The 54,094-nt window shown below is 69.4% G+C and carries 53 protein-coding genes and 2 pseudogenes (2 of these 55 only partly in view); 30 read left to right on the top strand and 25 right to left on the bottom strand.

Translation table 11 applies throughout. From position 1 onward, the window contains the following. The 4 genes from ACQ859_RS08885 to argB form a co-directional block, all read right to left on the bottom strand. Window positions 1-319, bottom strand: the start of a protein-coding gene (locus tag ACQ859_RS08885) for an ATP-binding protein (RefSeq protein ID WP_431265474.1). The gene continues 620 nt to the left of window position 1, outside the view; only the first 319 of its 939 coding nucleotides appear in the window; its start codon is at window positions 317-319; its stop codon lies beyond the left edge, outside the window. 56 nt (window positions 320-375) lie between these two features. Beyond that, window positions 376-1,014: a nucleoid occlusion factor SlmA gene (gene slmA, locus ACQ859_RS08880; protein WP_067276753.1), complete on the bottom strand. Its 639-nt coding sequence runs from the start codon at window positions 1,012-1,014 to the stop codon at window positions 376-378. A 92-nt stretch (window positions 1,015-1,106) separates the two neighbouring features. Further along, a complete protein-coding gene (locus ACQ859_RS08875) occupies window positions 1,107-1,796 on the bottom strand; it encodes a response regulator (RefSeq protein WP_067276757.1) in 690 nt (229 codons plus the stop codon). Between the two features lie 279 nt (window positions 1,797-2,075). Continuing rightward, on the bottom strand, window positions 2,076-2,990 hold the full coding sequence (argB, locus tag ACQ859_RS08870) for an acetylglutamate kinase (protein WP_431258873.1): 915 nt from the start codon (window positions 2,988-2,990) through the stop codon (window positions 2,076-2,078). A gap of 95 nt (window positions 2,991-3,085) precedes the next feature. On the opposite strand from argB, the pseudogene ACQ859_RS08865 reads away from it, so the two are divergent. From ACQ859_RS08865 to ACQ859_RS08855, 3 genes and pseudogenes are all read left to right on the top strand, one after another. Continuing rightward, window positions 3,086-3,859, top strand: a pseudogene (locus ACQ859_RS08865) (cation diffusion facilitator family transporter); the annotation flags it as partial. Window positions 3,860-4,034: 175 nt separating this feature from the next. Continuing rightward, a complete protein-coding gene (dtd, locus tag ACQ859_RS08860) occupies window positions 4,035-4,472 on the top strand; it encodes a D-aminoacyl-tRNA deacylase (RefSeq protein ID WP_431266497.1) in 438 nt (145 codons plus the stop codon). Between the two features lie 45 nt (window positions 4,473-4,517). Further along, on the top strand, window positions 4,518-4,901 hold the full coding sequence (locus tag ACQ859_RS08855; RefSeq protein ID WP_431265473.1) for a VOC family protein: 384 nt from the start codon (window positions 4,518-4,520) through the stop codon (window positions 4,899-4,901). A 117-nt stretch (window positions 4,902-5,018) separates the two neighbouring features. On the opposite strand, the gene ACQ859_RS08850 is transcribed toward ACQ859_RS08855, so the two are convergent. From ACQ859_RS08850 to ACQ859_RS08810, 9 genes are all read right to left on the bottom strand, one after another. Continuing rightward, window positions 5,019-5,984, bottom strand: coding sequence for a tripartite tricarboxylate transporter substrate-binding protein (locus ACQ859_RS08850; protein ID WP_431265472.1), 966 nt, complete (start codon window positions 5,982-5,984; stop codon window positions 5,019-5,021). Window positions 5,985-6,100: 116 nt separating this feature from the next. Next, entirely contained in the window at window positions 6,101-7,393 is a 1,293-nt protein-coding gene (locus tag ACQ859_RS08845; RefSeq protein ID WP_431265471.1) for a phenylacetate--CoA ligase family protein, read from the bottom strand. Continuing rightward, entirely contained in the window at window positions 7,393-7,683 is a 291-nt protein-coding gene (locus ACQ859_RS08840) for a hypothetical protein (protein WP_331618143.1), read from the bottom strand. The genes ACQ859_RS08845 and ACQ859_RS08840 overlap by 1 nt, the downstream gene beginning before the upstream one ends. A 51-nt stretch (window positions 7,684-7,734) precedes the next feature. After that, entirely contained in the window at window positions 7,735-8,586 is an 852-nt protein-coding gene (locus tag ACQ859_RS08835; protein ID WP_431265470.1) for an ABC transporter ATP-binding protein, read from the bottom strand. 55 nt (window positions 8,587-8,641) lie between these two features. Further along, entirely contained in the window at window positions 8,642-9,961 is a 1,320-nt protein-coding gene (locus ACQ859_RS08830; protein ID WP_431265469.1) for an ABC transporter substrate-binding protein, read from the bottom strand. Window positions 9,962-10,046: 85 nt separating this feature from the next. Then, entirely contained in the window at window positions 10,047-11,111 is a 1,065-nt protein-coding gene (locus tag ACQ859_RS08825) for a branched-chain amino acid ABC transporter permease (RefSeq protein WP_431265468.1), read from the bottom strand. Window positions 11,112-11,122: 11 nt separating this feature from the next. After that, on the bottom strand, window positions 11,123-12,052 hold the full coding sequence (locus ACQ859_RS08820) for a branched-chain amino acid ABC transporter permease (RefSeq protein ID WP_431265467.1): 930 nt from the start codon (window positions 12,050-12,052) through the stop codon (window positions 11,123-11,125). A 49-nt stretch (window positions 12,053-12,101) separates the two neighbouring features. Then, window positions 12,102-13,040 carry an ABC transporter ATP-binding protein gene (locus ACQ859_RS08815; RefSeq protein WP_431265466.1) on the bottom strand — a complete coding sequence of 313 codons (939 nt, stop codon included), beginning with the start codon at window positions 13,038-13,040 and terminating at the stop codon, window positions 12,102-12,104. Then, window positions 13,040-14,986: an AMP-dependent synthetase/ligase gene (locus ACQ859_RS08810; protein ID WP_431265465.1), complete on the bottom strand. Its 1,947-nt coding sequence runs from the start codon at window positions 14,984-14,986 to the stop codon at window positions 13,040-13,042. Before ACQ859_RS08810 ends, ACQ859_RS08815 begins: the two co-directional genes overlap by 1 nt. A gap of 327 nt (window positions 14,987-15,313) precedes the next feature. On the opposite strand from ACQ859_RS08810, the gene ACQ859_RS08805 reads away from it, so the two are divergent. Further along, on the top strand, window positions 15,314-15,970 hold the full coding sequence (locus ACQ859_RS08805; protein WP_431266496.1) for a Crp/Fnr family transcriptional regulator: 657 nt from the start codon (window positions 15,314-15,316) through the stop codon (window positions 15,968-15,970). A 168-nt stretch (window positions 15,971-16,138) separates the two neighbouring features. On the opposite strand, the gene ACQ859_RS08800 is transcribed toward ACQ859_RS08805, so the two are convergent. Beyond that, a complete protein-coding gene (locus tag ACQ859_RS08800) occupies window positions 16,139-16,729 on the bottom strand; it encodes a GNAT family N-acetyltransferase (protein ID WP_431265464.1) in 591 nt (196 codons plus the stop codon). Between the two features lie 335 nt (window positions 16,730-17,064). Here ACQ859_RS08800 and ACQ859_RS08795 point away from each other — a divergent pair, with 335 nt between their 5' ends. From ACQ859_RS08795 to ACQ859_RS08770, 6 genes and pseudogenes are all read left to right on the top strand, one after another. Next, entirely contained in the window at window positions 17,065-17,748 is a 684-nt protein-coding gene (locus ACQ859_RS08795; protein WP_431265463.1) for a response regulator transcription factor, read from the top strand. After that, window positions 17,738-19,123 (top strand): sensor histidine kinase, encoded by a 1,386-nt coding sequence (locus ACQ859_RS08790; RefSeq protein WP_431265462.1) that lies wholly within the window; start codon window positions 17,738-17,740, stop codon window positions 19,121-19,123. Before ACQ859_RS08795 ends, ACQ859_RS08790 begins: the two co-directional genes overlap by 11 nt. Window positions 19,124-19,230: 107 nt before the next feature. Continuing rightward, window positions 19,231-20,067 carry a translesion DNA synthesis-associated protein ImuA gene (gene imuA, locus ACQ859_RS08785; RefSeq protein WP_431265461.1) on the top strand — a complete coding sequence of 279 codons (837 nt, stop codon included), beginning with the start codon at window positions 19,231-19,233 and terminating at the stop codon, window positions 20,065-20,067. Next, window positions 20,018-21,196 (top strand): Y-family DNA polymerase, encoded by a 1,179-nt coding sequence (locus tag ACQ859_RS08780; protein WP_431265460.1) that lies wholly within the window; start codon window positions 20,018-20,020, stop codon window positions 21,194-21,196. The genes imuA and ACQ859_RS08780 overlap by 50 nt, the downstream gene beginning before the upstream one ends. A gap of 47 nt (window positions 21,197-21,243) precedes the next feature. Then, window positions 21,244-21,477, top strand: coding sequence for a hypothetical protein (locus ACQ859_RS08775; RefSeq protein ID WP_431265459.1), 234 nt, complete (start codon window positions 21,244-21,246; stop codon window positions 21,475-21,477). Between the two features lie 21 nt (window positions 21,478-21,498). Further along, window positions 21,499-24,716 (top strand): annotated as a pseudogene (locus ACQ859_RS08770) (error-prone DNA polymerase). Here the strand turns inward: ACQ859_RS08770 and ACQ859_RS08765 are convergent. Beyond that, window positions 24,710-25,111 (bottom strand): type II toxin-antitoxin system VapC family toxin, encoded by a 402-nt coding sequence (locus tag ACQ859_RS08765; protein WP_431265458.1) that lies wholly within the window; start codon window positions 25,109-25,111, stop codon window positions 24,710-24,712. The pseudogene ACQ859_RS08770 and the gene ACQ859_RS08765 overlap by 7 nt on opposite strands. A gap of 8 nt (window positions 25,112-25,119) precedes the next feature. Continuing rightward, the gene (locus ACQ859_RS08760; protein WP_431258892.1) at window positions 25,120-25,395 is read right to left on the bottom strand and encodes an AbrB/MazE/SpoVT family DNA-binding domain-containing protein; all 276 of its coding nucleotides are present in this window, start codon (window positions 25,393-25,395) and stop codon (window positions 25,120-25,122) included. 264 nt (window positions 25,396-25,659) lie between these two features. On the opposite strand from ACQ859_RS08760, the gene ACQ859_RS08755 reads away from it, so the two are divergent. Continuing rightward, entirely contained in the window at window positions 25,660-26,466 is an 807-nt protein-coding gene (locus tag ACQ859_RS08755) for an esterase/lipase family protein (protein WP_431265457.1), read from the top strand. Between the two features lie 232 nt (window positions 26,467-26,698). Here ACQ859_RS08755 and ACQ859_RS08750 read toward each other — a convergent pair whose 3' ends face one another. Beyond that, window positions 26,699-27,745 (bottom strand): hypothetical protein, encoded by a 1,047-nt coding sequence (locus tag ACQ859_RS08750; protein ID WP_431265456.1) that lies wholly within the window; start codon window positions 27,743-27,745, stop codon window positions 26,699-26,701. 250 nt (window positions 27,746-27,995) lie between these two features. Here ACQ859_RS08750 and ACQ859_RS08745 point away from each other — a divergent pair, with 250 nt between their 5' ends. The 3 genes from ACQ859_RS08745 to ACQ859_RS08735 all read left to right on the top strand — a co-directional run bounded on the left by ACQ859_RS08745 (window position 27,996) and on the right by ACQ859_RS08735 (window position 31,117). Continuing rightward, on the top strand, window positions 27,996-29,480 hold the full coding sequence (locus tag ACQ859_RS08745) for a hypothetical protein (RefSeq protein ID WP_431265455.1): 1,485 nt from the start codon (window positions 27,996-27,998) through the stop codon (window positions 29,478-29,480). 199 nt (window positions 29,481-29,679) lie between these two features. After that, window positions 29,680-30,540 carry a class D beta-lactamase gene (blaOXA, locus tag ACQ859_RS08740; protein WP_431265454.1) on the top strand — a complete coding sequence of 287 codons (861 nt, stop codon included), beginning with the start codon at window positions 29,680-29,682 and terminating at the stop codon, window positions 30,538-30,540. Between the two features lie 82 nt (window positions 30,541-30,622). Further along, window positions 30,623-31,117: a copper chaperone PCu(A)C gene (locus tag ACQ859_RS08735; protein WP_431265453.1), complete on the top strand. Its 495-nt coding sequence runs from the start codon at window positions 30,623-30,625 to the stop codon at window positions 31,115-31,117. A 35-nt stretch (window positions 31,118-31,152) separates the two neighbouring features. Here ACQ859_RS08735 and ACQ859_RS08730 read toward each other — a convergent pair whose 3' ends face one another. Next, window positions 31,153-32,088 (bottom strand): LysR substrate-binding domain-containing protein, encoded by a 936-nt coding sequence (locus tag ACQ859_RS08730; protein ID WP_431265452.1) that lies wholly within the window; start codon window positions 32,086-32,088, stop codon window positions 31,153-31,155. 169 nt (window positions 32,089-32,257) lie between these two features. On the opposite strand from ACQ859_RS08730, the gene ACQ859_RS08725 reads away from it, so the two are divergent. Both ACQ859_RS08725 and ACQ859_RS08720 read left to right on the top strand, forming a co-directional pair. Further along, window positions 32,258-33,298 (top strand): zinc-binding alcohol dehydrogenase family protein, encoded by a 1,041-nt coding sequence (locus ACQ859_RS08725; RefSeq protein WP_431265451.1) that lies wholly within the window; start codon window positions 32,258-32,260, stop codon window positions 33,296-33,298. A 229-nt stretch (window positions 33,299-33,527) separates the two neighbouring features. Further along, window positions 33,528-34,505: a hypothetical protein gene (locus tag ACQ859_RS08720; RefSeq protein ID WP_431265450.1), complete on the top strand. Its 978-nt coding sequence runs from the start codon at window positions 33,528-33,530 to the stop codon at window positions 34,503-34,505. A gap of 43 nt (window positions 34,506-34,548) precedes the next feature. Here ACQ859_RS08720 and ACQ859_RS08715 read toward each other — a convergent pair whose 3' ends face one another. Together ACQ859_RS08715 and ACQ859_RS08710 are read right to left on the bottom strand one after the other, a co-directional pair. Further along, window positions 34,549-35,487 (bottom strand): hypothetical protein, encoded by a 939-nt coding sequence (locus ACQ859_RS08715; protein ID WP_431265449.1) that lies wholly within the window; start codon window positions 35,485-35,487, stop codon window positions 34,549-34,551. Next, window positions 35,475-35,615, bottom strand: coding sequence for a hypothetical protein (locus tag ACQ859_RS08710; RefSeq protein WP_431265448.1), 141 nt, complete (start codon window positions 35,613-35,615; stop codon window positions 35,475-35,477). Before ACQ859_RS08710 ends, ACQ859_RS08715 begins: the two co-directional genes overlap by 13 nt. Window positions 35,616-35,763: 148 nt before the next feature. On the opposite strand from ACQ859_RS08710, the gene ACQ859_RS08705 reads away from it, so the two are divergent. Together ACQ859_RS08705 and ACQ859_RS08700 are read left to right on the top strand one after the other, a co-directional pair. After that, window positions 35,764-36,396 (top strand): phasin family protein, encoded by a 633-nt coding sequence (locus ACQ859_RS08705; protein ID WP_431265447.1) that lies wholly within the window; start codon window positions 35,764-35,766, stop codon window positions 36,394-36,396. Between the two features lie 153 nt (window positions 36,397-36,549). Then, window positions 36,550-37,182 carry a PEP-CTERM sorting domain-containing protein gene (locus tag ACQ859_RS08700; protein ID WP_431265446.1) on the top strand — a complete coding sequence of 211 codons (633 nt, stop codon included), beginning with the start codon at window positions 36,550-36,552 and terminating at the stop codon, window positions 37,180-37,182. Between the two features lie 150 nt (window positions 37,183-37,332). On the opposite strand, the gene ACQ859_RS08695 is transcribed toward ACQ859_RS08700, so the two are convergent. Then, the gene (locus ACQ859_RS08695) at window positions 37,333-38,829 is read right to left on the bottom strand and encodes a carboxypeptidase M32 (protein ID WP_431265445.1); all 1,497 of its coding nucleotides are present in this window, start codon (window positions 38,827-38,829) and stop codon (window positions 37,333-37,335) included. Between the two features lie 173 nt (window positions 38,830-39,002). Continuing rightward, entirely contained in the window at window positions 39,003-39,485 is a 483-nt protein-coding gene (locus tag ACQ859_RS08690; protein ID WP_431265444.1) for a YqaA family protein, read from the bottom strand. A gap of 21 nt (window positions 39,486-39,506) precedes the next feature. Between ACQ859_RS08690 and ACQ859_RS08685 the strand changes: the two genes are divergently transcribed. The 7 genes from ACQ859_RS08685 (at window position 39,507) to ACQ859_RS08655 (ending at window position 47,632) form a co-directional block, all read left to right on the top strand. Further along, complete coding sequence (locus tag ACQ859_RS08685) at window positions 39,507-40,418, top strand: substrate-binding periplasmic protein (RefSeq protein ID WP_431265443.1); 912 nt, start codon at window positions 39,507-39,509, stop codon at window positions 40,416-40,418. 188 nt (window positions 40,419-40,606) lie between these two features. Next, on the top strand, window positions 40,607-41,725 hold the full coding sequence (gene dusB / locus ACQ859_RS08680; RefSeq protein ID WP_431265442.1) for a tRNA dihydrouridine synthase DusB: 1,119 nt from the start codon (window positions 40,607-40,609) through the stop codon (window positions 41,723-41,725). Further along, window positions 41,722-41,955: a helix-turn-helix domain-containing protein gene (locus tag ACQ859_RS08675; RefSeq protein WP_088406111.1), complete on the top strand. Its 234-nt coding sequence runs from the start codon at window positions 41,722-41,724 to the stop codon at window positions 41,953-41,955. The genes dusB and ACQ859_RS08675 overlap by 4 nt, the downstream gene beginning before the upstream one ends. A gap of 38 nt (window positions 41,956-41,993) precedes the next feature. Next, window positions 41,994-43,574, top strand: a complete 1,581-nt coding sequence (gene purH, locus ACQ859_RS08670; RefSeq protein ID WP_431265441.1) for a bifunctional phosphoribosylaminoimidazolecarboxamide formyltransferase/IMP cyclohydrolase — start codon at window positions 41,994-41,996, stop codon at window positions 43,572-43,574. A gap of 327 nt (window positions 43,575-43,901) precedes the next feature. Further along, complete coding sequence (locus tag ACQ859_RS08665) at window positions 43,902-44,432, top strand: outer membrane beta-barrel protein (RefSeq protein WP_431265440.1); 531 nt, start codon at window positions 43,902-43,904, stop codon at window positions 44,430-44,432. A gap of 189 nt (window positions 44,433-44,621) precedes the next feature. After that, a complete protein-coding gene (locus tag ACQ859_RS08660; RefSeq protein WP_431265439.1) occupies window positions 44,622-46,031 on the top strand; it encodes a coniferyl aldehyde dehydrogenase in 1,410 nt (469 codons plus the stop codon). Then, entirely contained in the window at window positions 46,028-47,632 is a 1,605-nt protein-coding gene (locus tag ACQ859_RS08655; RefSeq protein WP_431265438.1) for a GMC family oxidoreductase, read from the top strand. Before ACQ859_RS08660 ends, ACQ859_RS08655 begins: the two co-directional genes overlap by 4 nt. 53 nt (window positions 47,633-47,685) lie before the next feature. Here ACQ859_RS08655 and ACQ859_RS08650 read toward each other — a convergent pair whose 3' ends face one another. Continuing rightward, window positions 47,686-47,895 carry a hypothetical protein gene (locus tag ACQ859_RS08650; protein ID WP_431265437.1) on the bottom strand — a complete coding sequence of 70 codons (210 nt, stop codon included), beginning with the start codon at window positions 47,893-47,895 and terminating at the stop codon, window positions 47,686-47,688. Window positions 47,896-47,945: 50 nt separating this feature from the next. After that, a complete protein-coding gene (locus ACQ859_RS08645) occupies window positions 47,946-50,360 on the bottom strand; it encodes a hypothetical protein (protein WP_431265436.1) in 2,415 nt (804 codons plus the stop codon). A gap of 149 nt (window positions 50,361-50,509) precedes the next feature. Here ACQ859_RS08645 and ACQ859_RS08640 point away from each other — a divergent pair, with 149 nt between their 5' ends. The 3 genes from ACQ859_RS08640 to ruvC are packed head-to-tail and all read left to right on the top strand — an operon-like array spanning window position 50,510 to window position 52,690. Continuing rightward, window positions 50,510-51,139, top strand: a complete 630-nt coding sequence (locus tag ACQ859_RS08640) for a lysophospholipid acyltransferase family protein (RefSeq protein ID WP_431258913.1) — start codon at window positions 50,510-50,512, stop codon at window positions 51,137-51,139. Then, entirely contained in the window at window positions 51,136-52,122 is a 987-nt protein-coding gene (locus tag ACQ859_RS08635) for a phosphatidate cytidylyltransferase (RefSeq protein ID WP_431258914.1), read from the top strand. The genes ACQ859_RS08640 and ACQ859_RS08635 overlap by 4 nt, the downstream gene beginning before the upstream one ends. A gap of 19 nt (window positions 52,123-52,141) precedes the next feature. After that, on the top strand, window positions 52,142-52,690 hold the full coding sequence (gene ruvC, locus ACQ859_RS08630; protein WP_088406119.1) for a crossover junction endodeoxyribonuclease RuvC: 549 nt from the start codon (window positions 52,142-52,144) through the stop codon (window positions 52,688-52,690). A 143-nt stretch (window positions 52,691-52,833) separates the two neighbouring features. Here ruvC and ACQ859_RS08625 read toward each other — a convergent pair whose 3' ends face one another. Further along, window positions 52,834-53,343, bottom strand: a complete 510-nt coding sequence (locus ACQ859_RS08625; protein WP_431265435.1) for a cupin domain-containing protein — start codon at window positions 53,341-53,343, stop codon at window positions 52,834-52,836. Between the two features lie 235 nt (window positions 53,344-53,578). Between ACQ859_RS08625 and ACQ859_RS08620 the strand changes: the two genes are divergently transcribed. Together ACQ859_RS08620 and ACQ859_RS08615 are read left to right on the top strand one after the other, a co-directional pair. Continuing rightward, window positions 53,579-53,956 (top strand): COG4315 family predicted lipoprotein, encoded by a 378-nt coding sequence (locus ACQ859_RS08620; protein ID WP_431265434.1) that lies wholly within the window; start codon window positions 53,579-53,581, stop codon window positions 53,954-53,956. A gap of 135 nt (window positions 53,957-54,091) precedes the next feature. Beyond that, window positions 54,092-54,094, top strand: the start of a protein-coding gene (locus tag ACQ859_RS08615; protein WP_197507037.1) for an RNA polymerase sigma factor. 531 nt of this gene lie beyond the right edge of the window; only the first 3 of its 534 coding nucleotides appear in the window; it begins with the start codon at window positions 54,092-54,094; its stop codon lies off the right edge, out of view.

Below are 54,094 nucleotides of genomic sequence, written 5' to 3'. Positions count from 1 at the left end.
GGCAGGCCTTGATCAGCGAGCTCTTGCCGGTGCCGCGCGCGCCGGTCAGCAGCACGTTGTTGGCGGGTTGCCCCTGCACGAACTGGCGCGTGTTGCGCAACAGCCGGTCCTTCTGCGGCTCGACCTCCTTGAGGTCGGCCAGCCGGATCGCGGACAGGTGCTTCACCGGCTCCAGCCGGGCGCTCGCACCGCGCTTGCGGTAGCGGAAGGCCACGGCCGCGTCCCAGTCGGGCGGCGTCAGGGGCTGGGGCAGCACGGCCTCCAGGCGGTTCAACAGCGCGTCGGCGCGCCGCAGCAGGGCATCAAGGGCGTCGGACATGACGCCGAGTGTAGGTCGCGGCCCGGGGCGTTCCGGGCGGTTGGCATCGCGAAAGCTCAGGCGAGCATTCGCATCGCGGCATCCAACTGTTCGGTCGGCAGGCGCTTGAAACCGGAGCGCGCGTAGCGCTGCAGCCGGCCGATGATGAAGCTCACCAGCACCGAGGCCTGCGCCTGCGCCTCGACGGTCGGCGTGGTCGAGCCCGAGGCCTCCGCGGCGGTGCGCAGTCCCTGCCGCAGCGCCGACTCGACCTTGTCGAAGAACTGGTTCATGCGCGCGACCAGGCGCTCGTTCTCGTAGACCAGCGCGTCACCGACCATCACGCGGGCCATGCCCGGGTTGCGTTCGCCGAACTGCAGCAGCACCGCGACGATGCGCTGCGCCTGCGCCAGCCCGTCCGTCTCGCGTTCGGCGATCTGGTTGAGCAGCGAGAAGATGCTGGTCTCGATGAATTCGATCAGGCCCTCGAACATCTGGGCCTTGCTGGCGAAGTGGCGGTAGAGCGCTGCTTCGCTGACCTCCAGCCGCGCCGCGAGCGCGGCCGTGGTCACGCGTTCCGCGCCGGGCTGCTCCAGCATGCTGGCCAGCGTCTGGAGGATCTGTACCCGGCGCTCGCCCGGCTTGAGCCGCTTGCGTGGCAGCTCCGCCGGCTTGGCAGCGGCAGAGTCCGGGGTGTCCGAGGAGCTGGGGTGCATGGAGGGGGCCGAAGTGTGCGGCGATTCTGTCACAGCCGGAACGTCGCCTTGACGCCCATGCCGGACGGCGTACGCCGCCCCGACCCCTTCGCTCAGTCTCTCAGCCAGCCGAGCCGGCGCGCCTCGTAGATCGCCTCGACCTTGGAGCGCACCTGCAGCTTGCGGTAGGTGCGTTTCACGTAGGTCATGATCGTGTGCGGGGACACGTTCATGAACTGCGCGATCTCGTCGAAGGTGAAGCCCTTGGCGGCGAGGTGCAGCACGCGCGATTCCTGTTCGGACAGCGCGACCACCTGCTCGTCCACCAGCGGCATCGGGGCCGAATCGCCGAAGCCGCGCGGATGCGCGCCCGCGCCCTGCGGCGCCAGGCGCAGCAGCAACCGGCGCGCGATGACCGGCGAGATCGGGCTGCCGCCCGCGCGCAGCGAGCGCAGCTGGCCCGGCAGGTCCAGCGCCAGCGAGTCCTTGAGCAGGTAGCCGGTCGCGCCGGCTTCGATGCTCGAGAGCACGTGCTGCTCGTCGCCGAAGACGGAGATGACCATCACCTCGCACTCCGGCGCGACGTGGGCCGCGTGGCGGATCAGTTCGATCCCGCTGCCGCCGGGCAGGTCGAGATCGACCAGCAGCACGTCGGGACGCGTCTGGTCGAACATCTTCCGGCCCTGCTGGAGATCGGTGGCCATGCCGACCAGACGGATGTCCGGCGCTTTCTCAAGGGCATGGGCGAACGCTTCGCGGAAACGAAGCTGATCCTCGACGATCAAGACGCTGAAAAGTGACATGCAATCCCTCACGGCCTGTGGAGCCGTTTCGTGGCGCATTCTGGGATGTCGCGTGTTTCAGCGGCAATCCCCAGCTTGCAGTGGTATGACCTTCGACCAAGCCCGATGGTCGGCGGGTCAGCCAAGGGCAAGCAGCGATCCCGCCCTCCCTCCGGAAACGACCGAGCCCCCTCGTTCGGAGGGGGCTCGATGGGGGATCCACCCATCAGGGGGATCCGGCGCATCGTCTCCCGATGCCGCGTGTCGATGCCGTCTGTCGATGCAGGAGGGTCAGGCCGTTCAGTGGGAACGGATCATCGTGCCGTAAGCCTGCTCGGACAGGATCTCCAGCAGCATCGCGTGGGGGACGCGGCCGTCGATGATGTGGACGGCCTTGACGCCGCTGCGGGCGGCGTCCAGGGCGGAGGCGATCTTGGGCAGCATGCCGCCCGACAGCGTGCCGTCGGCGAAGAGCTCGTCGATCTCGCGCGCGGACAGGTCGGTCAGCAGGTTGCCCTGCTTGTCGAGCACGCCGGGGGTGTTGGTCAGCATCACCAGCTTCTCGGCCTTGAGCACCTCGGCCAGCTTGCCGGCGACGACGTCGGCGTTGATGTTGTAGCTCTCGTTGCTCTCGCCGAAACCGATCGGGCTGATGACGGGGATGAACTGGTCGTCCTGCAGCGCCTTCACGACGCTGGGGTCGATGGAGACGATGTCGCCGACGGAGCCGACGTCGTGCTCCTTGGCCGGGTCGTCCTTGTCGATCAGCTTGAGCTTCTTGGCGCGGATCATGCCGCCGTCGCGGCCGGTCAGGCCCACGGCCTTGCCGCCGGCGACGTTGATCAGGCCGACGATGTCCTGCTGCACCTCGCCGGCGAGCACCCATTCGACGACGCTCATCGTCTCCTCGTCGGTGACGCGCATGCCCTGGATGAAGTGGCCCTTCTTGCCGAGCTTGTTGAGCGCGTCCTCGATCTGCGGGCCGCCGCCGTGCACCACCACCGGGTTCAGGCCGACGAGCTTGAGCAGCACCACGTCCTCGGCGAAGTCCTGCTGCAGCGCGGGGTCGGTCATCGCGTTGCCGCCGTACTTGATGACGATGGTCTTGCCGTGGTACTTGCGGATGTAGGGCAGCGCCTGGGAGAGCAGCTCGGCCTTGTCGCGCGGCGGGATGTGGCTCAGATCGGCGTCGTGGACGGGAGGGGTGTTGCTCATGGTGCTGTCCGGAGGAGGCTGAGGGGGTGGGACGAGGTGAGGTTGGAGACGTGGAATGGATCGGGCGCCATTCTAGGACCGGCAAAATCGGCGCCATGCAAGTGCAGCAATATCTGAAACTGTCCGCCGGCGTGGCCGTGCTGACCATCGCCCTGAAGACGGCCGCCTGGTGGTGGACGGGCTCGGTGAGCCTGGCATCGGACGCGCTCGAATCGGGGGTGAACCTCGCCGGGGCGCTCTTCGGACTGGCGATGGTGACCGTCGCGCGGCGGCCGCCCGACGAGGACCACCCCTTCGGCCACCACAAGGCGGAGTACTTCTCCAGCGCCTTCGAGGGCGCGCTGATCCTGATCGCGGCGCTGGGCATCGGATGGGCGGCGGTCGAGCGGCTGCGCGCGCCGCAGCCGCTGGAGCAACTCGGCCTCGGCATGGCGCTGTCGCTGGTCAGCACGGCCATCAACGGCGCGCTGGCGTGGAAGATGCTGCAGGCCTCGCGCGAGCATCGCTCGATCGCGCTCGAGGCGGACGCGCGCCACCTGTTCACCGACGTCTGGACCTCGGTCGGCGTCGTGGCCGGCCTGATCGGCGTGATGCTGACGGGCTGGACCTGGCTGGATCCGCTGCTGGCGATCCTGGTCGCGCTGAACATCCTGCGCGAGGCGGTGCACCTGATGTGGAAGTCCACCGGCGGACTGATGGACATGGCGCTCGATCCCGAGGATCAGCGGACGATCGCCGAGGTGCTGGCGCGCTTCGCGTCGCCCGAGCTGCGTTTCGATCACGTCGCGACGCGCGTGGCCGGGCAGCAGCGGCATGTCGATTTCCATCTGCACGTCCCCGCGCGCTGGACGCTGGGCGAGGCCGCCAGGTTGCGCGGCGAGATCGAGCAGGCGCTGATGCGCGCCCTGCCCGGCTTGCGCGCCAGCATCCAGTTGCTGCCGGTGAACGTCGAGACGCGCTTCGCCGAACAGGCCGCGCGCGAAGAGGCGGCCGAGGCCGTCCCCGCGTCGGTCGCCATCAACATCCCCCGAAGGAAGGACAAACATGATCGCGCTGCTGCAACGGGTGAAGGAAGCCCGGGTCGATGTCGGCGACCGCTGTACCGGACAGATCGGCCCGGGCCTGCTGCTGCTGATCTGCGCCGAACCGCAGGACACCGAGGCAGTGTCGGAGAAGCTGCTGCAGAAGATCCTGAAGCTGCGCATCTTCAGCGACGAGGCCGGCAAGATGAACCGCAGCGTGCAGGACGTCGGCGGCGGTCTGCTGATCGTCTCGCAGTTCACGCTGGCGGCGGACGTCTCGGGCGGCAACCGGCCGAGCTTCACCGGCGCGGCGCCGGCCGAGCTCGGCCGCCGGCTCTACGACCATGCGGTCGCGTTCGCGCGATCGCAGCATCCGGTCGTCGGGACCGGCGAGTTCGGCGCAGACATGCAGGTCGCGCTCGTGAATGACGGGCCCGTCACGATTCCGATCCGGATGTGATGAGAATGCGGCCCTGGCACCGAAGATCGCTTTGAGGAACACATCATGATCAGTTACGTCACCCTGGGCAGCAACGACCGCCGCGCCGCCAAGGCCTTCTACGACGCCGCGCTCGCGCCGCTGGGATTGAAGCCGGGCTACTCGGACGACGAGATGGTCGGCTACGGCCCCGAGGGCGGCGAAACCCAGCTGTGGGTGGTGCAGCCCTTCAACGGGCTGGACGCCACGGTCGGCAACGGCTCGATGCTCGCGCTGGCCGCGTCGACGCGGGCGCAGGTCGACGCGGTGTACTCCGCGGCGATCAGCGGCGGGGGCAAGGATGACGGTCGCCCCGGCCCGCGCGAGAACTACGGGCCCAACTTCTACGCGGCCTATTTCCGCGACCTGGACGGCAACAAGGTGGGCGTGGTGTGCCGGTCGCCGGCATGACGATGGCCGCCTGAGGCCGGCCCTCCGGCCAGGCCGATGAACAGACGCCAATGAAAAGGCCCGCCGAAGGCGGGCCTGTAGGGAAGCGGGTCACCCCGCTCCGGGGGTCTTCGTCGATCAGTCGGCGTACTGACCCGCCGCCTTGATGATCGGCGTCCACTTGTTGATCTCGTCGGCGACGAACTTCTTGTGCTCGGCCGGGTTCACGCGGTTGTCGGTGACGATGACCGCGCCCAGCGCTTCCTCGCGCTTGTGGAACTCGGGATCCTTCAGCGCCGTCTTCAGCGCCGTGTTGATCTTTTCCAGCACCGCCTTCGGCGTGCCCTTGGGCGCGTACATGCCGTGCCAGATCGTCACGTTGAAGCCCTTCAGGCCGGACTCGTCCAGCGTCGGCAGCTTGGCCAGCGAACCGCCCAGGCGCTTGGTGGTCGAGACCGCATAGGCCTTGACCTTGCCGCCGTCGATCTGGGTCGTGGTGTTGGTCGTCTGATCGCACATCAGGTCGACCTGGCCGCCGATCAGGTCGGTCATCGCCGGGCCCGTGCCCTTGTACGGGACGGTGGTCATGTCGATCTTGACCGTGCTCATGTACAGCAGGCCGCACAGGTGCGAGGCGGAACCCAGGCCGGCGTTGGCCAGGTTGATCTTGCCCTTGTTGGCGCCCAGCCACTTCACCAGGTCGGCGTAGTTGGCGGCCGGCAGGTTGGGACGCGAGATCAGCGTCATCGGCACTTCGTTGATCAGGCCCAGGTACTCGAAGTCGTCCAGCGTCTTGTACTGCAGGTTGCGGTACAGGGCCGGCGAGGTCGAGATGCCGATGTGATGCAGCAGCAGCGTGTAGCCGTCCGGCGAGGCCTTGGACACCTTGGTGGCGCCCAGCGTGCCGCCGGCGCCGCCGACGTTCTCGATCACGATGGTCGCGTTCAGCGGCTTGCGCAGCGCCTCGGCCAGGTCGCGCGCGACCTTGTCGGTCGGGCCGCCGGCGGCGAACGGGACGACGATGGTCACCGGCTTGTCCGGATAGTCGGCCCAGGCGGCGCCGACGCTCAGCGCCGCGACGGAGGCGAGCAAGATCTTCTTCATGGTGTCTCTTCCTCGTTGGAAGTGTGGGTGATGGCGCGGATGCTAGGTCGCCGCCCCACATTGCAACTTACGGAAACTACGTAAGCCGGGATACCCCCGAGGAAGGAAACGGGAATTCAATCGAACTTCCGCAGGTCCTCGATGACTTTTCCGTCATTGGGCAGGGCGCCCCGCTCGACGAACACCACCTCGCCGCGCAGCTTGGTCACGTCGCGCAGCGCCACGGCCAGCCCGTCGGCCAGACTTTCGGGCATATCGCCGTCGGTCTCGACGTGCAGCGTCATCCGGTCCTGGGCCATCTCGCCCTCGACGACCAGACGTCCGCGCCGCGCCTGCGGGAAGCGTCGCAGCACCTCGGCCACCTGCCCGGCGTGCACGAACATGCCGCGCACCTTGGCGCTCTGGTCCGCGCGGCCCATCCAGCCCTTGATGCGGACGTTGGTGCGCCCGGTCGGGCAGGAGCCAGGGAGCACCGCCGACAGGTCGCCGGTGCCGAAGCGGATCAGCGGGTAATCGGGATTGAGCGTGGTGACGACCACTTCGCCGACTTCCCCGTCGGGCACCGGATCGCCCGTGCCGGGCCGGACGATCTCGAGGATCACGCCCTCGTCGACGACCAGTCCCTGCCGCGCGGCGGTCTCGTAGGCGATCAGCCCCAGGTCCGCGGTGGCGTAGCACTGGAAGCCGGCGATGCCGCGTTCGCCGCACCAGTCGCGCAGCGCGGCGGGGAAGGCCTCGCCGCTGACCAGCGCCTTGCGCACGGACAAGGGCTGACCCTGCTCCGCCGCCTTGTCCAGCAGGATCTTCAGGAAGCTCGGCGTGCCGACATAGGCCTGCGGCCGCAGCTCGGCCATCGCCTGCAGCTGCAGCTCGGTGTTGCCCACGCCGCCGGCGAACACCGTGCAGCCGAGCGCCTCCGCGCCGCCTTCCATCATGGCGCCGGCCGGCGTCAGGTGATAGCTGAACGAGTTGTGGACCAGGTCGCCCGCACGCAGGCCCGCCGCATGCAGCGCGCGGCCGACGCGCCAGTAGTCGCGCCCGTGCCCTTCGGGCTCGTAGATCGAACCCGGCGACTGGAACACGCGACGCGCGCCGCCGTCGCGCTTGAGGCCGCGCCAGCCGATCGTCGAGAAGCCGCCGAAAGGCTCGAACGGCACGCGCCCCGTGTCCGCGCGCACCGCCTGCTGGCGCGCCAGCAGTTCCGACTTGCGCGTCACCGGCAGCCGCGCCAGCGCGTCGCGCGTGCGGACCAAGTCCGGCTCCACGTCGGCCAGCAGTTCGCCGAAGGCCTCGGTGTTCTGCCGCGCGTTGGCCACCTGATGCGGCAACGCCGCCAGCAGCGCGGCTTCGCGCGCTGCCGGGTCGCGCGTCTCCAGCGCGTCGTAGAAATCGCGATCGGCGGCGCCCATCACTCCTCCGCCCACTGCGCCAGACGACGCTTGAGGTCATCCTGCAGCTTGCGCACGTCGGCCGCGTTGCGGCACACGCGTGTCTCCCAGTCGGGGCTGCGCGCCGGCTTCTTCGCCAGCTTCGCGGTGATCTGGCCCTCGGCGGCGGCGAGCTGGAGCACCTCCTGGTTCTCGAAGCTCCAGCCGGTGCCGCGCTCGGTCAGCGCGCGCAGGTCGCGCAATGCGCGCTTCAACTGCACCAGCGCCTCCTCGGCCTTGAACGGCGGGGGCGCGAAGAAGTCGTTGTCCATGAACTGCTCTCCCATCAATCCTTCAATGCGGCGATGCCTCGGCGGGCTCGCTCAAGCGAGCCAGCGCTTGCGGCGCTTGTAGCTCTTCACGTCGCGGAAGCTCTTGCGGTCGGTGCCGCCCATGCCGAGGTAGAACTCGCGCACGTCCTCGTTGTCGCGCAGCGCCTGGGCTTCGCCGTCCATGACGACGCGGCCGTTCTCGAGGATGTAGCCGTAGTCGGCATAACGCAGCGCCATGTTGGTGTTCTGCTCGGCCAGCAGGAAGGTCGTGCGCTCCTTCTGGTTGAGGTCGCGCACGATCTCGAAGACCTCCTCGACGATCTGCGGCGCCAGGCCCATCGAGGGCTCGTCCAGCAGCACCATCTTCGGATCGGCCATCAGCGCCCGGCCGATCGCGCACATCTGCTGCTCGCCGCCCGAGGTGTAGGCGGCCTGCGAGGTCCGCCGCGTCTTCAGCCGCGGAAAGTAGGCGTAGACCTTCTCCAACGTCTGCGCGACCGCCGCCTTGCCGTCGGTGCGGGTGTAGGCGCCGGTCAGCAGGTTCTCCTCGATCGTCAGGTGCGCGAAGCAGTGCCGCCCCTCCATCACCTGCACCACGCCGCGGTGCACGAGATCCGCCGGCGTGAGCCGCTCGATGCGCTCGCCGCGCAGCTCGATCGAGCCCTTGGTGACCTCGCCGCGTTCGCCCGCCAGCAGGTTGGAGACCGCGCGCAGCGTCGTGGTCTTGCCGGCGCCGTTGCCGCCGAGCAAGGCCACCACCGCCCCTTCGGGCACGCGCAGCGAGACGCCCTTGAGCACGAGGATCACGTGGTGGTAGATGACCTCGATGCCGTTGACGTCGAGCAGCGCGGGCGCCGCCGCGGCGGACGGCACGGCGATGGAAGGAACGGAAGTGGCTTGCATGGCGGTCGTGCTCAGGCGGGGTTCACGCGGGTGTCGGACAGGTGTCGGACGGCGTTCAGCCGCAGCTGCGCGGCTTCAGGTTCTTGTCCTTGGCGTACTTGGCGGCGTACTCCTTGACCAGCGGATCGATGTGGGTCTTGTCCGAGGTGTACCAGTCGGACGCGATGTTCCACTTCGCGCCGTCCCACTGGACGATGCGCGCCCAGTCGTTGCCCATGTGGTTGGCGCAGCTGGTCTGCACCGGGCGCATCACCTCGCCGAAGCCCAGCGCCTTGAGCCGGTCGGCGGTCAGGTTCAGGTTCTCGAAGCCCCAGCGCACCTGCTCGGGCGTCATGACCTTGCCCTTGCCGTACTTCTCCTGCGCGGTGCGGATCGCCTCGACCTGCAGCATCGAGATCATCATCCCGCGCGTGTGCGCCAGCGCGCCGATGCCGGTGGCCGGGCCGGTGCCCTGCCCCTTGTCGTAGACGAACTTCTTCAGCTCGTCATGGACCTTGTCCTTCGCGGCGCTGTTGTGCAGCGTGATCGCGTTGTAGCCCTTGGCGCCGGCGCCGATGTCCTTGACGTCGTGGTCCGAGCCTGCCCACCAGATCGCGTAGATCTTCTCGCGCGGGTAGCCGCTGGCCTGCGCCTCGCGGATGCCGGCCGGCGTCATCACGCCGGCGGACCAGAACAGCACGTAGTCGGGCCGCTGCTGGCGGATCTGCAGCCAGGTCGACTTCTGCTCGACCCCGGGCGGCGTGACCGGATACAGCACGACCTCGAAGCCTTCGGCCGCGGCGCGCTTCTGGATCAGCGGGATCGGCTCCTTGCCGTAGGGGCTGTCGTGATAGACCAGCGCGATCTTCTTGCCCTTGAGCGAGCCCTTCTCCTTCTTCGCGATGTCCTGCAGCATCACGTCGGCGGCGGTCCAGTAGGTACCCAGCAGCGGGAAATTCCATTCGAAGACGGTGCCGTCGGCCGACTGCGACAGGCCGTATCCCGGCGTCTCGACGACCACCTTGTCGACGAAGGCCTTGTCCGTGACCGCGAAGGTGATGCCGGTCGACTGCGTGTCGAAGCCCGACGCGCCGCCGCCCTTGCCCTTCAGACGCTCGTAGCACTCGACGCCCTTGGCGGCGTCGTACGCGGTCTCGCATTCCTCGAAGGCCAGCTTGACGCCGTTCACGCCGCCGTCGCGCGCGTTCACCAGCTTCAGGTAGTCCTGCTTGCCGTCCGCCCAGGGCATGCCCAGCGGCGCGAACTGGCCGGTGCGATACACGAGCAGCGGGATGAACTGTTCGGCGGCGGCTTGCGCGCGCACGGCGACGGGCAGCAACGCGCCCGCCAGTGCGGCGACGGACAGCGCGCCACGCGCCAGGGTCTTCAAGCTCATGGTGTCGTCTCCTGATGGTGCACTCTGCGGTGCGGTTTGAAATCTCGTGGATTCAATCGAAGGTCGATGCCCGATCGACCGGCGATCAGTGCGGGAACGGCCACAGGCGCAGCTTCTGGCGCGCCGTGGACCAGAGCCGGGCCAGGCCATGCGGCTCGACGATGAGGAAGAACACGATCAGCGCGCCGAAGATCATGTGCTCGAGGTGCGAGGCCGTCGCGGTCGACAGCGGCAGGCCCAGCCAGTGCGGCACGTGGTTGAGCAGCAGCGGCAGCAGCACGATGAACGCGGCGCCGAAGAAGCTGCCGACGATGGAACCCAGCCCGCCGATGATGATCATGAACAGCAGCTGGAAGGACTTGTCGATGCCGAAGGCCGCCGGCTCCCACGCGCCCAGGTGGACGAAGCCCCACAGCGCGCCGGCCACGCCGACGATGAAGCTGCTGACCGCGAAGGCTGTCAGCTTCGCGTGCACCGGCCGGATGCCGATGACGGCGGCGGCGACGTCCATGTCGCGCATCGCCATCCACTCGCGGCCGATGGCCCCGCGCACCAGGTTCTTGGTCAGGATGCCGCACACGACCACCAGCGACAGGCACAGCAGGTAGCGCTGCGCCGGCGTCTCCAGCGGCAGGCCGAAGAGCTGCAGCGTGCCGACGCTCACCGAGCCCGACGACGAGTGGTTCGTCACCCACGGCATGCGGTTGACGAACCAGTCGATGAAGAACTGCGCCGCCAGCGTGGCGACCGCGAGGTAGAGCCCACGGATGCGCAGGCTGGGCAGCCCGAACACCACGCCGCAGACCGTCGCGGCCAGGCCGCCGCCGATCAGCGACAGCAGCAGCGGCATGCCCTCGATGCGCACCTGCAGGTTGAAGGCCGCATAGGCGCCGACGGCCATGAAGGCGCCGGTGCCCAGCGAGATCTGCCCGCAGTAGCCCACGAGCACGTTCAGGCCGAGGGCCGCCAGTGACAGCACGAGGAACGGGATCAGCACCGCGCGGAAGGTGTAGTCGCTGGCCAGCCAGGGCACCGCGACGAAGGCGATCAGCGCGAGCGCGAGCACCGCCCGGCGATCCTGCGCGACCGGGAACAGCGCCAGGTCCGCGCGGTAGGAGGCCTTGAACTGGCCGTTTTCACGATAGAACACGGTCGTCCCCCTTACACGCGGTCGATGATCTTGTCGCCGAAGAGGCCCTGCGGCCGCACCAGCAGGAAGCCCAGCGCGAGCACGTAGGCGAACCAGTTCTCGATGCCGCCGCCGACGGCGGGGCCGAGGTAGATCTCGGACAGCTTCTCGCCGACGCCGATGATCAGTCCGCCGACGATCGCACCCGGCACCGAGGTCAGGCCGCCGAGGATGACGACCGGGAAGGCCTTCAGCGCGACGAGCGAGATCGAGTACTGCACGCCCAGCTTGCTGCCCCAGATGATCCCGGCCACCAGCGCGACCAGTCCGCCGACGGACCAGACGATCACCCAGATGCGCGACAGCGGGATGCCGATGGACTGCGCGGCCTGGTGGTCGTCGGCGACCGCGCGCAACGCGCGGCCGGTGCGGGTCTTCTGGAAGAACAGCGACAGCAGGCCGACCAGCGCCGCGGCGATCACGGCCGAGTACAGGTCTTCCTTGTTGAGCAGCAGGCCGCCGGGGAAGCTGTCCTCGAGCACGAACAGCGGATCCTTCGGCAGGCCCACGTCGATCTTGTAGGTCGAGCTGCCGAAGATCAGTTGCCCGGCGCCGTCCAGGAAATAGCTGATGCCCAGCGTCGCCATCAGCAGCGTGATCGCCGGCTGGTTGACGAGGCCGCGCAGCGCCAGACGCTCGACCAGCCACGCGACGACGACCATGCAGGCCGCGGCCGCGATCAGCGCCAGCACGTTGGCCAGCAGCAGGCTCTCGAAGCCGAGCCACTGCGGGAACCATTCGGCGAAGCGCGCCATCGCCAGCGCCGCGAACAGCACCATCGCACCCTGAGAGAAATTGAAGACCCCGGAGGCCTTGAAGATCAGCACGAAGCCCAGCGCGACGAGCGCGTACAGCATGCCGGCCATCAGCCCGCCGAAGACGGTTTCGAGGAAGAAGCCCATGATGTTGTCCTTGTCCTGCCTGCTGCTTGCTGCCTGCTTCTTCCGGCGGTCACTCGCCCGCGCCGAGGTAGGCGCGGATCACCTCGGGATTGGCGCGCACCTCGTCGGGCGTGCCGTCGCCGATCTTCTTGCCGTAGTCGAGCACCACGACGCGGTCGCTGATGTCCATCACCACGCCCATGTCGTGCTCGATCAGCACGATCGTCGTTCCGAACTCGTCGTTGACGTCGAGGATGAAGCGGCACATGTCCTGCTTCTCCTCGACGTTCATGCCGGCCATCGGCTCGTCGAGCAGTAGCACCTTGGGCTCCATCGCCAGCGCGCGGCCCAGGTCGACGCGCTTCTGCAGCCCGTAGGACAGCCCGCCGACCGGCGTCTTGCGATGCGCCTGGATCTCGAGGAAATCGATGATGCGCTCGACCTTCTCGCGGTGCTCGATCTCCTCGCGCACCGCCGGGCCGAGGCGCAGCGCCTGCCACAGGAGGTTGCGCTTCATGTGCAGGTTGCGGCCGGACATGATGTTGTCCAGCACGCTCATGCCCTTGAACAGCGCCAGGTTCTGGAAGGTGCGCGCCACGCCGCGCTCGGCCATGCGGCGCAGCCGTGTGCGCGGCGACCACTTCCGGACGTCCTCGCCGCGGTAGCGGATGTCGCCCTGCTGCGGCTGGTACACGCCGTTGATGCAGTTCAGCATCGAGCTCTTGCCGGCGCCGTTGGGGCCGATGATGGCGCGGATCTCATGCTCGCGGACGTCGAAGCTGATGTCGTTGAGCGCCTTCACGCCGCCGAAGGACAGCGTGATGTGCTCGACCTCGAGGATCACGTCGCCGATGCGCCGGTCCGGCGTCGCGTCGCCCGCGGAGCGCGGCGATGCCGCCCCCTGCGCCGGCGTCGCCGGAGGCGCGGCGTGGCCGGCTTCCTGGAACTGTGCCCCGGCCGACGCGGCCGCTCCGCCGTTCGCGGCATTGACGGTGAGACTGGCGCTCATCAGGCGGCCCTCCGGGTGTGCGGGAAGGTGGTGGCCGACTCGATGCGCAGGTCGGCGCTGACGCTGCCGCTGCGGCCGTCCTCGAAGCGGACCGCCGTCTCGATGTACTGCGAGGCCTTGCCCGCGTAGAGCGCGTCGATCAGCACCGCGTACTTGTCGGCGATCGCGCCGCGGCGGACCTTGCGCGTGCGGGTGAGCTCGCCGTCGTCGGCGTCGAGTTCCTTGTGCAGCACCAGGAAACGCGTGATCTGGCTGCCGGCGAGCCGCTCGTCCTGCGCCAGATCGGCGTTGACCTTCTCGACGCAGTCCTTGATCAGTCCCAGCACCTCGGGCTTGCCGGCGAGATCGGTGTAGCCGGCGTAGGCGAGGTTGCGGCGCTCAGCCCAGTTGCCGACGGCCTCGAAGTCGATGTTGACGAAGGCGCAGACGTGGTCGCGCCCGTCGCCGAAGGCCACCGCCTCCTTGATGAAGGCGAAGAACTTCAGCTTGTTCTCGACGTACTTGGGCGCGAACATCGCGCCGTCGAACGGTCCGCCGCGCAGCCGGCCGACATCCTTGGCGCGGTCGATGATCTTCAGGTGACCGCCCGCGTCGAGGAAGCCCGCGTCGCCGGTGCGGTACCAGCCGTCGGCGCCCAGCACCTCGGCCGTCGCCTCCGGGTTCTTGTAGTAGCCCTGGAGCAGGCCCGGCGAGCGCACCAGGATCTCGCCGCTGTCGGCGAGCTTGATCTCGACGCCGTCGATGGGCACGCCGACGGTGTCCGACTTCGCTTCGTGGTCCGGCTGCAGGCAGACGAAGACGGCGGTCTCGGTCGAGCCGTAGAGCTGCTTCAGGTTGATGCCGATCGAGCGGTAGAAGCTGAAGAGATCGGGCCCGATCGCCTCGCCCGCCGTGTAGGCCACGCGCACGCGGGAGAAACCCAGCGCGTTGCGCAGCGGACCGTAGATCGCGAGGTCGCCAAGGCGGTACTTGAAGCGTTCCCAGGCGTCCACCGGCTTGCCGTCCATCAGCGCGGGGCCGACGCGGTTCGCCAGCGCCATCGCCTTGGCGAAGAGCCAGCGCTTGGGCGCGCCGGCGTCCTCCATGCGGATCATCACGCTGGTGAGCAGGCCTTCGAAGACCCGCGGCGGCGCGAAGTAGTAGGTCGGTCCGATCTCCTTGAGATCGATGCTGACGGTGCTCGCCGACTCGGGGCAGTTGACGACGTAGCCGCAGGCCAGCCACTGTGCGTAGCTGAAGACGTTCTGGCCGATCCACGCGCACGGCAGGTAGGCGAGCACCTCTTCCCCGGCGGTCAGCTTGTCGAAGCGCGCACCGGCCTGGGCACGGTCGATCAGCGAGGTGTGCGTGTGCACCACGCCCTTCGGATGCCCGGTGGTGCCGGAGGTGAAGAACATCGCCGCCACGTCGCCGGCGCGGCCGGCCTCGACCTCGCGCTCGAACCAGCCGGGATGGCGCATCGCATGCGCGCGGCCGTCGTCGCACAGCGCGTCGATCGAGGCCAGGCCATCCGCCGCGTAATGACGCAGGCCGCGCGGATCGTCGAACCAGATGCGCCGCAGCGCAGGACATTGATCGCGGATCTCGAGCAGCTTGTCGACCTGCTCCTGGTCCTCGACGACGACGAAGGCGACCTCGGCGTTCTGCAGCGGATAGGCGAATTCGGCGGCGACCGCGTCCTGGTACAGCGGCACGGGGATGGCGCCCAGCGACTGCGCGGCGAGCATGGCCGCGTAGAGCCGGGGGCGGTTCTCGCCGATCACGACGAGGTGCTGGCCGCGCGTCATGCCGGCCGCGGCGAAGCCATGCGCGAGATCGCGCACCAGCGCCGCCAGCGCCGCCCAGTCGAGCGTCTGCCAGATGCCGAGCTCCTTCTCCCGCAGCGCCGGCGCGTGAGGGCGCTGGCGGGCGTGAGCGAGCAGCAGGCGGGGGAAGGTCTGTTCCACCGTTGTCTCCTTGTCGCCCCCGCTGTCGCCGTCTCTGATGGAGGCGCTCTGGCTGCGGGGTTGCGCCGACTGTAGGCCGGGCCATTGACGTCGTGTTGTCATTGCGACGACATTCCTAGGGACAGTTCGGGGAAGCGTTTTCCCCAGGGGGTCTCGTCAGGTTCCTGTCATGCGCGGGCGCGATGAACGGGGGATGGCTCCGATCATCGACACCGTTGTCCACGCCGCGCCGGGTTCCCCCCGCCCGCGGGCCTGCAGCCGTCCCTGTCCGGAGCCGTGCCCACGCAGCCGATCCGGTTGCGAGCGCGGGCCGCGAGCGCGCAGGAGATGAGCGCCATCCCGTGGCTGAAGGCGATCGAGCCCGAGCTGCGCGAGCGCGTCGCCTCGAGCATCCAGGTGGCGGAGGTCGACGTCGGCGAGCGGATCTGCCGCATCGGGCGCGAGGCCAACTTCTGGTTCGGCGTGATCGACGGCCTGCTGAAGATGAGCAACGACGAGGCGGCGGCCCGGCAGGTCACGTTCACCGGCGTCCCGCCGGGCGGCTGGTTCGGCGAAGGCACGCTGCTCAAGCGCGAGGCCTACCGCTACAACATCCAGGCGCTGCGTCGCAGCGTGGTCGCGGGGCTGCCGCTGGAGAGCTTCCACGAACTGCTGGCGACCAGCCTCGCGTTCAACCGCTACGTGCTCAACCAGCTCAACGAACGGCTCGGGCAATTCATCGCCGCGCGCGAGATCGACCGCCAGAGCGACCCCGACCTGCGCGTGGCGCGCAACCTGGCGGCGCTGTTCCATCCGCAGCTCTACCCGGGCGTGAACGGGCTGCTGCGCATCACGCAGCAGGAGCTGGGCCACCTGGTGGGGCTCTCTCGCCAGCGCGTCAACGAGGCGCTGCGCCACCTGCAGGAGCAGCGCCTCATCGCCGTCGAGTACGGCGGGCTAAGGGTGCTCGATCTGGCGGGGTTGCGGGTGTATCCGCAGCAGTAGGGCCGGCAACACCGGTAGCCCCCGACGACTTCGCGGTTCGCTCCTTCGCGCGACGTCGCGCGTTGTAGAAGGCAAGCCCGAAGACACACGCGGCGAAAAACATGCAGGTGGGCCGAACCACCTAAAGGAGTGGGAGGCGACACATGGCGCGCGCCACGGCGTGCGCAATCACGCCCCGAACGGTGTTGCTTCCGGCGGTTCCTGCGGCAGGGCCGCGTACTGCCCGGCGTTGATCTCGTAGAGCAGGCTCGCCGCCTCGCCCGGGCAGTCGGCGACCGAGCCGGTCAGGCGCAGGCCGACACGCTCCAGCGTCTTGCGCGCCGCCGTGTTGCCCGGCGCCAGCAGCGCGTGCACCGAGGTCGCGTGCAGGCTGTCGAAGGCCAGCGCCAGCGCGGCCGTCGCCATCTCCGCCGCGTAGCCGCGGCCCCAGTGGTCGGACAGGAAGTGGAACTCCAGCAGCAGCGCCGGCGCGCCGCAGATGCGGCCCCGGCTCAAGCCCCCGAAACCGATCGCGCCCAGCGCGGGCTGATCACGCAACGCCACCGCCCACGGGCCCAGGCCGTCGCGGGTCCAGAGCGCGCGCCAGAGCTCCAGCCGCTCGGACGCAGCCGGACCGCCCGCGTCGAATCGACGATTCGCGGGATCGGTCAGCAGGTCGCGGAACGTGCGGGCATCCGCCGCAGCGGGCGGACGCAGACTCAGCCGGCGGGTCGCGGTGAGCCGCTCGACGGCGGGGATGGAGATGAAGGGTGCAAGCATAGGGTTAACCCGCAAATTATGCGCCCAAGCGGAATTTCAAGTGCAGCGTCGACCGGGCGGTCGAGTGACAGCCCCGGACTTGCGTCACGAAACGTGACGAAGCGGATGGAACCGGAGAAGCTTTGAGCCGGTCGCCTGCCCGGTGCCCGCCATTCGCCCGGATGAGGGGGATGCCCCTCGCCGGATCGATGCCGACAGCCCGCGGACAGGTCGGGAGGCCCTCGCTGGCATAGCATTCCCGGCATCCGCGGGTCTCGCGGGGGAGTCCTCTCCCCTCCGGGTCCCGTCCCCCACGACGACGCGGCGCCCGGCGCCGCAGGAACGAGAGCCTCGTCATGAAGCTGCTGGTCATCGAAGACAACCCGGACATCGTCGCCAACCTGTTCGCCTACCTGGAGCCGATGGGCTACGCGCTGGACGTGGCCCGCAACGGCCTGGGCGGCCTGGCGCAGGCCGCCGCCGGCTCCTACGACGCGATCGTGCTGGACCTGACGCTGCCCGGCCTGGACGGCCTGGACGTCGCCCGCCGCCTGCGCAAGGACTTCCGCCGCCCCACCCCCATCCTCATGCTGACCGCGCGCGACACGATCGCCGACAAGGTCACCGGCTTCGAGAGCGGCGCCGACGACTACCTCGTCAAGCCCTTCTCGCTGGTCGAGCTGGAGATCCGCCTCAAGGCGCTGATGCGGCGCTCCCACGGGCTGAACCTCAGCTCGGCGGTCAGCTACGCCGACGTCAACTACGACCCCGACACGCTCGAGGCCACCCGCGCCGGCAAGCCGCTGCAGCTGACGCCGACCGGCTACAAGCTGCTGTCCGCGCTGCTGCGCGAGGCACCCAAGCTGGTCCGCCGCGAGGACCTCGAGCGCGAGGTCTGGGGCAACGATCCGCCCGACAGCGACGCGCTGCGCACCCACATCCACGCGCTGCGCGCAGCGCTGGACAAGCCCTTCCCCATCCCGCTGCTGAAGACCCATCCGGGCATCGGCTACCGGCTGGTGTCGCCCGATGCGGGATGAGCCGCGGCGGAGCCACGGCCATCCACGCGACGACCCCCGCGACGACCCACGCGGTACCGGCCGCTCGACGGCCGCGCCGACCACGCTGCGCACGCGCGTCGCCGCCGCCTTCCTGCTGCTGACGCTGCTGGTCTGCGGCGCCTTCGCGGTCGCCGCGGTGCGCATCGCCTCGAGCATCGAGGACCGGCTGGTCGACCAGCGCCTGGACCGCACCGCCGACGAACTGATCGCCCGCGAGAAGCAGGGCCTGGAGGCCGACCTGCCGCCCAGCGTCACGCTCTACCGCGGCGACGCCATCCCGCAGGCGTTGCGCGGCAAGCCGCCCGGCAAGTACACGCTGCCGCAGGACGACGCCACCTTCACCGCGCTGGTCCGCGACGACCTCGGCGAGGTCTTCGTGCTGACCGACCGCGACGAGGACTTCGCCAAGATCGAGGCCGGCGTCTATGGCCTGCTCGGCCTGGCCTTCGTCTGCTGCCTGGGGCTGGCGCTGTTCCTCGCGCAACTGACCGCGAGCCGCATCGTCGCCCCGGTGACCGCGCTGGCCCGCGCCGTCGAGACCGACGCCGCGCCGCGCGACTATCCGCTGCTGGATTCGACCGACGAGATGGGCGTGCTGTCGCGCGCGTTCGCGGCCAAGACCGAGGCGCAGCAGCGCTACCTGGACCGCGAGCGCTGGTTCACCGGCGACGTCAGCCACGAGCTGCGCACGCCGCTGGCCGTCATGCTCGGCGCGGCCGAAGTGCTGAAGGCGCGCCTGCACGGTCGTGACGACATGGTCGAACTGGCCGAGCGCATCCGGCGCACCGCGGCCGACACCAGCGAGCGCGTCGTCGCGATGCTGCTGCTGTCGCGCGATCCGGCCAGCATCGGCGCGCCGCCGACCGCGCTGCTGCCGCTGCTGCGCCAGGAGATGGAGCGCTGCCGGCCGCTGCTCAAGGGCAAGGAAGTCGAGATGACGCTGCATGCCGCGTCCGCCGACGCCGGCCTGGAAGTGCCGGCCCGCCCCGAGCTCGCGGCCATCGCGCTCGGCAACCTGATCCGCAACGCCTGCCAGTTCACCGACCAGGGCCGCGTCGACATCCAGCTCGAGGCCGGCCGCGTGATCATCGAGGACACCGGCATCGGCATCCCGCCGGCCGTGCGGGACCGGATCTTCGACCGCTTCATGCAAGTCGACCCGGCGGGCGCCGGCAGCGCCGGCCTCGGCCTGGCCATCGTCAAACGCGTCGCCGAGCACCTGGGCTGGACTGTCAGCCTGGAGGCGCCGGCCCGCGGCGGTACGCGATTCGTACTTGCTTTCCCCACTTCGCCCACGTCCGGGCCCGCGCCTGCGGAGGCGCCGCCCCGCCATCCGGACATTCTCCCGACTTGAGTTGAAACAGCCCTGGACGGGGCATGTCGTCGCCCTATACTGTATGCGCATACAGTGATTGCACGCCGGTTCCCCAACCGGCGTTTTTGTCTCCGACGACGCCCGCCATGCCGCCCCTGTCCGCTCCCCTTGCCCCGCTTCCGCCGGCCGTGGCCGACGCGCTCTGGCGCGGCGACGAGCTGGGCCGCGGCACGGACACCGTCTGGCCGAGCGGGTTCGACGCGCTCGATGCCGAGTTGCCCGGCGGCGGCTGGCCCGGTCGCCAGCTGACCGAGATCCTGCTGCCGCAGTTCTCGCTCGCGGAGTGGCGGCTGGCCGGACCGGCGTTGCGGCGCGTGGTCGCCGACGGCGCGGCGGTGGCGATGGTCGGGCCGCCCAAGCGCCCCCACCTGCCCGGCCTGATGCACCTGGGGCTGGACGAGCGGCACCTCGTCTGGATCGACGCGCGCGCGCCGTCGGAACGGCTCTGGTGCGCCGAACAACTGATCAAGTCCAACGCGGCCGGCGCGGTGCTGGCCTGGATGCCGCAGGCCGCGCCCGAGCAGCTGCGACGGCTGCAGGTGCTGGCGCAGTCGTTCGAAGGGCCGGTGTTCCTGTTCCGTCCGCTGGCGGCCCGCCATGACCCGTCGCCGGCACCGCTGCGGGTGGTGGCGACGATCGCTGTCGACTGGGCCCTGGACGTGCAGATCCTCAAGCGCAAGGGTCCCGCGCATGAGACCCCGCTGCGTCTGGCCTCGATTCCCGGCGGACTCGAGCAGGTGCTGACGCCGCGCGTGATGCAGCCCAGCACGATGCGTCCGGTGCCACCGGTCATGGCGCCGGTCGAGCCCGTCGTCGAGCCGGCCGCCCCTGTCCACGAGCCCATGCCGTCCGTCCTGTTCCCGGAGTTCTCCCATGCTATGGGTCGCACTGATATTGCCGCCTCGTCCGCCGGCGCCGTTTGAGGACCCGGCGACCGCGCCGCCGCCGCATCCCTGGGGGATCTGCGCGGAGACCCAGTCGGGCCTGGCCGTGTGGTGCCTGCAGTTCACGCCACGCGTGGCGCTGATGGAGGACGCGGTGGTGATGGAGGTCGAGGCCAGCCTGCGGCTGTTCCGCGGCCTGCCCGCGCTGAAGGCACGCCTGAGCGACGAGGCGCCCGACCTGGGCGCCGTCGGCATCGGCTGGGCCCCGTCGGCCACGGCGGCGCTGGTGCTGGCGCGTTGCGGCGTGCTCGACCTCGGCGGGCGTCTGCTGCAGGCGGTGCTGGACCCGCTGCCGCTGCAGGCGCTGAGCGCCGGCGCGGAGCATGCCGAGTCGCTGAGCCGCGCCGGCATCACCACGTTGGGCCAGTTGCGGGCGCTGCCCCGCGGGGGCATCGGCCGGCGCTTCGGCGCGCCGCTGCTGACGATGCTGGACCAGGCCTACGGGCTGCGGCCCGAGGCGCATGCCTGGGTCGCCCTGCCCGAGGACTTCCACGCCCGCATCGAGCTGCCCAGCCGCGAGGACCACGCGCCCGCGCTGCTGCTGGGCACCCGACCACTGCTGATGCGGCTGTGCGGCTGGCTGGCCGCGCGCCATGCCGGCGCCACCGGCGTCACGCTGCACTGGGTGCACGACTCGATGCGCGCCAAGGACGCCGGCGAAGGTGGAAGCCTCACGGTGCGCACGGCCGAGCCGATCCGCGAGCTCGAACACTTCTGCCGGCTGATGGCCGAGCACCTGGCCAAGACCCGGCTGCTGGCGCCGGTCGGCGAACTGCGGCTGGAGGCGGTCGGCGTGCAGTCGCTGGTCGAGGACAGCGGGTCCCTGCTGCCCGACGTGGTGCGCACCGGCGAGACGCTCTACCTGACGCTGGAGCGCATCGCCGCGCGGCTCGGGCCGGAACGCGTGCTGCAGCCGATCCTCGCCGACGACCATCGTCCGGAATGGATGACACGTTGGCGCCCGTGCGGCGATGGCCTCGCGCCGTCCCGCCGCAAGGGCAGGCAGCCAGCGATGCGCGCGCCGGACGTGCCGGAGCCGGCCTTCCTGCTCGATCCGCCGCTGCGGCTGGCGGTGCGCGACCATCGGCCGCATTACCAGGGGCACTGACGCTGCTGGTCGGGCCCGATCGCGTCGAAGGCGGCTGGTGGGACCGCGTGCCCGCCTGCGAGCAGGTGCCGCAGCATCACCGCCAGGTCGCACGCGACTACTGGATCGCGGTCAACGAGAACGCCGGGGTGATGGCCATCTACCGGGAGCATCGCGCCAGGAACCGGAGCGAAGACGACGGCAAGGACGTCGAAGGCGAAGGCCGCGGCGATCGCAAGGGCCAGACGAACGACAGGGACGACAGGGACGACGCCTGGTTCCTGCACGGCATCTATGCCTGAACGCCTGCCCCCTACGCCGAGCTGCGCTGCCTCAGCAACTTCAGCTTCCTGAAGGGCGCGAGCTGGCCCGAGGAGCTGGTCCAGCGAGCCAAGGAGCTCGGCTACGCCGCGCTCGCGATCACCGACGAATGCAGCATGGCCGGCATGGTGCGCGCGCACGTGGCCGCGAAGCAGCACGGCATGACGCTGCTGGTGGGGAGCCAGTTCCTCATCGAGCCGGCCTCGGACGACGAGGGGCCCTTCACGCTGGTCGTCCTGGCCTGCAGCATCAACGGCTACGGCAACCTGTGCCAGTTCATCTCGCGGCTGCGGCGCTCGTCCGAGAAGGGCACCTATCGCTGCACGCTCGCCGACATCGGCCCGCAGACGCTGGACGACTGCGTCGTGATCGCCTGTCCGGACCGGCATGCCACGCCGGCTCAATTGCTGACGATGGCGCGCTGGCTGCTGACACGCTTCACTGGCCGCTGCTGGCTGGGCATCGACCAGCCCCAGCATGCCGACGACGAGATCCGCCTGCTGCGCCTGCGCGAAGCCGGCGCTCTGACCGAGATCCCGCTGGTGGCCGTCGGCGACGCGACCATGCATGTGCGCAGCCGCAAGCCGCTGCAGGACGTGCTGACCGCCACGCGACTGGGCAAGCCGCTGACCGACTGCGGCCAGGCGCTGGACCGCAACGCCGAGCGGCACCTGCGCCACCGCAGCCGCCTCGCGCTCAGCTTCCCGGCCGACCTGCTCGCCGAGACGCTGCGCGTGGTCGAATGCTGCGACTTCAGCCTCGACGAGCTGCGCTACCACTACCCCTCGGAAGTCGTGCCCGACGGCCAGACGCCGGCCAGCCACCTGCGGCGGATCACCTACGAGGGCGCGGGCCGGCGCTGGCCGGGGGCGTGCCCGCCGCGGCCAGCGAGCAGATCGAACGCGAGCTCGCGCTGATCGAGGATCTGGGCTACGAGCACTACTTCCTGACGGTGGCCGACATCGTCCATTTCGCGCGCTCGCAGGGCATCCTGTGCCAGGGTCGCGGCAGCGCGGCGAACTCCATCGTCTGCTTCTGCACGCACGTGACCGAGGTCGACCCGGAGCGGATGCAGGTGCTGTTCGAGCGCTTCATCAGCAAGGAACGCAACGAGCCGCCGGACATCGACATCGACTTCGAGCACGAGCGCCGTGAGGAGGTCATCCAGTACCTCTATCGCAAATACACGCGCGAACGCGCGGCACTCGCGGCGGTGGTGATCTCGTACCGCGTGAAGAGCGCGCTGCGCGACGTGGGCAAGGCGCTGGGTTTCGAGCCCGAGGTGCTGGACACGCTGTGCAGCAACCATCAATGGTGGGACGGCCAGACGATCGATGCGGAGCGGCTGCGCGAGTCCGGGCTCGAGGCCGACGACCTCGCGGTGCGGCAACTGGTCAAGATCACCTCGGAGCTGCTCGGCTTCCCGAGACACCTGTCGCAGCACCCGGGCGGCTTCGTGCTGACGCACGGCCCGCTGACCCGCATGGTGCCGGTGGAGAACGCCTCGATGCCGGACCGCACCGTCATCGAATGGGACAAGGACGACCTCGACGCGGTGGGGCTGCTGAAGGTCGATGTGCTCGGGCTGGGCATGCTGACGGCGATCCGCAAGACGCTGGACTTCGTCGGCAAGCGCCAGCGCTATCCGTTCGAGCTGAAGGACATCCCGGACGGCGACGACGACACCTACCAGATGATCCAGCGCGCCGAGACCATCGGCGTGTTCCAGATCGAGAGCCGCGCACAGCGCAGCATGCTGCCGCGGCTGAAACCGAAGGAGTTCTACGACCTGGTCATCGAGGTGGCGATCGTGCGCCCAGGACCGATCCAGGGCGGCATGGTTCATCCCTATCTGCAGCGCCGTCAGGGCTTCGAGGAAGTCGTTTATCCCCAGGGGCTGGAGACGGTCCTGAAGCGCACGCTGGGCGTTCCGGTCTTCCAGGAGCAGGTGATGCAGATCGCGATGATCGCCGCCGGGTTCACGGGCGGGGAAGCGGACGATCTCCGGCGTTCGATGGCCGCGTGGAAGCGCAAGGGCAACCTGGAGAAGTATCGCCAGAAGCTGATCGACGGGATGACGGAACGGAACTATCCGGTGTCCTTCGCCGAGCAGATCTTCGAGCAGGTCAAGGGCTTCTCGGAATACGGCTTCCCGGAGTCGCACGCGGCCTCGTTCGCACTGTTGGTCTACACGAGCAGCTGGTTGAAATGCCATCACGCCGCCGAGTTCCTGGCGGGCCTGCTGAACGCGCAGCCGCTGGGCTTCTATTCGCCGAGCCAGCTGGTGCAGGAGGCCAGACGCAACGGCGTCGAAGTGCTCCCGCCCGACGTGATGCACAGCGACTGGGACTGCACGCTGGAGCGCGCGGATGGCCGCGTCATCCGGCCGACGCGACGCGGCGCGGCCGCCGACACGATCGATGCCTTGCCCCTGGACGAGGACGGGATCGTCGTAGAGGACGACGGCGATCCTTACCTCGACTCGGCGGAAGCCCTGGCGGCTGACGCCGCGCCGGTGAAGGTGCGGCTGGGATTGCGGCTGGTCAAGGGCTTGCAGCAGAGTTCGGCAGGACTGATCTGCCGGGAGCGTCGGAACGGTCCTTTCAACGATGCGGAGGATCTGGCGCGTCGTACCGGGTTGAACCAGCAGCAGATGACGATGCTGGCCTCCGGCGATGCGCTGACCAGCATCAGCGGCCACCGTCGCCAGCAGATGTGGGACGCGGCCGCGCAGCACGCGCCGCCGCCGCTGCTGGCCTCGGCGCCGGTGCAGGAGGACTTCCTCGCGCTGCCGCAGGCGCCGGAGGGCGAGGAGATCGTCTTCGACTACGCGTCGCTGGGCCTGACGCTGCGCCGCCATCCGCTGTCACTGCTGCGGCCGCTGCTGCGCGAGCAGCGCTGGATGTCGGCCGCAGAGCTGAGTGATCTGCCCGACGGCCGACCGGCGCGGGGCTGCGGGATCGTGACGGTCAAGCAGCAGCCGGCGACGGCCAAGGGCACGATCTTCATCTCGCTCGAGGACGAGACCGGCGACATCCAGGTCATCGTCCACCGCGCGCTGTGGCAGCGGCAACGCCACGTCATGCTGCATTCACGGCTGATGGCGGTGAAGGGCAAGTGGCAGCGCAGCGGCGACGTGCGCAACCTCATCGCCGGTCACCTGGAAGACCTGACCCCGATGCTGGGGCGCTTGAGGACGGAGAGTCGGGATTTTCATTGATCTCCCGCATGCCCCGGCCTCTGTGCCTCGATCGCGATTCGCTTCAATGCCCGGATCGCTTTCCTGTCGAAGGTCATGTGAACCCTTCCGCCAAGCACAACGCCCTCAAAAGCAATGACGCCATCTGCGAAATCGCCGCCTTCTTCGAGCACATTCACCCCTGCTTCCACCGCTCCCCAATCCACGCGGATGGCCCTGGCACTGAGCAGGGTCCTCATCGCCTCGGCGATATCAGCGGTGGCGTATCCATAGGAACTCCGCAAGACCCACGCGAATTCGCAAAGGCAGGACACGCCGATGGCGATCGCGTCGGCCGTTGCAAACAACTGCTGAACGGCCCGCGTTTGCGTCGCATCGTCCTCGATCACGAGGCGGACCAGCACATTGGTGTCCAACGACACCTTCACAGCTCACCTTCCCGGCCTTTCTCGATCGCTTCATTCATGTCGCCGATCGACACGTCGCCCTCGACCGTGCGCGGCTTGTGCGCAAGAAAACCGATGAAATCGCGGATGTCACCCGTACGGGCAGCCCGCATCACACAGCGGCCTCGGGGCAGCAGGTACACCTCGATCTGGCCGCCGGGTTTGACATCGAGGTACTCAAGCAAATCCCGGTCGATGGTGACTTTCCTGCGGCTGGAAACAGTCATCGGCGAAATGTCGTTCGAATCCTTCATCAAAGCGTTCTCCTGGCTGGAAAAAGAATCTCGGAGTCAGAAAGCCTAGTCCTCGAAGCGCCCTGAAAACCGTCTCTCCCCTGACTTCCGTCAATGGTGGGAGAGATCGCCGGACCTCCCCGGATGTAGGTCCCGTCCGACGATCACATGCGACCTTGTGGGGATGCCCCTGCCGCGCGGCTTGCGGAAAGATCGGTTCAACTGTCCTTCTGCCGACCTCGCCGCGGACCTCGCAGGTCATGCCGGAAAGGCGGCCACCAGACCATGAAGAAGATCGCCGCCCTTCCCGATGCGATGCCCGTGCCGGCACCGGTCATCTGCTCCCCGTCGTGGGCCCTGCTCGGCATCGAGCCCTTGCGGGCCGCGATGGAATACGCGAGCTGCCGGATGATGGACCGCAGCGGCCATCCGCCCGGCGACGGACATCCCGTCATCGTGTTCCCGGGCCTCGCGGCCGACGCTCAGTCGATCGCGCCGCTGGTCGGCTTCTGCCACGGACTCGGTTATGCGGCGCGCGACTGGGGCCGCGGCATCAACACCGGCCCGACCGGCGACATCGACCTGTGGCTGGACACGCTCGCCGCCGACATCGAGGCACTGGTCTCCGGACAGGCCGGACAGTCGCAACCGGTCTCGCTGGTCGGCTGGAGCCTCGGCGGCATCTACGCGCGGGAGATCGCCAAGCGCATCTCGCTGCCGGTGCGCCAGGTCATCACCATCGGCACGCCGATCACCGGCGAGGCCGCGCAGACCAACGTCAGCCTGATCTACCGCTGGGTCAACGGCGCGCTGCCGGTGCTCGACGGCGACTTCAAGTCGCGCCTGATCGCGGCCCCGCAGGTCCCGACGACCTCGATCTACAGCCGCAGCGACGGCGTCGTCGCGTGGCAGGCCTGCGTGCAGCCCGAGGACCATCCGATGATCGACAACGTCGAGGTCGACGGCAGCCACTGCGGCCTGGTCTGGAATCCCGCCGTGCTCAAGGTCGTCGCGGACCGGCTGTCCCACGCGCCCGGCACCTGGCGCCGCTACGGCGACACCATCGACGCCGCTCCTCCGGCGGTGAACTGAGCGCCACGTCCGCGCCGGAGGTTCGAGCAGAACGTTCGAGAACAGCGTTCAAGCAAAGAGGGAGCGGGGGCAGTGGTGCTGCCCCGCTCCCTCTTTGCGCTGTCCTTTTGCATCGCGCGCGGACCAGCGCCCGCGCGCCTGACGCTACCGGATCAGCGCGATCAGGATGATGATGGGAATGGGCACGCCCAGCATGTAGAGCAGGATCGATCGCATGTGAGGTCTCCTTGTCTTACTCGATGAGGTCGCGCTGGCGGCCGCCGAGGGTGGCCAGCAGGCTCGCGGTGAATGCGCCGATCAGCAGCGCGACGACCATCCACAACGCGGTCGTCAACGCCGTCTTGCGGGCGGCGTCAGCCGCTTCGCGCGCACGGGTCTCCAGCGCCTGCGCCTCGGCACGGGCACGCTGCAGCGTCTCGGTGACGCGCCGCTCGGCCTCCGCCTGCGTCAGGCCGGTCCGCTGGGCGACGAGTTGCGACGCCGCCCGCGTGTCCTCCGGCGACAGGGTGCCGCCGTCACGGATCGCGCGCACCAGCAGGCGGTTCAAGGACGCCGACGACTGCTCGTCCGCATGGACCATCGACGCATCCGGCCAGGCCCGCAGCGTCGCCGGGTTGGCCCCTGCAGGCGCGGCGGAGGTCGTCGCGGTGGTCGAAGGCGCAGTCGCCGCGGGACGCAGCAGCGTGTCCACGTAGTAGCCGAAGTCGCCGCTGCCGAGCGAGGTCCGGGCCGCCGTGCCGGAAGCACCGCTCTTCGCGCCGGCATCGTCGGCAGCCGCGCCGGCCGCCGCAGTGACCGCCGCGGCTCCGGTCGCTGCCGTTCCGGCCGCCACCACCGCGCCCTTCACGCCGATCCCGGCGATCGCGCCGACCGAAGCGGTCAGCACGGCGGCCGTGAACAAGGTCGCCACGGCCCACGACAGCAGGCCGTGCGCGGTATCGCGGAAATGGACCTCGTCGGCGTCGGTATCGCGCCATCGCACCCGCAGCCGGCCGGCGAGATAACCGCCGAGTCCGGATGCCGCCAACTGCGTGAACGCGAGCCACACGATGCCCGCCACGCCCAGGGTCGCGGCGCTCGCGCCATCGTTGGCCCAGGGCGACGCGGCGGCGAGTCCCAGCCCCACGCCGAGCAGCAACAGGATCAACGACAGCGCCGCCGCTGCGGCAGCGCCGGCCAGCACGGCCCCCCACGACACCGCGGACGTCGACGCGCGCGGCACGATCGCCCCGCCGACGCCGGTCTCGCCCGGATACCAGGCCTCATTCTTCGCCACCATGGCAGTCCCCTCGAGTTGTGATGGAGAGCTACAGGCAAGGCGCGGGCCCGACGTTTCGTTACTTGTCTCCGGCGCGTGAGGCCTGGTCCGTCGCCGCGATCGTCTTGACGTTTCCTTTGCACGTCCGACACCCGGGCGCGGCACGCCTCGCAACCTGCGTGCTTGACCTGCATGCGTAACCTGCACGCGTAACGCCCGTTACGCCAATGCCGTCACATCGCCGATCCGCGCGGCGCAGAATGCGCCTCCGATGACTCTTTCCCCCGCTTCCACCGCTCCTGTCGCGCCCACCGCCGACCTGCCGTCGCATCGCCTCCAACTGCTGCCGCAAGGCCTGCGCATCGACGGTTTGCCCGAGCTGCGCAGCCGCCTGCTGCCGCGCCTGATCGCTGCGCTGCTGCAGGCGCACGAGCAAGGGCTCGCCCGCGTCGACAGCCCCTGCTCGCGCGCCGAGCTGCGCGAGCGAATCGCCGGCATGGCCGAGCTGCACCGCACGCAGGTCTGGCGCGCGCTCGCGCTGCTGGACGACAGCCCGCTGGCCGCGCTGATCGAGGCCAGCGCCCGCAGCAGCGGCCCGTTCTGGCTCAACGCCGCGCTGCTGCCCGCCTGCCGCTTCGAGATCGACGGCGAACCCGCGACCGGCGAGGCGCTCGCGCGCTGGCTGGGCCAGCAGCGGCCGGTGCGCGCGCCGGCCGCCGCGCCATTGCTGCCGCTCGCCTACGCCGAAGCGCTCGCGCGTGCCGACTACCTGCTCGACCGCGGCGAGCTCTACCCCGCCCGCCTCGCGCTGCAGCAGGCCGCGCCGCACGTGCCGCCGGGCGACGACGCCGCGGCCGCCGCGCTCGGCCTGCGACGCGCCCGCATCGCGCGCCGGCTCGGCGACTGGGCGGCGTTGCAGGACGAACTGCGCGAACTCGGCCAGGCGCTCAACAACAGCCGCCTTCCGCGTCTGGAGCGCCGCCAGCTGCGCGCCCGCGTCGCGATCCTCGCGGCCTGGCACTGGTTCGGCAGCCTGGGGCAGGCGGCACCCGCCCTGGACAAGCTCGACGAGGTCGATCCCGACGTGCTCGCCGCCGACTCCACGCTGCGCTGCGACCACGGCAACCTGCGCGGCATCGTGCTGCGCGACCTCGCCATCGCCCGCGGCGATGCGGCGCTCGCGGCGCAGTCGCTGGCCAGCCTCGGGGACGCGTTGCGCAGCGCCTCGCTGGCCGGACTGCCCGACGCGCTCCAGGTCTGCGCCGCCAACCTCTCCAACGCGCTCGGCCGGCTCGTCGAGGCCGACCTGCTGCCCGCCGACGGTCCAGGCATCGAGGACGCACTGCGATGGCTGCTGCTCAGCGACGCGCTCTGCGCGCGCTGGCAACTCGGACGCAGCTCGCTGCTGAACACCATCTTCCTGTTGCGGCTCGCGGCGCTCGGACGCCTCGACTTCGCGGCGCTGCAGCGCCTGGCCACGGCGCAAGGACTGCCCCTGCCGGCGACGTCCTTCGGCGACCTCGCGGCGCAGCGCTGGGCCTCCTGCCGGGCGCGTCAATCGCAGATCCCCGCGGATCAGCGCTGTGCCTTCCTGCTCCTCTGGGCCCGGCATGCGCTCGATGAAGGTGATGCGTTCAGCGCCACCGACCTGGTGCGGCAGGCCAGGCTGCAGGCGCGCAAGCTGCGCGATGAAGAGGCGCGGCGGCGCTACCTCGATGAGGCCCAGGCGCTGATGCCGCAGTCGCGGCGGGCGTGAGACCGTCGAATACGGCGGGATGCCAAGCGCGGGCACTCCACGACGTGGGGGCATCGCGTCCGCGAACCCCCACATCATTCCGGCCCCGGCAGCACTCGCTGTGACCGGGCCTGGGCGGAACGGGCGTAACGACACTTCGACGACTTCCGGCGAGGGGACTTCGCACACTGGCGACATCCCTCATCGACCGGAGACCACCATGTCCTTTCCCCGACTGATGGCGAGCGCGCTGCTCGCCTGTCTCGCCCTCACCGCCTGTCGCGCGTCGATCGCGCAGACCACGCCCGCCAGCGAGCGCGAGCGCTGGGAAACCCGCCCCGAGCTGCAGCGCCACTTCGATGCACTCGGCACGAAGGGCACGATCGCCGTGCTCGACACCCGCGCGCATCGCTGGATCGCGTCGGACAGCGTCCGCGCCTTCGAGGGCTTCCTGCCGGCGTCGACCTTCAAGATCCCGATGTCGCTGATCGCGCTGGAGACCGGCGCCGCCGTCGACGAGACACAGCCGTTCAAGTGGGACGGCACGAAGCGCCGCATCGAGGACTGGAACCGCGACCAGACATTGGGCTCGGCCTACCAGGTCTCGGCCGTGTGGGTGTTCCAGTCGCTGGCGCGGCAGATCGGCCAGCCGACGGTGCAGCAGTTCGTGCGCGACTTCCGTTACGGCAACGCCATCGCCGGCCCGGTCGGCGACCGCTTCTGGCTGGACGGCGACCTGCGCATCTCCGCCGTCGGCCAGATCGAGTTCCTGCGTCGCGTGCACGACCGCGCGCTGCCGCTGTCCGACCGCACCTACGACATCGCGCGCACGGTGATGCTGCGCGACCAGGGTCCCGGCTGGCGCCTCTACGCCAAGACCGGCTGGGCGGACAACGCCAACCCCGGTCTCGGCTGGTTCGTCGGCTGGGCGGAACAGGACCGCGATGCGCGCCCTGTCTACTTCGCCCTCAACATGGACATGAAGGATCCGGCCTTCTCACAGAAGCGCGTGGAGATCGTCCACCAGGTGCTGCGCAGTCTGGGTGCCTTGGAGACCGAGAGCCCCGACCGCAAGCCATGAATCGCCGCGCCACGCGTTCCCTCAGGCGGGCGATGTGGCGGATACTTCCGGATCCGTCATAGATCCTGGATTGGACGCCCCGATGAAGTTCCCTTCCCTCGCCCGTCTGGCTGTTGTTCCTGCCCTGCTGCTGACTGCCGGTCTGGCGCAGGCCCAGGTGGTCGTCGCCGACGCCTGGGTGCGTGCGACGGTGCCGCAGCAGAAGGCCACCGGTGCTTTCATGCAGATCAAGTCGCCGACGGAGGTGAAGCTGATCTCGGTCAGCACGCCGGTGGCCGGCGTGGCCGAAGTGCACGAGATGGCGATGGACGGCGACGTGATGCGCATGCGCCCGGTGGCTGCGCTGGCGGTGCCCGCCGGCAAGCCGGTGGAGCTGAAGCCGGGCGGTTATCACGTGATGCTGATGGACCTGAAGGGGCCGCTGAAGACCGGCGACGCCGTGCCGCTGACGCTGGTGTTCGAAGGCGCGGACAAGTCCCGTTCGACCGTCACGGTCCAGGCGCCGGCAAGGACTGGCCCCGTGGCCTCGCCCGATGCCAAGGACCCGCACGCGGGCCACGGCGACCACAAGCATTGAACGGCGCCTGTTGAACGGCGGCGCCTCCCGGCCCGTCAGCGCCTGAGCCCCTCCGCCAGGTGATCCACCAGCGCCTTCAGCCGTTGCGGCAGGAAGCGCTGGCTGGGCATCAGCGCGTGCAGCGGCATCGGCCGCCCGATCCAGTCCGGCAGCACCTCGACCAGCGCCCCGCTGGCGAGGCTGTCGCGGATGTCCAGACAACTCTTGTAGGTCATCCCCCGCCCTTCGAGAGCCCACTGGTGGGCGATGCCCCCGTCGTCCGCCGTGCGGCGCCCCTGCACCGTCACGTCCACCGGCGCCGTCTGCATCGCGTCGCGTCGCCAGAAGCGCCACTCGCGCTCGAGACGGTCGCCGATCTTGAAGCGGATGCAGTCGTGCTGCGCGAGTTCCGCGGGATGGGACGGCCGGCCGTGACGTGCCAGATAGTCCGGTGACGCCACCAGCAACCGGCGCCCGTCATGCAGCTTGCGCGCCACCAGCCGCGAATCCGCCAGCTCGCCATACCGCAAGGCCAGGTCGACCTCATCGCGCACGACGTCCTGCAACGCGTCGCCGACATTGAGCTGCAGCTCGATCCCGGGATGCCGGTCGAGGAAATCATCCAGCAGCGGCAGCACGATGCGCCGGGTCAGGTCGCTCGACGCGCTGACGCGGATGCGCCCACGCAGCGCCGTCGCGCCGCGTCCCTTGGCGGCCGCGTCGTCACCGCCCTCGGTGACCAGCGCCAGGCCTTCGTCCAGCAGCTCCAGCGCGCGTTGGGCGTAGTCCCGCAGCCGCTCGCCCGCCGCCGTCAGGCGCAGCGCCCGGGTGCTGCGCTCGGCGAGCCGCACGCCCAGACGAGCCTCCAGCTTCTTCAGCATCGCGCTGGCCGCCGCGGGGGTGATGCCCATCTCCCGCGACGCCGCCGTCAGGCTGCCGCCGCGCGCGCATTCGATCAGCAGGCGCAGCTCGGCGGTGTTCTCGATGTCCATGGCGGCTCCTCCTCCGGGGATTTTCAATCCGACGTTGAAACTGATAGCGATTCAGCGGTCTTCATTGATTCTGCCGGAAGGTCCACCATTCGTTTCCGCAGCATCCCGCTTCTCCCTTTTCCCTTCCCCCTTCCTTTCCTCCCTTTCGTCGAACCCAAGGAGTCCCGCCATGAAAGCCGTCGGCTACTTCAAGTCCCTGCCCATCACCGAGGCCGAGTCGCTGATCGACCTCGAACTGCCCACGCCCGCCCCCGGTCCGAAGGACCTGCTGGTCGAGGTCACCGCGATCGCCGTCAATCCGGTCGACACCAAGGTCCGCGTGCGCCGCGCCAGCGCCGACGGCACGACGCCCGTGATCCTCGGCTGGGATGCCGTCGGCACGGTCCGCGCGGTCGGGCCGGAGGTGACCGGCTTCGCCGTCGGCGACCGCGTCTGGTATGCCGGCGACATCACCCGGCCGGGCAGCAACGCGCAGTTCCAATGCGTCGACCATCGCATCGCGGCCAAGGCGCCGACCTCGCTCAGCGACGCCGAAGCCGCCGCGCTGCCGTTGACGGCGATCACCGCTTGGGAGCTGCTGTTCGACCGCCTGCAGGTGCAGCAGCAGCCGGAGCGGCCGGTCAGCCTGCTGGTCACCGGCGCGGCCGGCGGCGTGGGCTCCATCCTGGTCCAGTTGGCGCGCCGTCACGCGCACCTGACGGTCATCGGCACCAGCTCCGAGCCTGACGGCGAGGGCGGCAAGTGGCTGCATGCGCTGGGGGCCCACCACGTGATCAACCACCGTGAACCGATCGCCCCGCAGATCGCCGCGCTGCAGAAGGCCGGTGTCCCGCCGCTGCGTTACGTGACCAGCCTCACCCACACGCCGCAGCATTTCCAGGGCTTCGTCGAGGCGCTGGAGCCACAGGGCAAGCTGGCGATGATCGACGACTTCGGTCCCGCCGACCTCGACGTGATGGCGCTGAAGGGCAAGTCGCTGTCGCTGCACTGGGAGCTGATGTTCACGCGCAGCATGCACGCGACGCACGACATCGCCGCCCAGGGCCGCCTGCTGGCCGAGGTCGCCGCGCTGGTCGACGCGGGGACGATCCGCACGACGCTGGCCGATGTCGTCGGTCCGATCTCCGCCGACACCCTCAAGCGGGCCCACGCCTTGCAGGAGAGTCAGCGCCAACGTGGGAAGCTCGTGCTGCAGGGCTGGCCCGCCTGAGCTCCGTGCGCTGTACGGCACGCGTTGCGCGTTTGCCGCACTTTCCGTCACAACTGTGACGTCTTACCGCCCCGGCCCGCCGGGGCGTTTTCATTCGTGGGGTCTCCCGGGAAAACCTCCAGTGCGCGCGCCCTCCGCGCAGGCGATACCTCGGCCTCGGACGCCACAACGCAGTTCCGGCGACAAAGTCAACGGCCGACCCCGGCCACGAAGAACAAGAGGGATCGTCATGAACATCCGCCAGGTCCTGGCCATCGTCCTGCCAGCCGCCCTGCTGTGCGCCGCCGCGCCGACCACCGCCGCCACCATCGGCGTCATCCTGCCGGGCAGCTATCCGAGCACCACGCAGGCCGAGGAACTCCAGCTCGGCATGACGCTCGCACTCAAGACCTGGCCCGGCGACGCGGCCCCCAAGCTGATCGTCAAGGACAGCGGCTGCGACGCCCGCAAGGCGCTCGCCATCTCCCAGGAATTCATCGCGGCCAAGGTCGACGTCGTGCTGGGCAACTGGTGCGAGATCAATGCCGGCGCCGACGCGCTGCGGGTCGCGGGCATCCCCTTCATCTCCAGCAACGCGGAACGGATGAAGGACCAGGACCTGCAGCTGCAGCTGGGCCGCATCGAGCTCAATGCCGGCGAGAAGATCGCCGCCGACCTGCGCCGCCAGACCGGGCTGCGGATCAGCGCGCGGACCGCGTGCTGGATGGACTTCGACGCCGCGCTGTCGGAGCGTGTCGACGCCGTGTTGTGCCCGGTGCTGACGATCGACCGCGGCCGCTGGGACCAGGTGGCCAACACCTATGGGGCCGCGTTCCGCAAGCCCTTCACGGCCTCGGCCGCGCGCGGCTACGCAGCGATGGAAGTGGCGCTGAACTACCTGCGCCGCGCCAAGGGCATGAAGCCCGCCGCGGCGCTGAAGGAGACACTGTCGATGGCGACGCTGCTCGGCCCGGTGCCCGCGGTGGACGCGCCCGCGCCGGGGACGGCGCTGCAGCTGGTCTTCCGCCACGACCTGCCCAAGCTCAATCCGCAGCAGGCACAGACGCTGGACAAGCTGGTCAAGACCAAGGGCTGCGGCTGCCCGGGCGGCACGCTGCGCAACGGCTGCCCGCGCGATTCGGGCCCGTGGGGCGAACTGCCCTTCGTCGTGCGCGGCGGCGGCACGCCGCCGGCCTGCGCGAAACCGATCGGGGTGCTGGAGCTCTGATCGCCCGCCGCTCACCGCGTGCCGCCATCGCGGCACGCCGGGATCAGCGCAACAGCATCGAGGCCAGACGCAGCGCGATCTCGATCAGCGTGGGCGGTGAGCCGTCGCCCCCGCTGGACCATCCCGACGACGCCCAGCCGCGTCCGCCGTCCCGGCGTTCCTCGCGGCGCTGGTTCTCCGCGTCGTAGCGCTTTTCGTACTTGCCCTTCCAGAACAGGCCGTGCTTGCCGCCGGCCGGGTCGCGCTGCTCGAAGTTGTAGGACGCCAGCCGCTCGCGGCGTTCGCGTTCCATCTGCGCATCGGCTTCGTGTCCATCGTGCTCGAGGGCGTCGAGCAGCGGTCCCAGGTCGTCCATCGACGGCGCCACCACCGTGTGGTGGCAACGCCCGCAGCGCGTCTCGCGCGTGGGGTCCATGGGCGCGCCGCAGCCGCGGCAGGCCCAGCCGACCGGCTTGCCGCCGTTGGGCATCAGCAGCGGTTCCGACGGCGAGCGCCGGCGCAGCGCGTTCGCGAGTCGCGGCATGTCCACCATCAGCAGCGGACTCTTGCACCACGCGCAGTCCTCGCTCTTGCCGTCCGCCGGACCACCGCAGTTCAGGCAGGACAGCTGGCGCTTCTCGGCCTGCAGCGCGTAGCGCTCGCCCGGCAGCAGCGGACGGACCAGGCCACGCTCGGCCAGCATGCCGGCCTGGCTGTGCAGATGGCCGCCGCAGTGGCCACACTCCAGCACCGGGAAGCGGCCGAAGCGGGTGAGGTTGCGGACCTCCTTCAAGGCCTTCGCGCACAGCGGGCAGGCGCGCGTGGGCTGGTGCGGCCGGTCGCTCTGGCGCAGGCGGTTCAGGTCGCGCAGCAGCTGGATCCAGGCGGCCGTCGACAGTTGCACCGACTCGCGCGCATCGAACCAGACCAGGCCGCAGGGTCCGCAATGATCGATGTCGACCGTCGCCGGCGCGTGGTGGCCCGGCAGGGTCACGTGGCGCATGGGCGCGCGGCATTGCGGGCAGTCGATGAGCGCCCCCTGCGCAATGGCAGGTCGCGGCCCATCGCCAGCGGCGGCAGGGCCGGCGGCGCCTCGGGCACGGTGTCGGGAAAATCGGTCGGCGAGGACATGCCCGATATTCTGGCCTCTGCGCCGTTCGCCCCGATGGGGGGTTGCGAGACAGGTCGAAGTCAGCGTGCAGCAGGACACGCCGCCTATAGTCCGGTTTTCGGCAAGCGGCGGGCGTTGGCCCCCGCCCCGCGACGACAAGGAACGCCCATGGTCAAGAAGCAACAGAAGACGGCCACGCCCAAGCCGGCGCAAGGCCGCCGCGGGAACGCCGCGCCCGCCTCGCCCCCGGCGGCGGACACGCCGTTCGCGGAGCAGGTCAGGACCTCGGCACAGCAGATCTGGTCGGCCGGCCTGGCCGCGTTCGCCAAGGCGCAGGACCAGGGTGGCGCGGCCGTCGGCAAGGCCGAGGCGCGCCTCGACAGCGCCGCGCACCGCATGAGCGACCTGGCCGGAGAGGTCGGCGCCCGTGCGGGCCAGCACTGGGACAAGCTGGAGTCGATCTTCGAGGACCGCGTGGCGCGCGCGCTCGCGCGCCTGGGCATGCCGGCGGCGGACGAGGTCGCGCAGTTGAAGGCACGTGTCGACGCCCTGTCCGCAGAGGTGGCGATGCTGCGCGCCGCGCGGCCCGGTGCCGCGTCGGAAATGCCGGCCGCGAAAGCGCCGACGATGAAGAAGCCCGCAGCGAAGCCGCCGGCGGCAAAGAAGACGACCGCAACAAGCGCGACGAAAACACCCGTGAAGGCGCCCTCAAAGAAACCCGCGGCCAAGGCCCCCGCGAAGTCCGTGGCGAAGTCCACCAAGACGGCCAAGACCGGCCGGGGCGGCAAGCGCACCACCTGACCCTCCGCCGCCGCCGGGCGGCGTGCACTCCGTCACGAAACGTATCGCCATCCCCATCGCCCAGGGGGATGGCACCGGTGAGGCGGTCTCGAACAATTCGACACAAGCGCAGACGCTCCTGCGCACCCCTTGTCGAACTCCCGAGTCCGCCCCATGAAGCGCCTGATCACTGCCCTCCTCTTCGCTGCCCCGCTGTTCGCCCTGGCGGCGCCGGTGAACCTGGTCGCCAACGGCAGCTTCGAGACGCCCGCCGTCGGCCCCGGCACCTGGACCATCGTCAACAGCGCGGCCGGCTGGACCGTCGGCCCGAACGGCCTGGAGATCCGCAACAACGTCGCGGGCAGCGCCTTCGCCGGCAGCAACTTCGCCGAGCTGGACACCAGCGCCAACAGCTGGATCAGCCAGGCGCTGAACACCATCGCCGGCCAGACCTACTCGCTGAGCTTCGCCTACGCCAACCGCCCGGACAACCTGGGCGCCGCCAGCAACGGCCTGGCCTGGAGCATCGGCGGCCTGAGCGGCACCGTCGGCGACAACACCGACACGTCCTGGGCCACCTTCTCGACGACCTTCATCGGCACGGGCAGCCCGATGACGCTGCGCTTCGCCGCGGTCGGCCGCAGCGACGGCTACGGCACCTCGCTGGACAACATCGTCGTCAACACCCTCGGTGCCGGCGGCAACGCCGCCGCCGTGCCGGAACCGGAAAGCCTGGCGCTGATGCTGGCCGGCCTGGGCGCGATGGGCATCGTCCTGCGCCGCCGCAAGACCGCCGGCAAGACCTGACCCCGGACACCACGCATTCGAGTCCTCGACGACTCGTTGGGAGCGCCGTGGGTAGAGACCGCGGACGCGCAAGAAGAAAAGGGCACCCCTCGCGGGGGGCCCTTTTTCCGTTGGTGCCGCCAGGTCGGTGACGGGGCGGCCCGGCGGTGATCAGCCGAGGTAGCGCGACTCGAGGTGACGGCGGAAGTGCGCCGGGTTGAGCGCCTCGCCGCTGGCGCGCCGCACCAGCTCGGGCGTCTCCCAGCGGCTGCCCTGCGTCCACACGCGCGTCTTCAGCCAGTCGAAGACCGGCGCGAGCTCGCCGCGCGCGATCTCCTCGTCCAGCGCCGGACGTTCGCGGCGCATCGTCGCGAACCACTGCGCCGCGTACATCGCGCCCAGCGTGTAGCAGGGGAAGTAGCCGAACAGACCGCAGCCCCAGTGCACGTCCTGCATGCAGCCGTCCTTGTAGTTGCCGCACGTGTCCAGGCCCAGCAGTTCCTGCATCTTGGCGTCCCACAGCGCGGGGATGTCTTCGACCTCGATCTCGCCCTCGATCAGCGGGCGTTCGATCTCGTAGCGGAGGATCACGTGCGCCGGGTAGGTCACCTCGTCGGCATCGACGCGGATGTGGCCCGGCGCGACGCGCGTCATCAGCTTGTGCAGGTTGTCGGCGGCGAAGCCGCGCTGCCGGCCGAGGTGCCGCTCCACCAGCGGCTGCAGCAGGCCGGCGAAGCCGGGATGCGAGGCCAGCTGCATCTCGAAGGACAGGCTCTGGCTCTCGTGCAGGCCCATCGAACGCGCGCCGGCCACCGGCAGCCCCAGCCACTCGCGCGGCAGGTTCTGCTCGTAGCGGCCGTGGCCGGTCTCGTGGATGGTGCCGGTCAGGCTCTGCAGGAAACTGTCGTCGCGGTAGCGCGTCGTCATCCGCACGTCCTCCGGCACGCCGCCGCAGAACGGATGGGCGCTCTCGTCCAGACGGCCCGCCTCGAAATCGAAGCCCAGCAGCTTCATCGCGTCCAGGCCCAGCGCGCGCTGCGACGCGGCGGGGAACGGTCCCTGCGGATGGATCATCTGCTCGTCGGCCTGACGCGCCATCACCTGCCGGATCAGCCCGGGCAGCCACTGGCGCAGGTCGCCGAAGACCCGGTCGATGTCGGCCGAGCGCATGCCGGGTTCGTACTGGTCGAGCAGCGCGTCGTAGCGGCTCAGGCCTGAGTCGTCGGACAGGCACTGCGCCTCTTCCCGCGCGTAGCGGACGACCGGGCGCAGGTTCTCGACATACCCGGTCCAGTCGTTGGCGGCGCGCTGATGCCGCCACTCATGCTCGCAATGCGAGTTGGCCAGCGAGCGCGCTTCCACCAGCTGCTGCGGCACCGCGTTGGCCGAGCGCCACACGCGGCGCATCTCGCGCAGCGAGGCGCGCTGGAAGTCGTCGAGCGGCTCCTGCGCCGCGTCGTCGAGCAACTGGCGCAGCGCCGGGTCGGTGCCCAGCTGATGCAGCAGCCCGCCCATCTCGGCGAGCGCTTCCGCGCGCGCCTGCGCGCCGCGGGTCGGCATGAAGGCGGACTGGTCCCACGACGCGATCGACTGCAGGTGGGACAGACGGTGGATGCGCTGGTGGCGCTGGCACAGGGCCTCGTAGGCCGGGGTGCTGGGGGTGCTCATGACGGGGTCTCCTCTCGAGTCTTCGAATTGTGCCGAGAAACGCCCCACAACCCGTGGCCGACGCGGGTCCGATTTGGGATGCACCGCTAGGCGCAGACCGGAGCCATAGCCCAGCTATGGCGAGGATCTGCAACGACGCGGGGCGCCCAAAGCGGAGCCGCGTCGGCCGCGGGTTACTCGAATATCGCAATGCCGATGGCGGTCATGAGCAGGTAGCGGAGGAACTTCCCCACCGCCATGTAGGCCACGCAAGGCCAGAACGGCAGCCGCAGCCAGCCGGCCAGGGCGCATAGCGGATCGCCGACGATGGGCAGCCAGCTCAGCAGGCAGGTCTTCGCGCCGAAGCGTCGCAGCCATCCGAGCACGCGCTGGTCGCGCGGTGTGTGGTGCACGGCGGCCTCGTAGGCGCGTTCCGCGCCGTAGCCCATCCACCAGGTGATCGCGCCGCCGATCGTGTTGCCTGCGGTGGCCACGAGGATCGCGGGCCAGAACAGCTCCGGCTTCGCATGCACCAGCAGGAGCACGACCGGCTCCGATCCCATCGGCAGCAGCGTCGCCGAAATCAGCGCGACGACGAACACCGCGCCCAAGCCCACCTGCGGGAGAGATAGGGTCTCCAGCATCAGGTGAATCATCTGTTGCAGCCAAGCTTCCATGCGTGGGATTATCTGAAGACCATGTCCTTGCGCCGCCTCGCCGTTTCGTCGTTCACGTTGATCGGCTTGGCCGTCGCCGGTCCGATGGGGATCGGCCCGGCACCGTTCCACAGTGTCGCGCTCGCGCAGACCGCGGCGCCGCCTTCAGCGCAGGCAAGCGCGGCGCCCGGTGCTTCGGCCGCCGCGCCGACGCCGCCGGGTCCGATCGCCGGGTGTCCGATGCTGGTCGCCTCCGGCAACCCGCAGTACCCGCCTTACCTCTGGCGCGATCCGGCGGACGAGCAGAAGCTGCTCGGCGCCAACGCCGACCTGATGCAGTGGCTGGCGGCGGAGATCGGCATCCCGATCGAGACCCGCTACGTCGGTCCGTGGGGCCGTGTGCAGGAGGAGATGCGCGCGGGGCGCATCGACCTGATCGCGGGCGCCTTCTTCACGCTCCCGCGCACCGAGTACATGGACTACTTCCATCCCGCGTTCCGCGAGACGCGCAGCGTCATCTGGACGCGGACCGCGGCGCCGGTGGCCTACAAGCGCTGGAGCGACCTGGCACCCAAGCAGGGCGTGACGGTGATCAACAACAGCTTCGGCGTGGAGTTCGACAACTACGCGCGCCAGTCGCTGAAGATCAGCCAGGTCGCCAGCATCGAGCAGGCGATCCTGATGCTGCAGCGTGGCCGTGCCGACTACCTGATCTACGAGGACACGCCGGCCGAGGCCTACGCCGCGCGCAACGGCGGCCCTTCGATCCAGCCGCTGATGCCGGCGATCGCACGCGAGGGCCTGTACCTGACGCTGGCCCACCGCTCCCGCTGCAACACCCCGGAGCTGAGGGGCCGCATTGCCCGCGCGGTCTACAAGCTGTCGCAGGACCGCGTGATGAACCGCTTCGTCGACCAGGGCTTCGTCCTCTGGCGCAAGCAGCCCTCCCTTTAGAACGCCCTGCCCCGCAGTCCTCGTTCGGAGCCCACGGGACCCGGGCGCCCCCGACGACTTTTGGAGCCTGCGACAAGTATGAGGAGGGGCGCCCGGGTTCCCGTGGGCGATCGGAGGCCCATGCGATCGAGGGTGCCAACGGCGGTATACTTCTGCCTCTTTTTTGTGCAACCGCCTCACTGTTCCCGATGTCCACGCCGCTGCCCGGCTCCCTCGTGCTGGGTCCCTACGTCCTGCCGAACCGTCTGTTCGTCGCCCCCATGGCGGGTGTGACCGACCGGCCCTTCCGCGTGCTGTGCAAGAAGCTCGGCGCGGGGTATGCGGTGAGCGAGATGGTGACCTCGCGCAAGGACCTGTGGAACAGTTTGAAGACCTCGCGCCGCGCGAACCATGAGGGCGAGTCCGCGCCGATCTCCGTGCAGATCGCCGGGACCGATGCGCAGATGATGGCCGAGGCCGCCGCGTACAACGTGGACCGCGGCGCGCAGATCATCGACATCAACATGGGCTGCCCGGCCAAGAAGGTCTGCAACAAGTGGGCCGGTTCGGCGCTGATGCAGGACGAGGCGCTGGCGCTGGAGATCGTCGAGGCGGTGGTCGCCGCGTGCGCGCCACGCGGCGTGCCGGTGACGCTCAAGATGCGCACCGGCTGGTGCCAGGCGGAGAAGAACGCGGTGGCGCTGGCGCGCGCCGCCGAGTCCGCCGGGATCGCGATGGTCACCGTGCACGGCCGCACGCGCGAACAGGGCTACAGCGGCCGCGCCGAGTACGACACCATCGCCGCGGTGAAGGCCGCGTTGCGCATCCCCGTGGTCGCCAACGGCGACATCGACACGCCGCAGAAGGCGCGCGAGGTGCTGGCCGCGACCGGCGCGGACGCGATCATGATCGGCCGCGCGGCGCAGGGCCGGCCATGGATCTTCGCGGAGATCGCGCACTTCCTGGCCACCGGCGAGGAGTTGCCCGCGCCGCGCATCGCCGACGCCAAGGGCTGGCTGATCGAGCACCTGCACGACCACTACGCGCTGTACGGCGAACTCACCGGCATGCGCAGCGCGCGCAAGCACATCGGCTGGGCCGTGCGGGCGCTGCCCGGCGGCGAGGACTTCCGCCGACGCATGAATACCCTCGAGAGCTGCGACGGCCAGGTCCGCGCGCTGACGGACTGGCTGGACGCGCTGGCGGACGAGCATGACCGCCTGCCCTACCTGCCGGCCGCCGACGGCCCCCTCGACGACGCAGACACCGACGCAGCCGCCGCCGCGAACGACGAACACCAAGACCAAGAAAGAAGGCTCACGGCATGACGCCCAAACCGATCGACTCCTGCATCCGCGAAAACCTGGAGGTCTACTTCAGAGACCTCGGCGGCGAAGTGCCGCATTCGATGCACGAGATGCTGATCCGCCTCGTCGAGAAGCCGCTGCTGGAAGTGGTGATGCAGCACAGCGACGGCAACCAGAGCAAGGCCGCCGAATGGCTGGGCATCAACAGAAATACGCTGCGCCGGAAACTCGTCGAACACAAGCTGATCTGAGCGCCCGCGCCGAACCGAATCCCCATTAGAGAGCTCCCATGGCACAACTCACCGCCCTGATCTCGGTCTCCGACAAGACCGGCATCGTCGATTTCGCCAAGGCGCTGCACGCGCTGGACGTGCGCCTGCTGTCCACCGGCGGCACCGCCAAGCTGCTGGCCGACGCCGGCCTGCCGGTGACCGAAGTGGCCCAGCACACCGGCTTCCCGGAGATGCTGGACGGCCGCGTCAAGACGCTGCATCCGAAGATCCACGGCGGCCTGCTGGCCCGCCGCGACCTGCCCGAGCACGTCGCCGCGATCGAGCAGCACGGCATCGCCACGATCGACATCCTGGCGGTCAACCTCTACCCGTTCGAATCCACCGTCGCCAAGCCCGGCTGCACGCTGGAAGACGCGATCGAGAACATCGACATCGGCGGTCCGGCGATGGTCCGCAGCGCGGCCAAGAACTGGAAGGACGTGACGGTGCTGACCGACGCGTCGCAGTACGCGGTGGTGCTGGAGGAACTGAAGGCCCACGGCAAGACCAGCGACAAGACGCGCTTCGCCGCGTCGGTGGCCGCGTTCAACCGCATCGCCCAGTACGACGCCGCGATCAGCAACTACCTGAGCGCGCGCCTGGAAGACGGCTCGCTGGCCGAGTACCCGGCGCAGATGAACAGCAGCTTCATCAAGGTCCAGGACCTGCGCTACGGCGAGAACTCGCACCAGACCGCCGCGCTCTACCGCGACCTGCATCCGGCGCCCGGTTCGCTGGTGACCGGCAAGCAGCTGCAGGGCAAGGAGCTCAGCTACAACAACATCGCCGACGCGGACGCCGCGTGGGAATGCGTGAAGAGCTTCGAGGCCCCCGCCTGCGTGATCATCAAGCACGCCAACCCCTGCGGCGTGGCCGTGGCGGCGAACGCCGCCGACGCCTACGCGAAGGCCTTCAAGACCGACCCCACCAGCGCCTTCGGCGGCATCATCGCCTTCAACCGCGAGGTCGACCGCGCCGCCGCGGAGCTGGTGTCCAAGCAGTTCGTCGAGGTGCTGATGGCCCCGTCGTTCAGCGCCGAGGCCCGCGAGGTCTTCAAGGGCAAGGTCAACGTGCGCCTGCTCGAGATCGCGCTGCCGCCGGGCGGCGCGCGTCCGTGGGACCAGGGCCGCAACGCGCAGGACGTCAAGCGTGTCGGTTCGGGCCTGCTGGTGCAGACGGCCGACAACCACTTCCTGACCAAGGCCGACCTGAAGGTCGTCACCACGCTGCAGCCGACCGCGCAGCAACTGGACGACCTGATGTTCGCGTGGACCGTGGCCCAGTACGTGAAGAGCAACGCCATCGTGTTCTGCGGCGGCGGCATGACGCTGGGCGTCGGCGCGGGCCAGATGAGCCGCATCGACTCGGCGCGCATCGCCTCGATCAAGGCGGAGAACGCCGGCCTGACGCTGACCGGCTCGGCGGTGGCGAGCGACGCCTTCTTCCCGTTCCGCGACGGCCTGGACGTGCTGGCTGATGCCGGCGCCTCCTGCGTCATTCAGCCGGGCGGCTCCATGCGCGACGAGGAAGTCATCGCCGCGGCCAACGAGCGCGGCATCGCCATGGTGCTCACGGGCGTGCGCCACTTCCGTCATTGATCGTCCCCACGATCCGTTGCGCCGTCGCGCGCGGTGATCGAGCCCGGCCCCGTGCCGGGCTTTTCTTTTCGTGCCGCCGCAGGCGGATCTTTGCCGGCCATGGCCGTGAAGCCCATATCAAAGCAAGATCCTCTTTTCGCACAAACGACCCCTCCAGAGGGGGAATGACAGCCAGCTCCTGTACAGAAGGCGTCGTTGCGCGACAACGGAATTCGTACTTTTTTACAAGAGCGTGACGAGTGTCATGGGGGCACGGGGGCAGGCGTTGATACCTTCTGCCCGCCGCACTGCCAAGGTGCGGTTTCACTCATCAAGAGAAGTATTCAAATGATCAAGATTTCTGTCGTTGTCGCCGCCGCCCTGCTGGCCGCCGGCGCCGCGCAAGCCCAATCGCAAGCCACCAACGCCGTCTACGGTGAACTGGGCTACACCTTCGTCAAGGTCAAGGACGATTTCTTCAACGTGTCGTTCAAGCCGGGCGCCATCCGTGGCATCGTCGGCTGGGACCTGCACCCCAACGTCGCCATCGAAGGCATGCTGGCCGGCGGCGTGTCCGATGACACCACGCAAGGCGTGAAGGCCAAGATCTCCCGCAGCTACGGCCTCTACGTGGTGCCGAAGTACTCGATCACCCCTGAATTCGAAGTGTTCGGCCGCCTGGGCTACGCCGACTCCAAGATCAAGCTCTCGTCGAGCATCGGCTCGGGCTCGGGCAGCGACAGCAGCTTCTCGTGGGGCCTGGGCGCCAAGTACAACTTCAACAAGCAGTTCTACGGCGCCGTCGACTACATGTCCTACTTCGACAAGGACTCGACCACGGTCACCGGCGCGACGCTGAGCGTCGGCTACCGCTTCTGATCGATCGCTCCCGATCGATGCGGGGCGCTCCGGCGTCCCGCTCAGAAAGCCCGGCCCTGGCCGGGCTTTTTCATGGGCGGACGGCGACGCGCGCCTAGGCGCGTCTCCCTAGTCCAGGGTCCCTGCGCTTGGCCCGTGGCACGAATGGGCATAGCCTTGGTCTCCACAAGAGCAACAACGGAGACCCCCATGGACCAAGCCCTGCATGAGCGCCTGCACCTGGTGCTGGAGCAGCAGCGCGCCGCGTTCGACCGCGAACGGATGCCGACGTACGCGCAGCGCAAGGACCGTCTGGCGCGGCTGCTGCGCATGACCGCGGAGCACGCGGAGGCGCTTGCCGACGCCATGTCCCGCGACTTCGGCCACCGCTCGCGTCACGAGAGCCTGCTGGCCGATCTCTTCACGGTCCAGTCCGGCGCCCGGCACGCCCTGCGGCACCTGAAGCGCTGGATGGCCGTCAAGCGCGCACCGACCGCCCTGCACTTCCTGCCCGCCGGCAACCGGCTGATGCCGCAGCCGCTCGGCGTGGTCGGCATCGTCGCGCCGTGGAACTATCCGTACTACCTCGCGATGGCGCCCGCGCTGGCGGCGCTGGCCGCCGGCAATCGCGTGATGATCAAGCCGTCCGAGCTGACGCCGGCCACGTCGGACCTGATGGCCCGGCTCGTCGCCCAGCACTTCGCGCCCGACGAGATGACCGTGGTCACCGGCGACGCCGAGGTCGGCAAGGTCTTCACGCAACTGCCGTTCGATCATCTGTTCTTCACCGGCTCGACGCCGGTGGGCCGGCTGGTCGCCCAGGCCGCCGCGCAACACCTGACCCCGGTGACGCTGGAACTCGGCGGGAAGTCCCCGGCGATCGTCGACCGGAGCGCCGACCTCGCCCGCACCGCCGAAAGCATCGCCTTCGGCAAGCTGCTCAACGCCGGTCAGACCTGCGTCGCGCCGGACTACGTGCTCGCGCCGCAGGAACTGGTGCAGCCGCTGACCGAGGCGATCATCGTCGCCGTGCGCCGGCTGTATCCGCGCATCGAAGGCAATCCGGACTACACCGCCATCGTCAGTCCGCGCCATCACGCGCGCCTGCGAGGCCTGCTCGACGACGCGCGCGCCCGCGGCGCGACGCTGCGCCCGACGCACGACGACGCGCCCGGGGACCGCCGTCTCGTCCCGACCCTGGTGCTCGACACCTCGCCGGAGATGGCCGTGATGCGCGAGGAGATCTTCGGCCCGCTGCTGCCCATCGTGCCGTACGGTCATCCGTCCGAGGCGATCGCGCGCGTGAACGCCGGTGACCGGCCGCTGGCGCTGTACTGGTTCGGCGAAGACCGGACCGCGCGCGACGACGTGCTGGCCCGCACGCATGCGGGCGGCGTCACGGTCAACGACTGCATCTGGCACCTCGGCCAGGAGGAGCAGCCTTTCGGCGGTGTCGGCGCCAGCGGCATGGGCTCGTACCACGGCGTCTGGGGCTTCAATACCTTCAGCAAACTCAAGCCGGTGTTTTTGCAGTCGCGCTTCGCCGGCACGAAGCTGTTCCATCCGCCGTACGGCGCGACCTTCGATCGTCTGCTCGGCCTGCTGAAGAAGATCGCATGAGCCCCGCGAACGGATTCGATGCCGACATCGTGGTCGTCGGCGGCGGCTCCGCGGGCGCGGTGCTGGCGAGCCGGCTCAGCGAGGACCCGACCTGCCGCGTGCTGCTGCTCGAGGCCGGCGGGCGCGGCGACGGCTGGGTCACGACGACGCCCTTCGCCGGCGCGCTGCAGGTCGCCGCCAAGATCAACAACTGGGGCTTCGAGACCGAGCCGCAGCCCGGCCTGAACGGCCGCCGCGGCTACCAGCCGCGCGGCAAGGCGCTGGGCGGCTCTTCGGCGATCAACGCGATGGTCTACACGCGTGGTCATCGGAGCGACTACGACGCCTGGGCCGCGGCAGGCAACCTCGGCTGGGGCTACGACGACCTGCTGCCCTTCTTCATCAAGGCAGAGCGCAACGAGCGCCTGGGCGCGCCCTGGCACGGAACGGACGGCCCGCTGCGCGTCGGCGACCTGCGCACCGACTCGCCGATCCACGCCGCCTGGCGGGCGGCGGCGCGCGAGTCGGGCCATGCGATCCTCGACGATTTCAACGGCGCGGACATGGAAGGTCTCGGCGTCTACCAAGTCACGCAGCACCAGGGCGAGCGCTGGAGCGTCGCGCGCGGTTATCTGGAGCCGCACCTCGGTCGACGCGACAACCTGCGCGTGGAGACCGGTGTGCGGGCCTTGTCGCTGGTGCTGGAGGGGCGACGTGCCGTCGGCATCGAGGTCTTGCAAGGCGGTCACCGCCGCGCGCTGCGGGCAGCGCGCGAACTCATCGTCTGCGCCGGCGCGCTGCAGTCGCCTCAGTTGCTCATGCTGTCGGGCATCGGGGACGGCGCACAGTTGCAGTCGCAGGGCATTCCGGTCCGGCACCACCTGCCGGGCGTCGGCCGCAACCTCCACGACCATCCGGACTTCGTCTTCGGCTACGAGTCGGATTGCCTCGATCTCGCGGGCGTCTCCGCGCGCGGAAGCGCCCGTTTCCTCGGACAGGTGCAGCGCTATCGGCGCGAACGACGTGGGCTCGTCACCAGCAACTTCGCCGAATGCGGCGGTTTCCTCTCGACGCGTCCGGATCTGCCGGCGCCGAACGTGCAGCTACATCTGGTCGTCGCGCTCGTCGAGGACCACGCGCGCAAGCTCCGGCTGGGTCACGGCCTGTCATGCCACGTGTGCCTGCTGCGGCCGCGCAGCCGCGGCACGCTGACGCTCGCCAATGCCGATCCGCTGAGCGCGCCGCGCATCGATCCCGGCTTCCTGCAGGATCCTGAGGACGTGCGCGAACTCATCGAAGGCTACCAGCTGACGCGCGACCTGATGCGCGCGCCCGCGATGAAGGCGTTCTGGCGCAAGGAGCTCTGGAGCGCCGGCGTCGACGCAGACGCCGACATCGAGGCGCTGCTGCGTCGCCGCGTCGACACGGTGTATCACCCGGTCGGCACCTGCCGCATGGGCAAGGACGAGCACGCCGTCGTCGACGACCGCCTGCGTGTGCACGGCATCGAGGGACTGCGGGTGGTGGACGCGTCCGTCATGCCGAGCGTCGTCAGCGGCAACACGAATGCGCCGGTGGTGGCGATCGCGGAGAAGGCGGCCACACTGATCCGCGCGCAATGAAAAACGCCCCGCACGGAGCGGAGCGTCGATCGATGATCCGAGAGGTCGGGGGCTCAGATCACCGCTGAATTGAGCGTGAACTGGAGCGACTGCGTGCCGCCGTAGTTGCCCGCCGCGTCGACCTGCTGCACCTGCAGATCCTTGAGACCGTCGGCGCCGAACACCGAGCTCGCGATTTCAGCGCCCGATCCCCAGGTCCAGTGCTGGCCGGCATCGGTGCTGTAACGCCAATAGGCCCCACTCTCCAAACCAGAAACTTTCACCGTGCCATCGGCGGTGATCCGGTCCGAGCTGCTCGCACCCGTGTCGTTCTTCAGTGCCAGGCTCGGCCCCCCGGAGCGGATGTATCGAGAATGACTGTGAAGGTCTGGTCGAGGCGATTGCCGGCCTTGTCGACGGCCGTCACGCGAATGCTGTTGGATCCTGAACTCAAGAAGCCTGCCGCCCAGTTGGAACCTGTCCCGTAGCCGGACGAGTCGGCCCCCAGGTCATAGGGGCTCCCGTTGAGGAACACGGTCGAGGACTCATTGCCGTGAACGCGCACCGAAAAGTTGCTGTTCCCGTTGAGATACCCATTCTGGGCTCCATCGGGAGCGGCGTCCTTCGTGATCACCTCGGCCCAGGGAGGCACGGTATCCAGCGTGAACTGCAACGAACGGTCTGCGCTGACATTGCCCGCCGCATCGATCTGATGGATGTCGACGGCGTTGGTGCCATCGTCGAAGAACCGTGTGCTGAGTTGCGTCCCGACGCCTTGGCGCCAATGATCGTCGCCGGGCCCCTTGAACTCCCAGGCCGCGCCTGTTTCCAGGTTGTCGATGGAGACATAACCGCTCGCATTGATCAGATTGCCAGGCGCCGCTGCACCTCCCTGCTTGTGGACGCTGGCCACCACGGCGTCCGGCGCGATCGAGTCCAGCGTCACTGCCATCGACTCGATCTCGCTCACATTGCCGGCGAGATCGCTCTGACGAACATCGACAGTCTGGCTGCCTTCGTGCAATGCGGCGGCCCCCAGCGCGGCGCCCTGGCCCACGAGCCAGTCGCCGCCGTCGATCCGGTACTCCCAGGTCGCGGCGTCTTCCAGGCGATGGACCAGCAGGCTGCCTTGCGCATTGATCAGCGGCAGGCCGTTGCTGGTCACCAGATCGGGCCGGTCCGGCGCGAGGCTGTCACGCGTGACCGTGAGCGCCGTCACGGCACTGTCGTGACCGGTGCTGTCCGTCTGCATCAGCGTCACGTCGTTGCGACCTTCGAGCAGATCGTTCGCCGACAGTTTCGAGCCGTCGCCCACGTGCCAGTCGTTCTCGCCGTTGATGCGGTACTTCCAGGTCGCACCGGCCTCGATGTTGTCGAGGACGATGGTGCCCTGCAGGGACACGAGGCTGCCGTGCCCGCCGTCCACGTGCGCCTGCAACGGATCGGGCGCCTCAAGATCCTGCCGGACCGTCAACGTCGCCGCAGCGCCCGTGTTGCCCGCCGCATCGACCTGCACCACGTCGACATGGTTCTCGCCGGCCGCCAACGCGGCCGCAGGGATGCGTCCATCGTGGCCTTCGATCCAATCGCCCTGCCCGTTCACGCGGAACTTCCAGCTCGCGCCGCCTTCGATGCCGGAGACGTTGATGAAGTCGTGCGCGTTCAGCAGGTCGGTGCCGTTGCTGGTCTGCAGCAGCGGCGCGTCCGGCGGCGTCAGGTCCAGCGTCACGGCCAGGCTGGTCAGCGGTCCGTGTTCGCCGCTGGCGTCGACCTGGTAGGCCTCGATCCTGTTCTGGCCCGCGACGAGCGCGCCGGCCGGCACCTGGCCGTCCTTGCCCTCCACCCAGTCGGTCGCGCCATTCGCGCGGTAGAACCAGGTCGCGCCCGCCGCCAGGCCGGAGACGAGGAGCGTCCCGTCGTTGGTCAGGCCATCGGAGGCCGAGCTGCCGTTGTCATGCGCCAGCGCCAGCGTCGGCGCGAGCACCTCGTCGTGGACCCGGACCGCCAGCGTGGCGACGTCGCCGCGGTGACCCTGGTCGTCGAGTTGCGCGACCATCACGGCGTGGACGCCGCGGCTGAGGGTGCCGGCGTCGATGCTGCGGCCCTGCCCGGCGTGCCAGGTGTCGTCGCCGTCCAGGCGGTAGACCCAGGACGCACCTGGCGCTGCAAGCGCGACGTCCACGTGGCCGGCGCCGTCGATCGTGTCCTTGCCCGAGCTGGTGGACAGATGCGGCGCGGCGAGGAGCGCAGGCGCAGGTGGCGCAGGTGGCGCAGGTGGCGCGGGTGGCGCGGGTGGTGGCGGTAGCGCGGCCGCCGAGGCGTGGCTGTCGCCGCCCCGGGTGCCGGCCGCCACCCCGCCGGCCAGCAGGATGCCGGAACCGGCGACCATCCACGGCCACACGGCGGACTGGTTGCAATCCTCCTCCGTCCCGTCGCGGCGGATCTGCCGGCATTCCGGCTGTTCAGCCTGCTCGAGCGCCGGTTCGGTGCCGCGTTCTCCGGCCGACGCCGCACCCGCCGGCTGACTGCCGTCATCACCGCTTGCCGCCGATGCCATCGGGTCGTCGGCCGTCGCGGGTGCCTGGGCCAGGTCCGCGTCGTTGGCGTCATCGACTGGTACCGCCGTCGCGGACTCATCGGTGTGGCGGGGCTTGGCCACGCGCGTGTTCGAAGGCGCAGACACGGCGACGGCGGGGGCGTCTACGGAGCGCATCAGCAGCGAGGGCTGATCGGAATGTGCGGTGTTCATGGAAGTGGAGATGACTGGAGGAAAAGAGTGCGCTCAGTGTCCTGGGAGGCCCCGGTGGCGCGCGATGACACATCGCGGTCAAAAGCCCCCCTCACTGACCCATTTGTCGACTCGGCTCGTCAACGCTGTAGTCCGGGATAATCCATCCCATGGTCCTTGCCGAAATCACCGGCCTGTTCCTGTCCTGGCTCGCGCGCCTGATCACCGGCGCGCAGGGACACTGGAAAGGCTGTCCCCCGACGTCCGAACAGCGCATCTACTTCGCCAACCATCAGAGCCACTTCGACTGGGTCCTGATCTGGGCGTCGCTGCCCGGCGAACTGCGCGCCCGCACCCGCCCCATCGCCGCGCGCGACTACTGGACGAGCTCCGCGCTCAAGACCTGGATCACGACGGCGGTGTTCAACGCGGTCTACGTGAGCCGCACCCGCGCGACGCCCGACGAGGATCCGCTCGAGCCGCTGGTCGACACGCTGCAGGGCGGCGACTCGCTGGTCATCTTCCCGGAGGGCACCCGCTCCAACAAGGGCGCGCCGCAGGCCTTCAAGGCCGGCCTCTACCACCTGTCCGAGCAGTTCCCCGACGTGCAGCTCATCCCCACCTGGATCGACAACGTCCAGCGCGTCATGCCCAAGGGCGAGGTCGTGCCGGTGCCCATCCTGTGCACGGTCACCTTCGGTGCGCCGATCCGGATCGAACCCGGCGAGGACAAGCGCGCCTTCCTGGAACGCGCCCGCGCCGCGGTGATGGCGCTGCGACCCGGAGGGTGGAAGGAATGAGATGGCTCAAATCCTTGAACAGCGGCGAGCAGGTGGCCTTCCTGTTCGTCGTGCTGTTCGGCGCCTTGCTGCTGGTGAGCATCGGCTCGGTGCTGTGGTCGCTGCGCGAGCGCCCCGACCACGAGCAGGAAGCCTGGCAGGCGCGCTGGGCGCGCTTCCGCCACGAGCTCAACATGGTCTGGGTCGGCGCCTGCCTGTTCTGGGCTGCGTGGGTCTCGGGACCGGTCGGCGCGACGCTGCTGTTCGCCGTGTTCTCGTTCCTGGCCTTCCGCGAGTTCATCACGCTGCTGCACACCCGCCGCGCCGACCACCGAGGGCTGATCATGGCCTTCTTCGTGATCCTGCCGCTGCAGTACGTGCTGGTGGGCACGCGCCACTTCGACCTGTTCTCGGTGCTGATCCCCGTCTACGGCTTCCTCGCGATCCCGGTGGCCAGCGCGCTGGCCGACGACCCGGGTCGCTTCCTGGAGCGCAATTCGAAGATCCAGTGGGGCATCATGGTCTGCGTCTACGGCCTGTCGCACGCGCCGGCGCTGCTGCTGCTCGAGTTCCCGAAGTACGAGGGACGCGGCGCCTTCCTGCTGTTCTTCCTCGTGGCCGTGGTGGCCTGCGGACAGATCGCGCAGGCGCTCGCGACCAGCCGCTTCCGCGCCAAGCCGGTGGCGCGCCGCATCAGCCGCTCGTTCACGATGAAGGCCTGGTGGATCGGCGCCTTCACGGCGGCGCTCGTGGGCGCCCTGCTGTACTGGATCACGCCGTTCAAGGCGGGCCAGGCGGCGATCGCCGCGTTCGTCGCGGCGGGCTGCGGCAGCTTCGGCGTGTTCGTGATGCAGGCGCTCAAGCGGGACGCGGGCATCAACGCCTGGGGCAACCGCAGCGCCATCACCGGCGCGGTCGGCCTGCTGGACCGCATCGCGGTGATGTGCTTCGCCGCACCCGTGTTCTTCCATTCGGTGCGGTGGTACTTCCGCGCCGGCACCTGAAGCGCAGGGAGGCGACGGCATGCGCATCCTCGGCATCGACCCCGGCCTGCAGACGACCGGCTTCGGCGTCATCGACGCGGACGGGCCGCGGCTGTCCTACGTCGCCAGCGGCACGATCAAGACCAACGCGCTGCCGACCGGCGATCTGCCGGGCCGGCTCAAGATCCTCTTCGACGGCATCCGCGAGGTGGTGTCACGCTACCAGCCGACCTGCGCGGCGGTGGAGATCATCTTCGTCAACGTGAACCCGCAGTCGACGCTGCTGCTGGGTCAGGCGCGCGGCGCGGCGCTGACGGCGCTGGTGTCCTGCGACCTGCATGTGTCGGAGTACACCGCGGTACAGATGAAGAAGGCCATCACCGGACACGGCGGCGCGGCGAAGGCGCAGGTGCAGGCGATGGTGGCGCGGCTGCTGAAGCTGCCCGGCGAACCGGGCAAGGACGCGGCCGACGCGCTGGGCATCGCGATCATGGACGCGCATGCGCGCGTGTCCTTCGAGGCCATGGGCAAGCAGACGACGCTGCAGCGGCGGCAGCACGCGCAGTTCAAGGGGTCGCGGACGTATTGAGGGCTGGGCGCCGCACCGAGCGGCATCAGGCGGCGGCACCGGGGCCCCTCGCCGCTCACAGTCTTCCCTGCGGTCAGGGTTCGCTTCGAGGGGCCCCGGTGCCGCCGCCTGATGCTGCGCGAGGTCGTGGCCGTTCGATGCCGTCAGGGCTCGTCTTGCCAGTAGTCGAGATCGCCCTCTCCTACCTTGCGGATGGCCTCGAAGGGGCGGGTCGCCTTGTCCGGGCCGTGCTCGGCCATGAACTTGTTCGAGTCCGGGTAGACGCAGACCTCCGGCTGCTCCATCGTGCTGACGGACAGGTACTTCAACGGCGCCTCCGAGGTGTTGATGATGTGGTGCGGGTACTCGGGTCCGGCAGGGATGAAGATCACGTCGCCAGCCTTGATCGGCAGGCGCTCGCCGGCGACACGCAGTGTGCCGGTGCCCTCGAGGACGATGAACATCTCCTCCTGCGCGTAGTGCAGGTGGTACGGGCACGTCGTCTTGCCGGGCTCGACGATGTCGTAGGACGCGCCGAGCTTGCGCGCAGCAGTCCCGCGCGCGAGACGCGCGAAACGGGACTCGTACAACGGCTCGCGCTTGAACGAGGTCAGCTCGGCTTCATGGAAATTGCGGATCAGCTCGGCGGCAAGCGCCTGGGCGCGGTCAGTCATGCTGGGATCTCCTGGCAGCGAGTGGGAACCCCCAGGCTAGTGCCCGGATCGCCATCGAGCAAATCCCGCTGTCGAAGCTCCCGCTGAACACGCCTTTGAACGCGCTGTCGCCCGCGTTGCTGACCGCGCTGTTGGCCGCGCTTTGGCACCCGGTGTTGCAAGGAAATGTCTCCCGGGTGGAATAAGCTGGCCGTCTGCCGTGTTTCTCCACTACCCACCCACCAGGAGACCCTGCATGAAGATCACCCTGAAGCTCACCGCCGCCGCCCTGCTGATGGCGTCCGCCGGCCTGGCCGCCGCGCAGACGGCCCCCGCGACCGCCAAGGGCGACGCGCTGGTCGGCCCCAACGACATGACGCTCTACACCTTCGACAAGGACACGGCCGGCAGCGGCAAGAGCGTGTGCAACGGCGGCTGCGCCACCAACTGGCCGCCGCTGATGGCCCGCGCCGAGGACAAGGTCTCCGGCGACTGGTCCATCATCACCCGCGACGATGGGTCCAAGCAGTGGGCCTACAAGGGCAAGCCGCTGTACTTCTGGGTCAAGGATGCCAAGCCCGGCGAGCGGGGCGGCGACGGCATCAATCAGGTCTGGCACACCGCGAAGCCGTGACCGCAGCTCCGCTTTGGGCGCCCCGCGTCGTTGCACATCCTCGCCATAGCGCTGCTATGGCTGCGGTGTGCGCCTAGCGGTGCATCCCAAATCGAAGCCGCGGTCCCTGCGACACCACGCTTAACCGTTCCGACCATG

Origin of the sequence: Roseateles chitinivorans (assembly GCF_050632235.1) — a bacterium.
In the GTDB taxonomy this organism is placed as follows: Bacteria; Pseudomonadota; Gammaproteobacteria; order Burkholderiales; family Burkholderiaceae_C; genus Roseateles; species Roseateles chitinivorans_A.
The sequence above is the reverse complement of the archived record's forward strand: the minus strand, read 5'-3'. Positions and strand labels throughout refer to the sequence as shown.

Excerpts from the sequence above, each read along its gene's own strand:
- slmA (WP_067276753.1), bottom strand. The coding sequence starts at position 1,014 with ATGCACCCCAGCTCCTCGGACACCCCGGACTCTGCCGCTGCCAAGCCG.
- ACQ859_RS08875 (WP_067276757.1), bottom strand. The coding sequence starts at position 1,796 with ATGTCACTTTTCAGCGTCTTGATCGTCGAGGATCAGCTTCGTTTCCGC.
- argB (WP_431258873.1), bottom strand. The coding sequence starts at position 2,990 with ATGAGCAACACCCCTCCCGTCCACGACGCCGATCTGAGCCACATCCCG.
- dtd (WP_431266497.1), top strand. The coding sequence starts at position 4,035 with ATGATCGCGCTGCTGCAACGGGTGAAGGAAGCCCGGGTCGATGTCGGC.
- ACQ859_RS08855 (WP_431265473.1), top strand. The coding sequence starts at position 4,518 with ATGATCAGTTACGTCACCCTGGGCAGCAACGACCGCCGCGCCGCCAAG.
- ACQ859_RS08850 (WP_431265472.1), bottom strand. The coding sequence starts at position 5,984 with ATGAAGAAGATCTTGCTCGCCTCCGTCGCGGCGCTGAGCGTCGGCGCC.
- ACQ859_RS08845 (WP_431265471.1), bottom strand. The coding sequence starts at position 7,393 with ATGGGCGCCGCCGATCGCGATTTCTACGACGCGCTGGAGACGCGCGAC.
- ACQ859_RS08840 (WP_331618143.1), bottom strand. The coding sequence starts at position 7,683 with ATGGACAACGACTTCTTCGCGCCCCCGCCGTTCAAGGCCGAGGAGGCG.
- ACQ859_RS08835 (WP_431265470.1), bottom strand. The coding sequence starts at position 8,586 with ATGCAAGCCACTTCCGTTCCTTCCATCGCCGTGCCGTCCGCCGCGGCG.
- ACQ859_RS08830 (WP_431265469.1), bottom strand. The coding sequence starts at position 9,961 with ATGAGCTTGAAGACCCTGGCGCGTGGCGCGCTGTCCGTCGCCGCACTG.
- ACQ859_RS08820 (WP_431265467.1), bottom strand. The coding sequence starts at position 12,052 with ATGGGCTTCTTCCTCGAAACCGTCTTCGGCGGGCTGATGGCCGGCATG.
- ACQ859_RS08815 (WP_431265466.1), bottom strand. The coding sequence starts at position 13,040 with ATGAGCGCCAGTCTCACCGTCAATGCCGCGAACGGCGGAGCGGCCGCG.
- ACQ859_RS08805 (WP_431266496.1), top strand. The coding sequence starts at position 15,314 with ATGAGCGCCATCCCGTGGCTGAAGGCGATCGAGCCCGAGCTGCGCGAG.
- ACQ859_RS08800 (WP_431265464.1), bottom strand. The coding sequence starts at position 16,729 with ATGCTTGCACCCTTCATCTCCATCCCCGCCGTCGAGCGGCTCACCGCG.
- ACQ859_RS08795 (WP_431265463.1), top strand. The coding sequence starts at position 17,065 with ATGAAGCTGCTGGTCATCGAAGACAACCCGGACATCGTCGCCAACCTG.
- ACQ859_RS08790 (WP_431265462.1), top strand. The coding sequence starts at position 17,738 with ATGCGGGATGAGCCGCGGCGGAGCCACGGCCATCCACGCGACGACCCC.
- imuA (WP_431265461.1), top strand. The coding sequence starts at position 19,231 with ATGCCGCCCCTGTCCGCTCCCCTTGCCCCGCTTCCGCCGGCCGTGGCC.
- ACQ859_RS08780 (WP_431265460.1), top strand. The coding sequence starts at position 20,018 with ATGCTATGGGTCGCACTGATATTGCCGCCTCGTCCGCCGGCGCCGTTT.
- ACQ859_RS08760 (WP_431258892.1), bottom strand. The coding sequence starts at position 25,395 with ATGAAGGATTCGAACGACATTTCGCCGATGACTGTTTCCAGCCGCAGG.
- ACQ859_RS08755 (WP_431265457.1), top strand. The coding sequence starts at position 25,660 with ATGAAGAAGATCGCCGCCCTTCCCGATGCGATGCCCGTGCCGGCACCG.
- ACQ859_RS08750 (WP_431265456.1), bottom strand. The coding sequence starts at position 27,745 with ATGGTGGCGAAGAATGAGGCCTGGTATCCGGGCGAGACCGGCGTCGGC.
- ACQ859_RS08745 (WP_431265455.1), top strand. The coding sequence starts at position 27,996 with ATGACTCTTTCCCCCGCTTCCACCGCTCCTGTCGCGCCCACCGCCGAC.
- blaOXA (WP_431265454.1), top strand. The coding sequence starts at position 29,680 with ATGTCCTTTCCCCGACTGATGGCGAGCGCGCTGCTCGCCTGTCTCGCC.
- ACQ859_RS08735 (WP_431265453.1), top strand. The coding sequence starts at position 30,623 with ATGAAGTTCCCTTCCCTCGCCCGTCTGGCTGTTGTTCCTGCCCTGCTG.
- ACQ859_RS08730 (WP_431265452.1), bottom strand. The coding sequence starts at position 32,088 with ATGGACATCGAGAACACCGCCGAGCTGCGCCTGCTGATCGAATGCGCG.
- ACQ859_RS08725 (WP_431265451.1), top strand. The coding sequence starts at position 32,258 with ATGAAAGCCGTCGGCTACTTCAAGTCCCTGCCCATCACCGAGGCCGAG.
- ACQ859_RS08720 (WP_431265450.1), top strand. The coding sequence starts at position 33,528 with ATGAACATCCGCCAGGTCCTGGCCATCGTCCTGCCAGCCGCCCTGCTG.
- ACQ859_RS08715 (WP_431265449.1), bottom strand. The coding sequence starts at position 35,487 with ATGCGCCACGTGACCCTGCCGGGCCACCACGCGCCGGCGACGGTCGAC.
- ACQ859_RS08710 (WP_431265448.1), bottom strand. The coding sequence starts at position 35,615 with ATGTCCTCGCCGACCGATTTTCCCGACACCGTGCCCGAGGCGCCGCCG.
- ACQ859_RS08705 (WP_431265447.1), top strand. The coding sequence starts at position 35,764 with ATGGTCAAGAAGCAACAGAAGACGGCCACGCCCAAGCCGGCGCAAGGC.
- ACQ859_RS08700 (WP_431265446.1), top strand. The coding sequence starts at position 36,550 with ATGAAGCGCCTGATCACTGCCCTCCTCTTCGCTGCCCCGCTGTTCGCC.
- ACQ859_RS08695 (WP_431265445.1), bottom strand. The coding sequence starts at position 38,829 with ATGAGCACCCCCAGCACCCCGGCCTACGAGGCCCTGTGCCAGCGCCAC.
- ACQ859_RS08690 (WP_431265444.1), bottom strand. The coding sequence starts at position 39,485 with ATGGAAGCTTGGCTGCAACAGATGATTCACCTGATGCTGGAGACCCTA.
- ACQ859_RS08685 (WP_431265443.1), top strand. The coding sequence starts at position 39,507 with ATGTCCTTGCGCCGCCTCGCCGTTTCGTCGTTCACGTTGATCGGCTTG.
- dusB (WP_431265442.1), top strand. The coding sequence starts at position 40,607 with ATGTCCACGCCGCTGCCCGGCTCCCTCGTGCTGGGTCCCTACGTCCTG.
- ACQ859_RS08675 (WP_088406111.1), top strand. The coding sequence starts at position 41,722 with ATGACGCCCAAACCGATCGACTCCTGCATCCGCGAAAACCTGGAGGTC.
- purH (WP_431265441.1), top strand. The coding sequence starts at position 41,994 with ATGGCACAACTCACCGCCCTGATCTCGGTCTCCGACAAGACCGGCATC.
- ACQ859_RS08665 (WP_431265440.1), top strand. The coding sequence starts at position 43,902 with ATGATCAAGATTTCTGTCGTTGTCGCCGCCGCCCTGCTGGCCGCCGGC.
- ACQ859_RS08660 (WP_431265439.1), top strand. The coding sequence starts at position 44,622 with ATGGACCAAGCCCTGCATGAGCGCCTGCACCTGGTGCTGGAGCAGCAG.
- ACQ859_RS08655 (WP_431265438.1), top strand. The coding sequence starts at position 46,028 with ATGAGCCCCGCGAACGGATTCGATGCCGACATCGTGGTCGTCGGCGGC.
- ACQ859_RS08645 (WP_431265436.1), bottom strand. The coding sequence starts at position 50,360 with ATGAACACCGCACATTCCGATCAGCCCTCGCTGCTGATGCGCTCCGTA.
- ACQ859_RS08640 (WP_431258913.1), top strand. The coding sequence starts at position 50,510 with ATGGTCCTTGCCGAAATCACCGGCCTGTTCCTGTCCTGGCTCGCGCGC.
- ACQ859_RS08635 (WP_431258914.1), top strand. The coding sequence starts at position 51,136 with ATGAGATGGCTCAAATCCTTGAACAGCGGCGAGCAGGTGGCCTTCCTG.
- ruvC (WP_088406119.1), top strand. The coding sequence starts at position 52,142 with ATGCGCATCCTCGGCATCGACCCCGGCCTGCAGACGACCGGCTTCGGC.
- ACQ859_RS08625 (WP_431265435.1), bottom strand. The coding sequence starts at position 53,343 with ATGACTGACCGCGCCCAGGCGCTTGCCGCCGAGCTGATCCGCAATTTC.
- ACQ859_RS08620 (WP_431265434.1), top strand. The coding sequence starts at position 53,579 with ATGAAGATCACCCTGAAGCTCACCGCCGCCGCCCTGCTGATGGCGTCC.